At 70.2% G+C, this 57,145-nt stretch carries 52 protein-coding genes and 1 tRNA gene (2 of these 53 cut by a window edge); 23 read left to right on the top strand and 30 right to left on the bottom strand.

Annotated features, from left to right (window positions below; all coding sequences use genetic code 11):
• The 5 genes from LTT66_RS20410 to LTT66_RS20430 form a co-directional block, all read right to left on the bottom strand.
• Positions 1-120 carry the 5' portion of a hypothetical protein gene (locus LTT66_RS20410; protein ID WP_181719827.1) on the bottom strand. 51 nt of this gene lie to the left of the window's left edge, so the window shows 120 of its 171 coding nt (coding positions 1-120); the start codon lies at positions 118-120; its stop codon lies beyond the left edge, outside the window.
• Positions 121-667: 547 nt separating this feature from the next.
• Positions 668-2,410, bottom strand: a complete 1,743-nt coding sequence (locus LTT66_RS20415; protein ID WP_233060168.1) for an NTP transferase domain-containing protein — start codon at positions 2,408-2,410, stop codon at positions 668-670.
• An 82-nt stretch (positions 2,411-2,492) separates the two neighbouring features.
• On the bottom strand, positions 2,493-3,248 hold the full coding sequence (locus LTT66_RS20420; RefSeq protein WP_233060169.1) for a VOC family protein: 756 nt from the start codon (positions 3,246-3,248) through the stop codon (positions 2,493-2,495).
• A 54-nt stretch (positions 3,249-3,302) separates the two neighbouring features.
• Positions 3,303-3,614 carry an MGMT family protein gene (locus LTT66_RS20425; protein ID WP_181719824.1) on the bottom strand — a complete coding sequence of 104 codons (312 nt, stop codon included), beginning with the start codon at positions 3,612-3,614 and terminating at the stop codon, positions 3,303-3,305.
• A 4-nt stretch (positions 3,615-3,618) separates the two neighbouring features.
• Positions 3,619-4,395 (bottom strand): alpha/beta fold hydrolase, encoded by a 777-nt coding sequence (locus LTT66_RS20430; protein WP_233060170.1) that lies wholly within the window; start codon positions 4,393-4,395, stop codon positions 3,619-3,621.
• 72 nt (positions 4,396-4,467) lie between these two features.
• Here LTT66_RS20430 and LTT66_RS20435 point away from each other — a divergent pair, with 72 nt between their 5' ends.
• Together LTT66_RS20435 and LTT66_RS20440 are read left to right on the top strand one after the other, a co-directional pair.
• Positions 4,468-7,881, top strand: a complete 3,414-nt coding sequence (locus LTT66_RS20435; RefSeq protein WP_408638654.1) for an ATP-dependent helicase — start codon at positions 4,468-4,470, stop codon at positions 7,879-7,881.
• Positions 7,882-7,924: 43 nt separating this feature from the next.
• Positions 7,925-12,499: an ATP-dependent DNA helicase gene (locus LTT66_RS20440; protein WP_233060172.1), complete on the top strand. Its 4,575-nt coding sequence runs from the start codon at positions 7,925-7,927 to the stop codon at positions 12,497-12,499.
• Here LTT66_RS20440 and LTT66_RS20445 read toward each other — a convergent pair.
• Positions 12,456-12,869 (bottom strand): DoxX family protein, encoded by a 414-nt coding sequence (locus tag LTT66_RS20445; RefSeq protein ID WP_233060173.1) that lies wholly within the window; start codon positions 12,867-12,869, stop codon positions 12,456-12,458. The two genes, LTT66_RS20440 and LTT66_RS20445, sit on opposite strands and share 44 nt — an antisense overlap.
• A 372-nt stretch (positions 12,870-13,241) precedes the next feature.
• Between LTT66_RS20445 and LTT66_RS20450 the strand changes: the two genes are divergently transcribed.
• Positions 13,242-14,297, top strand: coding sequence for a potassium channel family protein (locus tag LTT66_RS20450; RefSeq protein ID WP_233060174.1), 1,056 nt, complete (start codon positions 13,242-13,244; stop codon positions 14,295-14,297).
• A 46-nt stretch (positions 14,298-14,343) separates the two neighbouring features.
• On the top strand, positions 14,344-15,249 hold the full coding sequence (gene nudC, locus LTT66_RS20455) for an NAD(+) diphosphatase (protein WP_233060175.1): 906 nt from the start codon (positions 14,344-14,346) through the stop codon (positions 15,247-15,249).
• Positions 15,250-15,287: 38 nt separating this feature from the next.
• Here nudC and LTT66_RS20460 read toward each other — a convergent pair whose 3' ends face one another.
• Positions 15,288-15,518, bottom strand: coding sequence for a mycoredoxin (locus tag LTT66_RS20460; protein WP_086007524.1), 231 nt, complete (start codon positions 15,516-15,518; stop codon positions 15,288-15,290).
• Between the two features lie 115 nt (positions 15,519-15,633).
• On the opposite strand from LTT66_RS20460, the gene LTT66_RS20465 reads away from it, so the two are divergent.
• From LTT66_RS20465 to LTT66_RS20485, 5 genes are all read left to right on the top strand, one after another.
• Positions 15,634-16,170, top strand: a complete 537-nt coding sequence (locus tag LTT66_RS20465; protein WP_233060176.1) for an EVE domain-containing protein — start codon at positions 15,634-15,636, stop codon at positions 16,168-16,170.
• A gap of 9 nt (positions 16,171-16,179) precedes the next feature.
• Entirely contained in the window at positions 16,180-16,644 is a 465-nt protein-coding gene (locus LTT66_RS20470) for a MarR family winged helix-turn-helix transcriptional regulator (RefSeq protein ID WP_233060177.1), read from the top strand.
• A gap of 240 nt (positions 16,645-16,884) precedes the next feature.
• On the top strand, positions 16,885-19,035 hold the full coding sequence (locus LTT66_RS20475) for an ATP-dependent DNA helicase UvrD2 (protein ID WP_233069344.1): 2,151 nt from the start codon (positions 16,885-16,887) through the stop codon (positions 19,033-19,035).
• A 112-nt stretch (positions 19,036-19,147) separates the two neighbouring features.
• Entirely contained in the window at positions 19,148-19,486 is a 339-nt protein-coding gene (locus LTT66_RS20480) for a hypothetical protein (RefSeq protein ID WP_233060178.1), read from the top strand.
• A gap of 135 nt (positions 19,487-19,621) precedes the next feature.
• Positions 19,622-19,945, top strand: a complete 324-nt coding sequence (locus LTT66_RS20485; protein WP_157106825.1) for a WhiB family transcriptional regulator — start codon at positions 19,622-19,624, stop codon at positions 19,943-19,945.
• Between the two features lie 352 nt (positions 19,946-20,297).
• Here the strand turns inward: LTT66_RS20485 and LTT66_RS20490 are convergent, their stop codons facing one another.
• The 3 genes from LTT66_RS20490 to LTT66_RS20500 all read right to left on the bottom strand — a co-directional run bounded on the left by LTT66_RS20490 (position 20,298) and on the right by LTT66_RS20500 (position 24,061).
• The gene (locus LTT66_RS20490; protein WP_233069345.1) at positions 20,298-21,677 is read right to left on the bottom strand and encodes an ABC1 kinase family protein; all 1,380 of its coding nucleotides are present in this window, start codon (positions 21,675-21,677) and stop codon (positions 20,298-20,300) included.
• An 11-nt stretch (positions 21,678-21,688) separates the two neighbouring features.
• On the bottom strand, positions 21,689-22,564 hold the full coding sequence (locus LTT66_RS20495) for a hypothetical protein (RefSeq protein ID WP_233060179.1): 876 nt from the start codon (positions 22,562-22,564) through the stop codon (positions 21,689-21,691).
• Positions 22,565-22,648: 84 nt separating this feature from the next.
• The gene (locus LTT66_RS20500) at positions 22,649-24,061 is read right to left on the bottom strand and encodes a zinc-dependent metalloprotease (protein WP_233060180.1); all 1,413 of its coding nucleotides are present in this window, start codon (positions 24,059-24,061) and stop codon (positions 22,649-22,651) included.
• A 127-nt stretch (positions 24,062-24,188) separates the two neighbouring features.
• On the opposite strand from LTT66_RS20500, the gene LTT66_RS20505 reads away from it, so the two are divergent.
• The gene (locus LTT66_RS20505; RefSeq protein WP_233060181.1) at positions 24,189-25,214 is read left to right on the top strand and encodes a YlbL family protein; all 1,026 of its coding nucleotides are present in this window, start codon (positions 24,189-24,191) and stop codon (positions 25,212-25,214) included.
• A gap of 28 nt (positions 25,215-25,242) precedes the next feature.
• Here LTT66_RS20505 and LTT66_RS20510 read toward each other — a convergent pair whose 3' ends face one another.
• The gene (locus LTT66_RS20510; protein WP_181719814.1) at positions 25,243-25,824 is read right to left on the bottom strand and encodes a PPA1309 family protein; all 582 of its coding nucleotides are present in this window, start codon (positions 25,822-25,824) and stop codon (positions 25,243-25,245) included.
• Between the two features lie 212 nt (positions 25,825-26,036).
• Here LTT66_RS20510 and LTT66_RS20515 point away from each other — a divergent pair, with 212 nt between their 5' ends.
• Positions 26,037-29,036: a UPF0182 family protein gene (locus LTT66_RS20515; RefSeq protein ID WP_195096543.1), complete on the top strand. Its 3,000-nt coding sequence runs from the start codon at positions 26,037-26,039 to the stop codon at positions 29,034-29,036.
• Between the two features lie 89 nt (positions 29,037-29,125).
• Here the strand turns inward: LTT66_RS20515 and LTT66_RS20520 are convergent, their stop codons facing one another.
• Complete coding sequence (locus LTT66_RS20520) at positions 29,126-29,671, bottom strand: transglycosylase family protein (RefSeq protein ID WP_195064823.1); 546 nt, start codon at positions 29,669-29,671, stop codon at positions 29,126-29,128.
• A 526-nt stretch (positions 29,672-30,197) separates the two neighbouring features.
• On the opposite strand from LTT66_RS20520, the gene LTT66_RS20525 reads away from it, so the two are divergent.
• Positions 30,198-30,271, top strand: a tRNA-Met gene (locus LTT66_RS20525).
• A gap of 77 nt (positions 30,272-30,348) precedes the next feature.
• On the opposite strand, the gene LTT66_RS20530 is transcribed toward LTT66_RS20525, so the two are convergent.
• The 4 genes from LTT66_RS20530 to LTT66_RS37240 are packed head-to-tail and all read right to left on the bottom strand — an operon-like array spanning position 30,349 to position 32,103.
• Positions 30,349-30,678, bottom strand: a complete 330-nt coding sequence (locus LTT66_RS20530) for an SH3-like domain-containing protein (RefSeq protein ID WP_233060182.1) — start codon at positions 30,676-30,678, stop codon at positions 30,349-30,351.
• Entirely contained in the window at positions 30,675-31,385 is a 711-nt protein-coding gene (scnC, locus tag LTT66_RS20535; protein WP_233060183.1) for a thiocyanate hydrolase subunit gamma, read from the bottom strand. Before scnC ends, LTT66_RS20530 begins: the two co-directional genes overlap by 4 nt.
• A complete protein-coding gene (locus tag LTT66_RS37235; protein WP_195064820.1) occupies positions 31,382-31,681 on the bottom strand; it encodes an SH3-like domain-containing protein in 300 nt (99 codons plus the stop codon). Before LTT66_RS37235 ends, scnC begins: the two co-directional genes overlap by 4 nt.
• Positions 31,678-32,103, bottom strand: coding sequence for an SH3-like domain-containing protein (locus tag LTT66_RS37240; protein WP_181719808.1), 426 nt, complete (start codon positions 32,101-32,103; stop codon positions 31,678-31,680). Before LTT66_RS37240 ends, LTT66_RS37235 begins: the two co-directional genes overlap by 4 nt.
• Before the next feature lie 563 nt (positions 32,104-32,666).
• Between LTT66_RS37240 and LTT66_RS20545 the strand changes: the two genes are divergently transcribed.
• Positions 32,667-33,473, top strand: a complete 807-nt coding sequence (locus LTT66_RS20545) for a VOC family protein (protein WP_233060184.1) — start codon at positions 32,667-32,669, stop codon at positions 33,471-33,473.
• 19 nt (positions 33,474-33,492) lie between these two features.
• Here the strand turns inward: LTT66_RS20545 and LTT66_RS20550 are convergent, their stop codons facing one another.
• Both LTT66_RS20550 and LTT66_RS20555 read right to left on the bottom strand, forming a co-directional pair.
• Positions 33,493-34,164: a response regulator gene (locus tag LTT66_RS20550; protein WP_233060185.1), complete on the bottom strand. Its 672-nt coding sequence runs from the start codon at positions 34,162-34,164 to the stop codon at positions 33,493-33,495.
• Positions 34,161-35,372, bottom strand: coding sequence for a sensor histidine kinase (locus tag LTT66_RS20555; RefSeq protein WP_233060186.1), 1,212 nt, complete (start codon positions 35,370-35,372; stop codon positions 34,161-34,163). Before LTT66_RS20555 ends, LTT66_RS20550 begins: the two co-directional genes overlap by 4 nt.
• Before the next feature lie 161 nt (positions 35,373-35,533).
• Here LTT66_RS20555 and LTT66_RS20560 point away from each other — a divergent pair, with 161 nt between their 5' ends.
• Positions 35,534-36,466 carry a sterol desaturase family protein gene (locus LTT66_RS20560; RefSeq protein ID WP_233060187.1) on the top strand — a complete coding sequence of 311 codons (933 nt, stop codon included), beginning with the start codon at positions 35,534-35,536 and terminating at the stop codon, positions 36,464-36,466.
• Positions 36,467-36,655: 189 nt separating this feature from the next.
• Here the strand turns inward: LTT66_RS20560 and LTT66_RS20565 are convergent, their stop codons facing one another.
• Complete coding sequence (locus LTT66_RS20565) at positions 36,656-37,462, bottom strand: nuclear transport factor 2 family protein (protein ID WP_233060188.1); 807 nt, start codon at positions 37,460-37,462, stop codon at positions 36,656-36,658.
• A gap of 112 nt (positions 37,463-37,574) precedes the next feature.
• Between LTT66_RS20565 and LTT66_RS20570 the strand changes: the two genes are divergently transcribed.
• The gene (locus tag LTT66_RS20570; protein ID WP_233060189.1) at positions 37,575-38,366 is read left to right on the top strand and encodes a phosphatidylethanolamine N-methyltransferase family domain-containing protein; all 792 of its coding nucleotides are present in this window, start codon (positions 37,575-37,577) and stop codon (positions 38,364-38,366) included.
• Between the two features lie 296 nt (positions 38,367-38,662).
• Positions 38,663-40,012 (top strand): TIGR01777 family oxidoreductase, encoded by a 1,350-nt coding sequence (locus LTT66_RS20575; RefSeq protein WP_233060190.1) that lies wholly within the window; start codon positions 38,663-38,665, stop codon positions 40,010-40,012.
• A 209-nt stretch (positions 40,013-40,221) separates the two neighbouring features.
• On the opposite strand, the gene LTT66_RS20580 is transcribed toward LTT66_RS20575, so the two are convergent.
• Positions 40,222-41,067 carry a MerR family transcriptional regulator gene (locus tag LTT66_RS20580; protein ID WP_233060191.1) on the bottom strand — a complete coding sequence of 282 codons (846 nt, stop codon included), beginning with the start codon at positions 41,065-41,067 and terminating at the stop codon, positions 40,222-40,224.
• A gap of 88 nt (positions 41,068-41,155) precedes the next feature.
• Positions 41,156-41,500, bottom strand: coding sequence for a hypothetical protein (locus LTT66_RS20585; protein WP_233060192.1), 345 nt, complete (start codon positions 41,498-41,500; stop codon positions 41,156-41,158).
• A gap of 86 nt (positions 41,501-41,586) precedes the next feature.
• Between LTT66_RS20585 and LTT66_RS20590 the strand changes: the two genes are divergently transcribed.
• Positions 41,587-42,210: a lipocalin family protein gene (locus LTT66_RS20590; protein WP_233060193.1), complete on the top strand. Its 624-nt coding sequence runs from the start codon at positions 41,587-41,589 to the stop codon at positions 42,208-42,210.
• A gap of 162 nt (positions 42,211-42,372) precedes the next feature.
• Positions 42,373-43,698 carry a cryptochrome/photolyase family protein gene (locus LTT66_RS20595; protein ID WP_233060194.1) on the top strand — a complete coding sequence of 442 codons (1,326 nt, stop codon included), beginning with the start codon at positions 42,373-42,375 and terminating at the stop codon, positions 43,696-43,698.
• Between the two features lie 15 nt (positions 43,699-43,713).
• On the opposite strand, the gene LTT66_RS20600 is transcribed toward LTT66_RS20595, so the two are convergent.
• Complete coding sequence (locus tag LTT66_RS20600; RefSeq protein ID WP_233060195.1) at positions 43,714-44,304, bottom strand: hypothetical protein; 591 nt, start codon at positions 44,302-44,304, stop codon at positions 43,714-43,716.
• Positions 44,305-45,024: 720 nt separating this feature from the next.
• On the opposite strand from LTT66_RS20600, the gene LTT66_RS20605 reads away from it, so the two are divergent.
• Together LTT66_RS20605 and LTT66_RS20610 are read left to right on the top strand one after the other, a co-directional pair.
• Positions 45,025-45,420: a hypothetical protein gene (locus LTT66_RS20605; RefSeq protein WP_233060197.1), complete on the top strand. Its 396-nt coding sequence runs from the start codon at positions 45,025-45,027 to the stop codon at positions 45,418-45,420.
• Positions 45,421-45,442: 22 nt separating this feature from the next.
• Positions 45,443-46,243, top strand: coding sequence for a PIG-L deacetylase family protein (locus tag LTT66_RS20610; protein ID WP_233060199.1), 801 nt, complete (start codon positions 45,443-45,445; stop codon positions 46,241-46,243).
• A gap of 64 nt (positions 46,244-46,307) precedes the next feature.
• On the opposite strand, the gene LTT66_RS20615 is transcribed toward LTT66_RS20610, so the two are convergent.
• On the bottom strand, positions 46,308-46,904 hold the full coding sequence (locus LTT66_RS20615) for a TetR/AcrR family transcriptional regulator (protein WP_233060200.1): 597 nt from the start codon (positions 46,902-46,904) through the stop codon (positions 46,308-46,310).
• Between the two features lie 63 nt (positions 46,905-46,967).
• Between LTT66_RS20615 and LTT66_RS20620 the strand changes: the two genes are divergently transcribed.
• Complete coding sequence (locus LTT66_RS20620) at positions 46,968-47,381, top strand: DUF6463 family protein (protein ID WP_233060202.1); 414 nt, start codon at positions 46,968-46,970, stop codon at positions 47,379-47,381.
• A 46-nt stretch (positions 47,382-47,427) separates the two neighbouring features.
• On the opposite strand, the gene LTT66_RS20625 is transcribed toward LTT66_RS20620, so the two are convergent.
• The 3 genes from LTT66_RS20625 to LTT66_RS20635 form a co-directional block, all read right to left on the bottom strand.
• The gene (locus LTT66_RS20625; RefSeq protein ID WP_233060204.1) at positions 47,428-48,966 is read right to left on the bottom strand and encodes a sensor histidine kinase; all 1,539 of its coding nucleotides are present in this window, start codon (positions 48,964-48,966) and stop codon (positions 47,428-47,430) included.
• Positions 48,967-49,062: 96 nt separating this feature from the next.
• Positions 49,063-49,722: a class I SAM-dependent methyltransferase gene (locus tag LTT66_RS20630; RefSeq protein ID WP_233060205.1), complete on the bottom strand. Its 660-nt coding sequence runs from the start codon at positions 49,720-49,722 to the stop codon at positions 49,063-49,065.
• A 135-nt stretch (positions 49,723-49,857) separates the two neighbouring features.
• Positions 49,858-50,061 carry a hypothetical protein gene (locus tag LTT66_RS20635; RefSeq protein WP_181719790.1) on the bottom strand — a complete coding sequence of 68 codons (204 nt, stop codon included), beginning with the start codon at positions 50,059-50,061 and terminating at the stop codon, positions 49,858-49,860.
• 402 nt (positions 50,062-50,463) lie between these two features.
• Here LTT66_RS20635 and LTT66_RS20640 point away from each other — a divergent pair, with 402 nt between their 5' ends.
• Positions 50,464-51,345 carry a mycofactocin-coupled SDR family oxidoreductase gene (locus LTT66_RS20640; RefSeq protein ID WP_233060207.1) on the top strand — a complete coding sequence of 294 codons (882 nt, stop codon included), beginning with the start codon at positions 50,464-50,466 and terminating at the stop codon, positions 51,343-51,345.
• A gap of 114 nt (positions 51,346-51,459) precedes the next feature.
• The gene (locus LTT66_RS20645; protein WP_233060209.1) at positions 51,460-51,849 is read left to right on the top strand and encodes an STAS domain-containing protein; all 390 of its coding nucleotides are present in this window, start codon (positions 51,460-51,462) and stop codon (positions 51,847-51,849) included.
• 87 nt (positions 51,850-51,936) lie between these two features.
• Here the strand turns inward: LTT66_RS20645 and LTT66_RS20650 are convergent, their stop codons facing one another.
• The 4 genes from LTT66_RS20650 to LTT66_RS20665 form a co-directional block, all read right to left on the bottom strand.
• Positions 51,937-52,968, bottom strand: a complete 1,032-nt coding sequence (locus LTT66_RS20650; RefSeq protein ID WP_233060212.1) for a DoxX family protein — start codon at positions 52,966-52,968, stop codon at positions 51,937-51,939.
• Between the two features lie 484 nt (positions 52,969-53,452).
• Positions 53,453-54,307, bottom strand: coding sequence for an alpha/beta fold hydrolase (locus LTT66_RS20655; RefSeq protein WP_233060214.1), 855 nt, complete (start codon positions 54,305-54,307; stop codon positions 53,453-53,455).
• 85 nt (positions 54,308-54,392) lie between these two features.
• A complete protein-coding gene (locus LTT66_RS20660) occupies positions 54,393-56,144 on the bottom strand; it encodes an N-acyl-D-amino-acid deacylase family protein (RefSeq protein WP_233060216.1) in 1,752 nt (583 codons plus the stop codon).
• A gap of 4 nt (positions 56,145-56,148) precedes the next feature.
• On the bottom strand, positions 56,149-57,145 hold the 3' portion of the coding sequence (locus LTT66_RS20665) for a class I adenylate-forming enzyme family protein (RefSeq protein ID WP_233060218.1). It continues 653 nt past the right edge of the window; 997 of the gene's 1,650 nt are visible here — the last part of the coding sequence; the start codon falls outside the window, past its right edge — the gene reads right to left on this strand; its stop codon occupies positions 56,149-56,151.

Consider the following 57,145-nt stretch of genomic DNA (forward strand, 5'->3'; position numbering starts at 1 on the left):
GCCCCGACGGCCTTCCATATCCGAGCCCTCGCGCATGTCCTGCTCCTGGCGCTGTTGCTGCTGCTGCCTCGGCATCTGCTTCGGCATTTTCTTAGGCGTTTTCTTCGACTTTTCAGCCATCTCCACACGGTCCTTTCCGGGGGATTGATATTCGCCTAACGAACAGCCTAACGAACAAACGATAGCGAGCCGGTGGAGCTTCCGGAAGGGGAAATGAAAAATATGGCCCGGAGCGGCCGGTTGTCGCATCTGTGCAGGTAGAGGCGCTATTGAAGGTGGGTTTCTATAGCGAATACCGTTGGATGGGCGGTGTGCTGCCATTTCTCCGCGTCTGGCTTTCCGGAGGCTCGGGCGTGTGTTCGAACGGTAACCGACCGGATCGCGCGCCGACGCTTCGGGAGCGGATGATATCGCGCCGGCTTCGCGTGTTCTCGGGTTTATCGCGGCGAAAATAATTCCACTGCGGCGGGGGTATGCGCTTGGTGCGGCTGGTCGCCGTCGTTATCGCATATTCGTTGTGCGACAATCCGTTTCAGCGCAACCCCGGGAATCGCGGCCACATTTCTCCGTAGGCGGAGCCCGTGGTCGCTTGAAAGTAAGCGCATCGCAATGGTTTTCGACTGGGCTCAGGTGAGCTGGGCCCGGACGAGTCGTGTCGTACGTCGGCTCAGCCGCGCAACGGAAGGAACTCGACCGTCGCGCCGTCGGCGGCGCCGGGCGGGACCACGACCAACCCGTCGCGGTCGATGAGGCCGCCGAGATGGGCGGTGCGGATGGCCGGGTCGCCGACCCAGCCGCCTTCCTCGGCGGCGCGAGCGGGCACGACGCGGGTCACCTGTGCCGCGATCTCCGCCGCGTTGCGCAGCGGCCCACGCAGCGGGCGGGCCGCGGGCGCGCCGGTGCGGCCCTCGACGATCGCGGGCGCGAGCGCCATGAGCGTGGCGACGGCGGCGAACGGGTTGCCGGGCAGGCCGAGCACCGTGGTGCCGGAGGCGAGTTCGGCGACGACGGTGGAACCGCCGGGACGCAGCCGCAACCGCGGCACCACGATCTCGGCTCCGGCGCGGGCCAGGGCGGCACGGAGCTGGTCGGCGGCCCCACCGCCGGTCGCGCCGACGATCACCAGCAGGTCGTGATCCGGCGTCACGGCCATGACCTCGTCGAATCCGTGCGGCGTATCGCGCAGGTGCACTCGGTCGGCGGTGCGAATGCCGTACCAGGACAGCAACTCCGGCAGGATCGGACCGATCGAATCGCGGGTCTGGCCCGCCTGCAGCGGCCCCTCGCTGCGGATCTCGTCACCGGTCATGACGATGCGCGCGCGTACCGGGCCGCGTACCGACGCCGCGGTGACTTCGACGCTCGCGGCCGCGGAGATCAACGCGGCGGTGACCGGCGTGCCCTGCGGCGCGACGAGATCACCGGCGTGCCGGTCCTCGCCACGGCGGCGGATGTCCTCGCGCAGCGGGGTGTCCGGCAGGCGGTACAGCGTTTCCTCGGCGACGTGCGCGAACTCGTCGCGCAGCACACCCGTGGTGCCGTCCGGTACGTGCGCGCCGGTGGCGATCCGCACCGCCTCACCCGGCAGCAGCCCCACCGGCCGCCTGCCGCCCGCGAACCCGATGTCGCGGCGCAGGCGCCACGGCCCGTCACCCGCCACCGCGTAGCCGTCCATCGCGGAGACGTCGAAGCGGGGCAGCGGCCCGGCGGCGGTCAGCGGGTCCGCGAGCGCGGCCCCGAGCACCGAACGCAGGTCGGCTTCGTAGGCGGTGAGCCGGGACAGATTGCCGCGCAGCCTCTCTCGCGCCTCGTCGAGATCCAGCGGCGGCTGCTGCCGTGGCGCGTCGACGGTGGCCCTGGCTTGTCGAACCTCCTCCTCGGTATCGCAGTCGCCGACTCCGGGCAGCGGGATGATCGCGGCGGCGGCGGGCACCAGCGCCTTCATCGGCTGGTTGATCAGCGCGCCGAGCCCCTCCAGCGCGGCCACCAGCGCGGAGCGCCGCCACACTCCGATCAGGTACTGCGGGCGTCCGGACTCGTCGGCGGCGAACACCGCGTCGGCACCGGATTCAGTGGCGTGCCGGATCAGTTCGGTGACCGCCCACGGCGCCAGGAACGGCAGGTCGGCGGCCAGCACGACCACCAGCGGCGCGGCGGAGCCGAGCGCGCGCAGTCCGGTGTCGATCGCCGCCACCGGACCCGACCCGGGCGGTACCTCGCGCACCTGGACGAACTGCGGCGCAAGCTCGGGCCGGTGCGGTCCGACGACCACCGTGTGCCCGCACGAAGCCACCGCGGCGAGTGCCACCTCGAGCATGGAACGACCGCCGATGACGATAGCCGGTTTGTCCACGCCGCCCATCCGGCTGGCCCGGCCGCCCGCGAGCACGATCGCGTCGGCGGCGGTCATAGGCCACGACTTCGAGCTGGGTACACCATGGCGGTCATGCTAATTCGTCACGGCGGGGAAGCTGGGGACCGGACGGCGTCGATCAGGCGTTGGACCAGAAGCGGGCCGGTGGCAGCAACCGGAACTCGTTGAGCTCCGGGTCGGCGAGCACGAGGTCGGTGTCGCGATCGGCGGCCGGGGCGCCGCGGTCGATCGTGGTGGCGCCCGCGGCGTGCAGCCTGGCCACCTCGGCGGCGCGGTCGTCGGCGGGAAACGAGGTGAGGTCGAGGCTCAGTCTGGTCCGGCCGGTCCCCGCGTCGGGGGTGCGGACGAACTCCAGCCAGGAGCCGAGTCCGGTCGGCGAACGCAGCCCGGCCAGCCGCTCACCGCGCCGGGTGGACGGCCAGCCGGTGGCGACCGCCCAGAAGTCGGCGAGGCGCTCCGGGTCGCGCGTGTCGACCACCACCGCCGCGACGCCTCCGGTGTCCACGTACTCCTCCCTGGGTTCGAGCACGCAGAATTCGTTGCCCTCCGGGTCGGCCAGCACGGCCCACGGCACCGCGCCCTGGCCGATGTTGACCGCTCGCGCGCCCAAGGCCAGCGCGCGGTCCACCTGGGTGCGCTGATGCTCCCGCGAGCGGGTGGCCAGATCCAGGTGCAGGCGGTTCTTGCCGATCTTGGCCCGCATCGCGGGCAGGAAGGTCAGCGCGAGGTCACCACCGTCGGCGTCGGGGGCCGCGACGTTCACCTCGTCGGGCCGGTCGAGCGTCACGCTCCAGCCGAGCAGTTCGGCCCAGAAATCCGCGACCGAACGCGGCCGGTCGGCATCGAACACGACACATGCCAGGCGGGTGGGCATGGATCAACGGTACTGGCCGCCGATCCGGCTCGGAGGCATTTCGGACAGCGGCGCTCAGCCCGCCGCAGGATCGGGCAGGGGGAAGCGCGCGGCGCGCAGGTCGACGCGTCCGTCCCGGATCGGCACGCCTTCCTCGGCGAGCAGGCGCAGCTGGCGACGGGCCAGGTGTGCGGCGGGCTTGCCGCTCGCGCCGAGCACGCGATGCCAGGGCAGGTCGGCCGCGTCGGTGCGCATGATCCAGCCCACCGTGCGTGGCGTGGACAGTCCCGCGGCCGCGGCGATGTCGCCGTAGGTGACGACCCGGCCGGGGGGAACCGCGGCCACCAGGGCGCGAACCTGCTCGATCTGGGCGTCGCTGGTCGGCATCGGTTCAGAGCACCGAGCGCACGAGTTCGCCGGTCTCGGCCGGATACGCCTGGGCCACCATGTGATCGCAGTTCCACTCGAGCACGGTCAGGTTCGCGCCCATGTGCTCGGTGAGCGCCGCGCGGAACTCCGGGGTGACGAACGGCGGGTCCACCTTCATCGCCTGCACCAGCACGGTGGGCAGGTCGGCGGGCGGCAGCACCCAGTGGCGGGCCAGCTGCCCCCAGTAGGAGTTGACGGCGGGCAGGCTCATCCGCCAGCCGAAGCGCCCGTCCGCGGTGGGCATCAGATGTTCGAGCAGCTCGGCGTCGAGCAGCCGCGGCTCGACGTCACCCCATCCGGTGTCCAGCTTGTCCCGGCGCGCGTGGTCGACGCTGTCGTAGTCGGCCGAGACCAGGGTGGACAGCGCGATCTCGTTGAGCCATTCCGGTTCCAGCGCGATGGCCGGATCGAGCAGCACGAGCTTGCGGACCAGGTCGGGATGTCGATGCGCCAGGTGCAGCGCGCACGCGCCGCCGAAGGAGTGCGCGACCACCACCACCGGTCCGTCCGCCTCCGTGGTGACCAGTTCGACCAGGTCGTCGACGATGGTCTCGAAGTTCCACGGTGGCAGCGAGGTCGAGCGACCGTGTCCGCGCAGGTCGGGTGCGAGCACGCGGACGTCGGGCAGATGCCGGGTGGCCAGGTCTTCCCAGCGTTTGCCGTGGCCGGTCACGCCGTGCAGGGCGAGCACCACCGGTCCCGTCGTCGGACCGAACCGGTGGACATTCAGAACAGACACCGGTCCATTGTGACCTGCGCCGGAATCGCGCGCAGTGCCGGTCACACGGAGGCGTGTACCGGCGTGTCGGTCGTGTCTGTTGCAATAGCCCGCGTGGTGCGATCGGATGGCGCGGTGCGACTGGTTCGCCGGAATGTGGTGGCGCCCCGGCCGCGAGACTGGGGCGCCGACGTTCGCGCGCTGCTGGACGTCGCGGCCGAGGCCGGTCCCGCGCGCCCGGGATGGCGGCCCTGGCAGGTACTCGGCGGGCCTGGAACGGGCAAGACGGCCCTGCTGGTGGACCTCGCCGCCGAGCGCATCGCGGCCGGAGCCGATCCCGATTCGGTGCTGGTGCTGACGCATTCGAAACAGGCGGCGGGCGCCGTGCGCGATGCCATCACCACGCGGCTGAGCGGACCCGAACCCGGCGCCGAGGGCGGTGTGCCCGGCGCCACACGGGAACCGTTGGTGCGCACCCTGCATTCCTACGCTTTCGCCGTGCTGCGCAGGCACGCCATGGCGCACGGCAACCCGCCGCCCCGTTTGCTGACCGGAGCCGAACAGGACGCGGTGCTGCGCGAAATGCTGCGCGGCGACCTGGTCGACATGGCCGCGGGCGCGCGCGGGTTGTGGCCGGAGCGACTGCGGCCCGCGCTCGCGCTCGGCGGATTCGCCGAGCAATTGCGCGATCTCATGCTGCGCGCCACCGAACGCGGCATCGGGCCGGAAGACCTGGTGCGGCTGGGCCGCGAGTACGCCAAACCGGAGTGGGTGGCGGCGGGCAAGTTCGCCATCCGCTACGAGCAGACGATGCTGCTGCGCTGGTCGGTGGGCGTGGAGGCGCCGGAGGCGACCGCGCCCGCGCTGGACGCCGCCGAACTGGTCGGCGCGGCGCTGGACGCGCTGGCCGCCGACCCGAATCTGCTTGTCGCCGAACGCGCCAGGATCAGATACCTGCTGGTCGACGACGCACAGCACCTGGATCCGCAGGCGGCGATCCTGGTCAAGGCGATCGGGCACAGCGCGCGGATCACGGTGATCGCGGGCGATCCCGATCAGGCCGTCTTCGCCTTCCGCGGCGCCGACGCGCGGTTCGTCGCCGATCTCGACGTGCCGGACGAGCGGCGCGTCGTGCTGCGCGCCAACCATCGCTTCAGCGGTCAGGTCCAGCTGGCGGTCGCGCGCATCGCCGCACGTCTGCCGGGCAGTGCGCCGCAGCGCATCCCCGTACCGGAACGCGCCGAACCGCGGGAGGACGGCACCGAGGTGCGGGTCCGCGTGCTGGCCACACCCGCGAAGGAAGCCGCGCTCATCGCCGATCACCTGCGCCGCGCGCACCTCACCGGCGGGGTGCCGTGGTCGCGGATGGCGGTGATCGTCCGATCGGTGCCACTGTCGCTGGCGCCGCTGCGCCGGGCCTTGCTCGCCGCGGGCGTGCCGGTGCGGCAGCCCACGCTGGACACGCCGCTGGCGCGTAGGCGCGGCGCGGCCTGGATGCTGCTGTCGCTACGCGCGGTGCTCGCGGGCGAGGCGGCGCAGCGGGGCGCGGAACCGGCGTTCGAGCCGGAGGACGCCCTCGACCTGCTGTCCGGGCCGCTGGGCGGCGCCGATCAGATCGCCTTGCGCCGGTTGCGCCGCGGCGTTCGGCGCGCGGTGCTGGAATCCGCGCGCGCCGGTGCGAAAACCCCGGAAACGGACGACGATCCGCCTCCGGACCGCGGCACGGACATCGACCGCCCCTCCGCGCAGGTGCTGCGCGACCAGCTGATCGGGGCGGGCGATCCGGCGATCCTGGGCCGGCTCACCGAGGTCGAGGCGGCGCCGCTGCGCCGGGTGCTGGACGCGCTGCACCGGGCACGCAAGGCGCGCGGGCGGGGCGCGGGCCTGGAGGACGTCCTGTGGGCGCTGTGGACCGGGTCTCGGCTGGAACGGCGCTGGGTGGCGCAATCGGAGCGCGGCGGCGCGGTCGGCATGCAGGCCGATCGCGATCTGGACGCCGCCGTCGCGTTGTTCGACGCGGCCGCCGCCTACGTCGACCGGCTGCCGCGCGCGAGCATCGAAGGGTTCGTCGAGTACCTCTCGCAGCAGGAGATTCCGCTCGACTCGGCGCCGCGCACCGCACCGGGTGAGTCGGTGGCGCTGCTGAGCGCGCACGCCGCGGCCGGGCGGGAATGGGACGTGGTCGCCGTCGCCGCCGTGCAGGAGGGGATCTGGCCCGATCCGCGCTCGCGCGGCACCCTGCTGCACACCGAGGACCTGGTGGATCTCACCGCCGGGGTGTCCGACGCGGGTGAGCGGGTGAGCCGTGCGGCGCCGATTCTCGCCGAGGAGCGCAGACTGCTGCTCGTCGCGTGCAGCCGGGCCCGGCGATCGCTGCTGGTCACCGCGGTGGAATCGGTGGCAGGCGAACGCGATCTGGTGCCGTCGCGTTTTCTCGCCGAGCTGCTCGGGCACGACGACGACAGCGAGCCCGGCGCGCTCCCGGTGATCGACCCCGGCCGCGCCCTGGTGATGCACTCCCTGGTTGCCGAACTGCGCGGCGTGGTCTGCGATCCCGAGGCCGACCCGGAGCGCAGGCGCCGCGCGGCGCACCAGCTCGCGCGGCTGGCGGACGCGGGCGTGCGCGGCACCCACCCCGACGACTGGTACGGCACCGCCGAACTCAGCTCGCTGCGTCCGCTGTGGGCCGAGGACGAGGGCGCGGTGGCGCTGTCGCCCTCCACCGTCGAGTTGCTGCGCACCTGTCCGCTGCGCTGGGCACTGGAACGCCACGGCGGCACCGACGGCGACAACCCACACGCCGTCAAAGGCAACCTGGTGCACACACTGGTGCAGGCGCTGGCGGGCAAAGTGCCCGCGGACCAAGTGCGTGCGGCGCTCGACCGGGCCTGGCGGGCGGTGGATCCCGGAACCGGCTGGCATTCCAGGCAGGAGCTGCGCCGCACCGAAGCCATGCTGGAGAACTTCCAGGCCTGGGTCCGCAACACCCGCGGCGAACTCACCCAGGCCGGTGTCGAGGTGCCGGTGGACTGCGTGCTGCCCGCGCGCACCGAAGACGAACGCGCCGTGCGGATCCGGGGCCGCGTCGACCGGCTGGAACGGGACGCGCAAGGCCGGTTCGTGATCGTCGACGTGAAGACCGGCAAGTCCCCGGTCACCAAGCAGGCCGCCGTCGATCACGCGCAGCTGGCGACCTATCAGGTGGCCGCCGCCGCGGGTGCCCTCGACGCCACGGGAGAATCCGGCGCCGCCGATTTATCCGGCGAACCCGGCGGGGCACGATTGGTCTATGTCGCGAAGCCGAGCAAGGCGGAGGGCGCGACCCAGCGCTTGCAGCCCCCGCTGGACGCCGAGGCACTCGAGCAGTGGCGCGACACGATTCACCGAGCCGCGGCGTCCACTCAGGGCCCCGGCTACCTCGCCATGCGTAACGACGGATGCCGCCACTGCGCGGTCGCGGGCAGCTGTCCCGTGCAGGACAGCGGGAGACAGGTGACCGACGAGTGAGCGCGCCCTCGGCCTCGCCGCGGCCGGTCGCCGGGGCGCCGCCGTGAACGGCCGGGTGACGCCCCATCAGCTGGCGCAGGCGCTGGGCCTGCCGCCGCCGACCGACGAACAGGCCGCCGTGATCGCGGCGCCCCCGGGCCCGACCCTCGTGGTCGCGGGCGCGGGCGCGGGCAAGACCGAGACGATGGCCGCCCGCGTGGTGTGGATGGTCGCCAACGGGCTCGTCCTGCCGGACGAGGTGCTCGGGCTGACGTTCACGCGCAAAGCCGCCCAGCAGTTGACCGCCCGCATCCGGACCAGGCTGGCCCGGCTGGCCGGCGCGCCGCTGCTGCGCGAACTCGACCCGAGTGGTCGGCTGCGCACCCAGCTGACCGGCGCGGAACCGGAGATCAGCACCTACCACTCGTACGCGGGCAGGTTGCTCACCGAACACGGCCTGCTGCTTCCGGTGGAACCTTCGGCGACCCTGCTGACCGAGACCCAGCTCTGGCAGCTCGCCCATCAGGTGGTCCGCACCTGGGACGGCGATCTGGAGACCGAGCGCACCCCGGTGTCGGTCACCGAGGCGGTGCTCGCGCTGTCCGGGCAGCTGGCGGAGCATCTGGTCGAGCCGGAGGAGCTGGCCGAGGCGCACACCGAGCTGGCGAAGCTGGTGCACACGCTGCCCCCGGGTCCGCGGCAGCGGGGCGGGCCCAGCCAAACACTGCTCAACATCGTGCAGGTGCAGCAGGAGCGGGTAGCGCTGCTGCCGCTGGTGCACCAGCTCACCGAGGCGTTGCGCCGCCGGGGCGCACTCGATTTCGGCGCGCAGATGTCCCTGGCCGCGCGCTTGGCCGCCGAGCACCCCGAGGTGGCCGCCGCCGAACGCGCCCGATTCCGGCTGGTGCTGCTCGACGAATACCAGGACACCGGCCACGCCCAGCGAGTCCTGCTCGCCGCCCTGTTCGGCGGCGCGCCTGACCCGTCACCGCCGCATGACGCGCGCGACGTTTCTCCGGTAACGGATGGTGATCCTGCTGACAGGGACCAGGATTCGTCACGCGCGAACATGCACCCACGAGGAGCGGCGCAAGCCGCCAACGGCCTCGTCGATCCGCTCTCGGGCGGCACGTCGGCGGACTCGGCGACAGTCGATGCGTCTCACACGACCGCGCACGCCGATTCAGCCGAGCGGGAAAAACATGGCGGCACGGACGAGCCGAATTCCGCCACGGGGGAGGCGGACCCGCTGTCACCCGGCGCGGACGGTGATCAGCAGCACGCCAGCACGATCACGCGCGAACCGCACGACATCGTCCGAGACTCGGACACGCCGATCGGCAATACCTCCGCACCGGCTGGGGCGGGTGCTGATTCGTCTGCGGGGGATTTGTGGTCGGTGGCCGGTGGTGTGTTCGATCCGGCTGCTGATCAGTCTGGGAGTGCGTCCGGTCCGGCCGCACCGGCTGCGGCAGGTGCCGACTTGTCTGCGGGGGACTTGTGGTTGTCGACGGGTGGTGCGTTCGATCCGGCTGCCGATCGGCCTGGGAGCGCGTCCGGTCCGGCCGGTGCGGATGCTGATTCGTCTGCGCGCGACCTTTCGTCCTCGGCTGATAGTGCGTTCGATCGGGCCCCCGATCGCCTTGCGCACAGTGGCCCTGCACGGCACTCCGTCGCGGGGCAGCGTGATCCGGGTCGACCGCCACACTCGACGCCGGGTGCAATCGCGCCTGCCGGTGACCCCGCGCGAGGTGCACCGTCGCGGCGCGTCGATGCGAACGAGACGATGGGGGAAGGGCAATCGCGGTTCGCCGGTGCGCATGACCCACACGCCGCGCCCGGTCGCGACCAGCACGCGCGACACGATGGGCAGCGGCTCGCCGTGACCGCCGTGGGCGATCCGATGCAGTCGATCTACGGCTGGCGTGGCGCCTCGGCGGCGAATCTGCCCCGGTTCGCCACCGATTTCCCCACCGCTCCGGGGGTACCGGCCCCGACGCTGGCGTTGCTGACCAGCTGGCGCAATCCTCCGGAGGCACTGGCACTGGCGAACCTGGTCGCGGAACCGTTGCGGCGCAAGGCGATAGAGGGCGGTGGGGTGACGGTCGACGCTTTGCGCGCCAAGCCCGACGCCGGGCCGGGGGAGGTGGCGCTGGCGCTGACCGATACCGTCGCCGGTGAACGCGAGTGGGTGGCCGAGCGGATCGCCGCGCAGTGGGCCGCCCGGCGCGCGGCGCAGCAGCCACCGCCCACGTCGGCGGTGCTGGTACGCCGCAATGCCGACGCCGCGCCGCTCGCGGAAGCGCTGCGCGCGCAAGGGCTTCCGGTGGAGATCGTCGGGCTCGGCGGCTTGCTCGCCACACCGGAGGTGGCCGACATCGTCGCCACCCTCCGGCTGATCGCCGAACCCGGCTCCGGCAGCGCCGCCATGCGCGTGCTGACCGGCGCGCGCTGGCGCGTCGGCGTCGCCGACATCGCCGCGCTCGCCCGCCGCGCCAGGAACCTGTCCATCCGGCGCCCCGGGTCCGAGGCCGGGGCCGAGATCGCCGACGGCGCCACGCTGGACGAGGCGCTGCGGGACGTGGCCCCGGAGCCCGCCGAACAGGCCGGGCTGGCCGACGCCATCGCCGATCCGGGTCCGCCGGGGCAGTATTCGGCGGCCGGGTTCGCCCGGATCGAGGCGCTGGGGCGTGAGCTGGCCGCCTTGCGCGAACGCAGCGGTCAGCCGTTGGCCGAGTTGGTCGCCGATGTCGAACGCACCATCGGCGTCGGTGTGGAGACCCAGACCCGGCGAGCGATGGCGGGCACCGGCGCCGGACGCGAGCACCTGGACGCGTTCGCCGAAGTCGTGGCCGGGTACGCCGCGGACACCGGGGCCTCGCTCGGCGGGCTGCTCGCCTTTCTCGCCGCCGCGGAGGAGGTCGAGAACGGACTCGAGCCGGGCGAGGTCGAGGTCGCCAAGGACCGCGTCCAAGTGCTGACCGTGCACGCGGCGAAAGGCCTGGAATGGGAGATCGTCGCGGTCCCGCACGTGGTGGAGGGCGTGTTCCCGTCCAAGGTCGGTTCCGGCACATGGCTGGGCGCGCTCGCCGAGCTGCCGACGTCGCTGCGGGGCGACCGGCAGCAGGACGGCGCGGCCGAGGGCGTCCCGGTGCTCGATCTCACCGACCTGTACGACCGCGCCGACCTCGACCGTGCGATCAAGGCGCACAAAGAGGCGCTGGAGCGCCGCCGGATCGATGAGGAACGGCGCCTGTTCTACGTCGCGGTCACCAGGACCGAACGCGTGCTGCTGGTTTCGGCCCACTACTGGGCGGAGACCGGCAGCACGCCGAAGGGCCCCTCGGATTTCCTGCTGGAGCTGAAGCACGCGCATGAGGATCCCGGCAGCCCGGCGTACGACGTCCTGGCGGTCGACCGCTGGGACGACCCGCCCGCGGCCGACGCCGTCAACCCGTTCACCGACAACCCCGCCACCGCCGAGTGGCCGCGCGACCCGCTCAGCACCCGCCGCGACCCGATCGAGCAGGGCGCCGCGCTGGTCCGCGCGGCGCTGGCCGCCCTGCGCGCTCGTCCGGCCGATGCCGGTCCGGATGCGCACCAGACCACCGAGCCCCGCCTCGTCCTGGCTCCACCGCCGGACACGGAGGCGGATTACCCGGACGAACCGGCCTACTATCCGCCCGACGACGAGGTCCCACCGGACGAACTCGCGGACGATTTCGACTTCACGCCGACCGAATACGCCGACCCGTACGCGGACATCGAGCCGTACTTCGGCACGGCTCCGGACCCGGTGGAGGAGTACCTGTCCGCCGACGAGCCGGTATTCGGCGCGAGCGGCTTCGCTCCGCCCCCGCCGGATGACGCGTACCGGCCGGAGCACGCACACCCCGCACCGGACCCGGACGACCCGGAAGGCTGGGCCGCCGACGTCGACGCCCTGCTCGCCGAGCACCAGGCGGCCGCGGTCGCCGCCGCGGAGGTCGAGCTACCCGGCCAGATCGCGGCGACCGCCCTGGTCGAGTTGCGCGCCGACCCGGCGAAACTCGCCGCCCGCCTGCGTCGCCCGCTGCCCTACCCGCCGAATCCGCTCGCGCGCCGCGGCACCGCGTTCCACGCGTGGGTGCAGCGGTGGTTCGGCTCCACCCGCCTGCTCGGCCTGGACGAGCTGCCGGGCGCCGCCGACGGTGCGGCCGACGCGGGCCTGGACGCCGAGCTGACCGCGATGCAGGAGGCGTTCCTGAACTCGCGGTGGGCCGACCGCAGCCCGATCGAGGTCGAGATTCCGTTCGAGACCTCGATCGCGGGCACGGTGATCCGGGGGCGGATGGACGCGGTGTTCGCCGAGCCGGGTGGGCGCTGGACCGTAGTCGACTGGAAGACCGGCGCCGAGCCCGGCGCGGCGGAGGAACCCGCGGTCGCCATGCAGTTGGCGGTGTACCGCCTGGCGTGGGCGCGGTTGATGGCCGCGCGGGAGGGACGGCCGGAGCAGGAGATGCTGCACCGTGTGGGCGCCGCGTTCCACTACGTGCGCACCGGGCGCACCATCGCGCCGGTGAACCTGGCCGGACCGGAGGAGCTGGCCGAGCTGATCAGGAACGCCGCGCCCGCCGGCTCACCGCCAGCGCCTGAGTGATCAGCGGGATCTGCAGCGGAAGCCGCAGCGCGGACCCGATCTTGACCAGCCGCGGCGCCTTCTCGCTGGCCAGCATGTCCGCGGTGAACTGCACATTGGCCGGGAACACCGCGATGAACAGCAGCGCCGCGAGACGTCCGCCGAAGCTGCGGGTGCGCGGCACCGCGAGTGCGGCGGCGACGCCGATTTCGGCCACCCCGGAGGCGTAGGTGTAGTCACGAGCCTTGCCGGGCAGTCCGCGCGGAACGATGGAATCGAAGGGCTTCGGCCAGACGAAATGCAGCACCCCGGTGCCGAACAGCAGGGCAGCGAGGGCCAACGCGGGCCGTCGCCCGCCGTCGAGCGCGGGTGTCAGCGTGTTTTCTGCCATGAGGAACCCTTACATCCATGCCCGCTTCGTTTCGACCCGGGTCGTCCAGATACGGACTCGACGGTCCGCACCACCGAACGCGGTGCTTCGGCCATTCCGGAATTCGAGAAGCGAATCCGGGCGATCCCGAATCAAAGGGACCGCCGACAGCCCCTGATAGTGCGGCGATCACCCCACGCCCCCACACCGGCTCAACCACCGGTTTCGAGCGAAGCGAGACCGAGCACGCGCCGTTCGCGGCCACAAAGGGGCCGCGAACACCCAGCGCCGCAGGCGCTGGAGAAACAAACACAGTAGGCTCCCCTGCTGTGCCGGAGGGACAAGGAATACCGGAGATGACCGACACGAACAACGAGATGACGGGTGTGTCCGGTGTTCGGTGATCGAGCGCGCGGACTGGGATTGACCAGCCGCCCCGATTTCGCCCTGGTCGGCTTGCTGCGCATCCCGGAAGTGCAGACCAGCCCGTGGATTTCGCTGACCAGGCGGGTGCTGTTCGCCATCGCCTTGCTGTTCGGGGCCGCGCTGGTGGTGTATGTCGGGCGCGACGGTTACCACGACAACTCGGGAAACGAACTTTCGTTCCTGGACGCGTTCTACTACGCGACGGTGTCGCTGTCGACCACCGGATACGGCGACATCCACCCGGTGGCGCCCGAGGCGCGGTTGGCGAACATCGTCATCATCACCCCGCTGCGCATCCTGTTCCTGATCGTCCTGGTCGGAACCACCCTCGGGGTGCTGACCGAACGTTCCCGGCAGGCTTTCAAGATTCAGCGATGGAGGCACACAGTGCGCAATCACACCGTGGTCGTCGGATACGGCACGAAGGGACGGACCGCGATCGACGCCATGCTCGGCGACGGGGTGCAGCCCGCCGACATCGTCGTGGTCGACACCGACGTGGTCGCCTTGGAGGCGGCCGCGAACGCCGGGCTGGTCACGGTGCACGGCTCGGCCACCCAATCCGACGTGCTGCGACTGGCCGGTGTGCAGAACTCCGAGTCGGTGGTGGTCGCCACCAACCGCGACGACACCGCGGTGCTGGTCACGTTGACCGCCCGGGAATTGAACAAGACCGCCAAGATCGTGGTGGCGATCCGGGAGGCGGAGAACACCCACCTGGTGCGGCAGTCCGGCGCGAACTCGGTGGTGGTGTCCTCGGAGACCGCGGGCCGGTTGCTCGGCATCGCGACGACCACGCCCACCGTGGTGGAGATGATGGAAGATCTGCTCACGCCCGAGGAGGGCTTCGCCGTCGCCGAACGCGAGGTGGAGCCGTCCGAGATCGGTGGTTCGCCACGGCATCTCGGCGATATCGTCCTCGGTGTGGTGCGCGATGGCGTGCTGCACCGAGTGGGCGAGCCGGAAGTCGACGCGATCGACGCGGGCGACAAACTGCTGTACATCCGCCGATCGGGGAAATGACCCCGGCGCGGGCCGGGCGGTAGCTCGGGCGCGATAGTCTCGAATCGTGCCGGCATTTCAGCTCAATGGTGTTCCACTGCTGTCCCGCTCCGTAGTCGACCGGGCCGAGACGATCCGGGGTGACGCTCGGGCTCTGAAGGAGGGCTGGGGGAGCGCGAAACTCCTGCGGGTCAATCGGCGCGGGCAGGTGCGCTTCGACGAGGGTGTCCTGATCCTGGACGCCGCCCTCGAGCTGTCCGCCGAGCCGAACCCGGACGCGGTGCTCCTCGGCGTCGAGGACGGTGTTCACCTGTGGGCGGTGCGCGACGCGGAGCTGGAGGGCGCGCTGACCGATCTGCGCGCACTGGCCGGCGGCGCCATCGATGACCGCGCCGCCGGGCTGCTCTCCACCGCGATCGCCCTGCTGAACTGGCACGACAAGGCGGGATACAACGGTGCGGACGGCGCGGTGACCACCGTGTCCAAGGCCGGGTGGTCGCGCATCACCGAGAGCGGCTACGAAGAGTTCCCGCGCATCGATCCGGCGGTGATCTGCCTGATCCACGACGGCGGCGACCGGGTGCTGCTCGCGCGGCAGCAGAGCTGGCCGAAGTCGCTGTTCTCGCTGCTGGCCGGGTTCGTCGAGGCGGGCGAGTCGCTGGAACGCTGCGTCGAGCGCGAGATGCGCGAGGAAGTCGGCCTCGACGTGCGCGAGATCAGCTACCTGGGCAGCCAGCCGTGGCCGTTCCCGCGCTCGCTGATGCTCGGCTTCGCCGCGGTGGCCGATCCCGAGCAGCCGCTGGTCTTTTCCGACGGGGAGATCGCCGAAGCCAATTGGTTCACCCGTGCGCAGGTGCGCGAAGCGCTGGCGGTGGGCGACTGGTCGAAGCAGGGTGAGGGCGCCCAGCTGCTGCTGCCGGGCTCGATCTCCATCGCGCGCACCATCGTGGAATCCTGGGCCGCGATCGACTGAGCGCGCGCGGGCCGCTGCGGCCCGCGCGCGGCGGCTGATCAGGACAGGCCGGCCAGCACCTGCTTGACCGCCGCCAGCGACGGGTTCGTCGCGGTGGAGCCATCGGCGAACTTCACGGTCGGCACGACATGGTTGCCGCCGTTCACGCTCCCGACGAACTCGGCCGACGCCGGATCTTGCTCGATGTCGATCTCGACGTAGGTGATGCCCGCCTCGTCCAGCTGCTTCTTGAGCCTGCGGCAGTAGCCGCACCAGGTGGTCGAGTACATCGTCAGGGTGTGGTTCGCGTCAGTCACGGACACTGCAACGCCGGAGGACCGCTCACTGTTCCAACTCGAACCTGCTCGCCTTGCGCCACATTTAGTATGCGCGCATACTAAATGTATGAGGCAACCGACAGCGCCCACCGAGCGCGTGGGCAGGAGGAGCGCCGACGGGAATGCCCCGGCATCGGAGAGGTATGTGCCCGCCGGCGGCGGGAATCTCTTCGGATCGAGCGCGAGATACTGGCTGGCGGTCGTCTCCCGGGAACACGTCCGGCGCGGTGTCGAACTCGGCATAGCGCAAGCCGGTCACGGCAAGCGCGCGGCCGTGGAGCGCATGCGGCCGGGCGACGGGCTGGTCTATTACTCGCCGCGCGAGGGCATGCGCGCCGGAGCGCCGGTGCGCTCGTTCACCGCGATCGGCACGATCGATGACCGGCCCGCCTGGCAGGCCGCCCCACAGGACGGCGGCTGCTTCCGGCCGTGGCGCCGATCGATCAGCTACCGAGCGGGCGTGCGGGAGACTCCGATCGATGCGCTGCGCGACGAGTTGGAATTCACCAGCGTGCCGAACTGGGGAATGGTCCTGCGCCGCGGCCTGATAGAACTCAGCGCGCACGACTACGCACTGATCGCGCGGACTATGACCGACGAGTGAAGGATGCCGATGCACGAGGCGGGGGACGGGCGCCTGCGCTCCAGATTTCGCACGGCCGAGGAAAGCCCCGGCCTGTTGCTGTGGCAGGTGACCAACCGCTGGCAGGCCGCGCAGCGCGCGGCGCTCGCCCCGTTCGACCTGACCCACGTGCAATTCGTGCTGCTCGCCGCGCTGACCTATCTCGCCGCGGGCCACGCGGACCCGGTGCGGCAGCGTGACCTGGCCGAATACGCGGCCACCGATCCGATGATGACCTCCCAGGTGGTGCGCACGCTGGCACAGAAGGGCCTGCTCCAACGCCGCGACCACCCGCGCGATCGCCGGGCGAAGGCCCTGGTCGCCACCGAAGCCGGTGTGGCGCTGGTCAACCGGGCGATCGCAGCGGTCGAGGCGTGTGACGAGGAATACTTCGCCCCGCTGGGTGCGTCGGGCGGCGCCTTCGTCCGCTCGCTGCGCCTGCTGCGCGACCGCTGATCCGCGTAGCTTCCCGGACCCGCTCGGCATCGGCGCAGCCGTAACGACACGAGCAAGCCGGTCGCAGCGCCGGACCGTCCGCCAGCGCAGAACACGGCATCGAACTTGTCTCGAGTCCGGCACCGTTGCCCCCTGCGGATGCGTCGCCGAGTCCAGTACACGCTAGGTGCCGGTGGCATCGACGGCGTGCGGCTCGTGGCCGGACCCCCGGCGGCACGGTGGGTGTCGGTGGGCGCTGTCATGATGGACCCCGTGCCCGCTCTCGATCTCGCAGACCTCGACCCCGAGCAGGCCGCCGCCGTCCGCGCGCCGCGCGGTCCGGTATGTGTGCTCGCGGGCGCGGGTACCGGCAAGACCAGGACCATCACCTATCGCATCGCGCATCTGGTCGCGCAGGGGCACGTGAAGGCCGATCAGGTGCTCGCGGTGACGTTCACCGCGCGTGCGGCGGGGGAGTTGCGCACCCGCCTGCGTGCGCTCGGCCTCGGCGGCGAGGCCAACCAGGTGCAGGCGCGTACGTTCCACGCGGCGGCGCTGCGGCAATTGAAGTACTTCTGGCCGCAGATCGTCGGCGATGTCCCGTGGCGGCTGATCGATGCCAAGTTCCCGATCGTCGCGCAGGCGGCGCACCGGGCGGGGCTGTCCACGGCCACCGACAGCGTCCGCGACCTGCTCAGCGAGATCGAGTGGGCGAAGGCTTCGCTCATCGCGCCGGAGGACTATACGGCGGCGGTCGCGAAACGGCACCGTGAGACGCCCTATGACGCACTGCGCGTGGCCGAGGTCTACGCGGGCTACGAGAAGCTGAAGGCGACGCCCGACGGGTTGCTGCTGGACTTCGATGACTTGTTGCTGCATACGGCGGCCGCGCTGGAGGACTATCCGGCGGTGGCCGACGAATTCCGCGGCCGCTACCGCAGCTTCGTCGTGGACGAGTACCAGGACGTCACACCCCTGCAGCAGCGCGTGCTCGACGCGTGGCTCGGCGATCGCGACGACCTGACCGTCGTCGGTGACGCCAACCAGACGATCTACTCGTTCACCGGCGCCACACCGAGCTACCTGCTGGACTTCTCCCGTCGCTTCCCGGACGCCACCGTGGTGCGGCTGGAACGTGACTACCGCTCGACGCCGCAGGTGGTGTCGCTGGCCAATCGGGTGATCGGGGCGGCGCGCGGCCGCATCGCAGGCACCAGACTGCAATTGATCGGCCAGCGGGCCGACGGACCGGACCCCGCGTTCGCCGAATACGACGACGCGCCCGCCGAAGCCACGGCGGTGGCCAAGGCGATCGGCCGGCTCATCGAGGCGGGAACACCGGCCGCCGAGATCGCCGTGCTCTATCGGATCAACGCTCAATCCGAGAGCTACGAGCAGGCGCTCACCGAGCGCGGCATCCCGTACCAGGTCCGCGGCGGCGAGGGCTTCTTCGCGCGGGCGGAGGTCAGGCAGGCCGTGCAGGCGCTGCGGCAGGCCGCCGCCCGAGACGACCTGCCCGACCAGGCGCGCAGTGGCAACGCCCTGGTCTCGCTGGTACGCGCGGTGCTCGCTCCGGTCGGCCTGACCGCCACCGAGCCGGCGGGCGCCCAGGCGCGCGAACGCTGGTCCTCGCTGGTCGCCCTGGTGCGCCTGACCGAGGAATTGGTCGGCCACGACGACCGGCTGGACCTGACCGGGCTGTTACGCGAGCTCGCGACCCGTGCCGAGGCCAGGCACCCACCCACGGTGCAAGGGGTCACGCTGGCCTCACTGCATGCCGCGAAAGGCCTGGAGTGGGACGCGGTGTTCCTCGTCGGCCTGTCCGACGGCACGGTGCCGATCGCGCACGTCTTCGCCGACGACGGCTCGGTCGCCGACGAGGCGGCGCTCGAGGAGGAGCGGCGGCTGCTCTACGTGGGCGTCACCAGGGCGCGCGAGCATCTGCGGCTGTCCTGGGCGCTGGCCAGGAACGAAGGTGGCAGGCGCAATCGGCGGCGCTCCCGATTCCTCAACGGCCTGGTCCCCGACGACTCGCCCGCGTCGCGGATCGCGGCGCCGTCCTCCGTCGCCGCCGGTGGTGTCCGCCCGACCTGCCGGGTCTGCGCGAAACCGTTGATCGGCACCTACGCGACCATGCTCGGCCGCTGCCGTCGCTGCCCGGCCGAAATGGACGCGGAATTGCTTGCCGCACTGCGGGATTGGCGTGCGGAGAAGGCGGAGTCGCTGCGGGTGCGAGAGTTCGTGGTGTTCACCGACACCACGCTCACCGCGATCGCCGAACAACTGCCCGCCGACGACGCCGCGCTGGCCGCGATCGCGGGCATCGGCGCGAAGAAGATCGACCAGTTCGGCGCGGATGTGCTCGCGATCGTCGCGTCCCGACTTCGATCCACATCACAAAACCGCAGGTAGAAAATAGGTTGTGGCGCTGGGCGATCTTGCCTATGGTGGATTTCACGCACCGGGAGGGCATCTCGGCGCGCACAGTTACCGACACACACGAGTACAGGAGGGAGGCAGAGCAGTGGACAACATCATGAACTTCAGCGCCAACGGCGTTGCGGTCTATTCGCCCATGGCGGCCTCCCGGGGGATCCTCGCTTTGCAGGGGATCGGTCTGTCCGAAATCGGTGCGTTCGGCACGTCTTGCACGCAAGTGAATTCCGCTGCGATGCACGCGTCCGTCCGTACCGAGATTCAGGGCAAGCCCAGCGCGGGCTGGCACCCGGCGGCTGCCGAGGCAGCAGTCGGTGTCTTCGCGGATGAAGTCGGCTTCCAGCCGGCGGATCCGCGGGCAGCACGCCTCCGCACCGCACACCCAGCGACCGTGATCAGGACTCGACACAGATGTCGACCTAGGTAGGGAACTCCTCCCCGACCTCCTGGCCACGGATCGCACGACAGCGAAACCGTGGCCAGTATTCTCCGGCCCTTCAGCCGACCGGCACCGGTTTCGCACAACAAACGAACCGCTGCAAACAAGCTGAAGGAGAACGACGTGTTCACCGCACAGGGTTGGCCGCAGGCCACTACTGACGTGACATGCCGAACCGTGGCGTCGACTACCCGGACCCAGGAGATCACCAAGGTCCTGCCCTGCCGTGCTGGAGACCCCGACCTCTGGTTCGCCGAGAGCCCGGTCCAGTTGGAGCAGGCCAAGGCGCTGTGCGCGACCTGCCCGATCCGCAAGGGCTGCCTGAGCGCCGCCATGGATCGTCGTGAGCCATGGGGTGTTTGGGGCGGTGAGATCTTCGACCAGGGTGTCGTGATCGCCCGCAAGCGTCCCCGCGGTCGTCCGCGCAAGGTCGCGGTCCCGGCATGAGCCGGGGAGTGATGTCCCTCCCTCCGGTCGATGTGCTCGATTCGGTCGGTCCCGGCACGGGCCGAGCCAACGAACGAGAAAGCAGACCAGCCGCCCACCGTTTCAGGTGGGCGGCTGTGTTTGATTTGCAGCGCCTGCGGCGCTGCGTGTTCGCGGCCCCGGGAAGTCTCGCGGCCGAGCGACCGAGACTCGCGCCTACGGCGCATGCGCTTCGGTCACTCGGCCGCGAGACGGGCCGCGAACGGTGCTCGTAAGACTCGCACTCGGCGGGTTTCGAGTGGCGTGGACGTTCGTTTGCAGTTGAGCGGGACAGCCCGGGAGACCTACGCCTCGACCGAGCTGGGGAGTCTGCTCAGGAGGCCGTGCGCTCCTCGCTGAAGCCCGGCATCCAGGTGCGGACGAGTTGCATGAACGGCAGTTCGGCATCGAGCTGTGCCAGGATGCCGACGGAGCCGCCGAGCACGCGGAAGATCATCACGTATTCCGCCGGGAGTTGCAGGGCCCGTGCGGTTTTCATTTCCGGGCTGGAGAACTCCGATGCCTTGCCCGCCACGCGCTGCATCCATCGGCGGGTGAAGTGGAACGAGTCGGTCTGGATCGGGTCGGTGAACGGGCGCAGATAGTCGGCGATCTCCTGGTGGGTGACCACCCGGCCGGGGATCACCCAGCCGTGGTCGTAGAGCAGTTCGGTGAGTTCGGCGAAGCGCTCCTCGACCGCCAGGGCCAGCATCCGGCCCAGCACCGGCGGGAAGCCCTCCGGCATCGGTGCGCAGGCGCCGAAATCGATGACGGCGAGTTTGCCGTCGGGCAGCATCATGAAGTTGCCCGGGTGCGGGTCGGCGTGCAGCAGTCCGACCACCTCGGGGGAGGAGAAGTGGAACCGGCCCATCAGTCCCGCGACGCGATTGCGCAGCGCACGGGTGCCCTCCGGATCCTCGGCGCCCTGCTTGATGATCGTGGAGACGGCGATGCCGTCCAGCCACTCGGTGACGATCACCTTCGGTGCGCTGGCCACCACCTTCGGCACCACGATCTCGCCGTGCCCGTCGAAGCCCTTGGCGAAGCTGCGCTGGTTGGCCGCCTCGTTGCGGTAGTCCAGCTCCTCTTCGGTGCGCTCGGTGATCTCGGCGAGGATCGGCTTGACGTCCGCCCCGGGAATCACGGACGCGACCAGGCCGGACATGCGCGACAGTGTTTTGAGGTCGGCGCGCAGCGCCTCGTCGGCGCCGGGGTACTGCACTTTCACCGCGACGGTCCGGCCGTCCGCCCACACCGCCCGGTGCACCTGCCCGATGCTGGCGGACGCGGCCGGAGTGTCGTCGAACTCACTGAAGCGGCTGCGCCACTGGGTGCCGAGCTGCTGGTCGAGCACCCGGTGAACGGTGGCGGCCGGCATCGGCGGAGCGGCGGCCTGCAGCTTGGTGAGGGCCTCGCGATAGTGCTCGCCGAACTCTTCCGGGACGGCGGCCTCCATCACACTGAGCGCCTGCCCGAACTTCATCGCACCGCCCTTGAGCTCGCCGAGCACGGTGAACAGCTGCTCGGCGGCCCTTTGATTGAGCTGTGCGTTGATCTCGGACTTGTCGCCCCCGGCGAGCTTCTTACCGAACCCAACGGCGGCACGGCCGGCGATGCCGAGCGGAATCTTGGCCAACTTGGCGTTGCGGGACGAGCGACGGCGCACGATCTCTGACACGTACCCATCATGGCGGACGGACCAGCCCGCGGCCATGGCAATCTTGATCACCCCCGCGCCCCGGTGCCGAGTGCTGCGGAAACAGCCGCACACGCGCACGCGGGATGGCGGCCCCACGCGCGCCGATCGAGGACGTGTGAATCCAGATCCAGTTCCAGCGTCGCGTCGAGCGTGGCCGGGGTGCGCCGCGGTGAGCAGTCGATGACCGTCTCCAGTTCGCCGAGGGCCACCGCCGTGGTCGCGGCGATCCCGGCGGGAGAGGCGTGACCCACCCGGCCGAGCAGCTGCGCCGCGAGGTGCGGCCAGTCGGCGTCGTTCTGCGCGCGGATCAGGTCCGCGCAGCGCAGGCAGCTGGTGACGCCCGGCAGCACCAGCGGGCCGATCACGCCCTTGTTGTCTCGGATGCGCAGCTGCAGATGCGGGATGCGGTGCAGCAGCAGATCGTGCACCAGCCGTGGATCGGGCATCAGCGCGTCGGCGAGCACGACGAGATCCGACCCCCACGATCGCACCGTCGCCGCGCCGGACGGGTAGTCCCTGGACCGGCTCGGCCGCACGCCCAGCGCGCGCAGACCGGCCGACACGGCGTCCGACAGCGGGCCGAGGCCGTGCACCCGCACTGTCCGCACCTGCCCTGCCCGGTCCTCGGGATGGTCCAGCAACCCGGCTTCATCGACCAGGGTGAGCAAGGCCACGGCGCGCTCGGCGTCGATCCCGCACTCTCCGGCTCGCCAGATGATCTGCGGCTTGGTGCGCAGACCGTCGAGCAGGCGCAGGAAAGCGAGGACGGTCTCGGCGTCCATACCTTCCGGACCGAGCACCACCGCGGTCTCCGGATCACACCCGAGCTGCACGACACCGGTCGGGCGGACCAGAACGGTCACCCGCGGCCGCAATCGCGGACCGCGACACGTCGTTGTCATGTCATCAGTATGCGGACCGCGTGCTTCGGGATCGGGCCGAAATCCTCAGTTATCCACAGGGTTTCGCTTCATCCACAGGCAGGATCAGGCGGAAGCGCCGCCTTCCTTGCCCAGGTCCGGACCCGCGTCGTCATCCTTGCGCTCGCGCGCGGCCTGCTCCCGCGCCTCGGTTTCGGCCAGTTGCGTAAGCGGATCGTCGAACGCGGTGGTGCCGCCGCCGATCACCGAGTCGATGAAGCCCGCGGGGGAGTCCAGGTCGTCGGAATCCGGCAGCAGGTCGGGGTGCGCCCACACCCGGTCGCGGGCGGTCATGCCCGCGTCGCTGGTGAGCCTGCGCCACAGCGCCGCCGCCTCGCGCAGCTTGCGCGGCCGCAACTCCAGGCCGACCAGGGTCGCGAAGGTCTGCTCCGCGGGCCCGCCGGTGGCGCGGCGCCTGCGCAGCGTCTCGGCCAGGGCGCCCGCGCCGGGCAACCGGTCGCCGACGGCGTCGCCGACCACCACCTGTACCCAGCCCTCGATGAGCGCCAGCAGCGTTTCCAGACGTTCCAGCGCCTGCTTCTGCTCGGGCGTGGTCTGCGGTTCGAACGTGCCCTGCGCCAGGATCTCCTCGAGCTTCGCGGGATCGGCCAGCGACATCGGGTCGATGCCCTGCGCGGCCTGCTCCAGTGCGGAGAAGTCCATGCGGATGCCGCGCGCGTAGTCCTCGACCGCGCCGAGCACCTGCTGACGCAGCCACGGCACGTGCGCGAACAGTCGCTGGTGGGCCGCTTCCCGCGCGGCGAGGAACACCAGGATCTCGCTCTCCGACTGCTCCAGTCCCGCACTGAACTCCGAAATCGCCGCGGGCAGTAGCGCTGCGGTGCCGGTGGGCCCGAGCGGGAGGCCGATGTCGGTGGAGGTGAGCACCTCTTTGGCCAGTTGGCCGAGCGCCTGACCGAGCTGTGAACCGAACGCGAGGCCGCCCATCTGACCGAGCATGCCGACCATCGGCGCGGCGAACTGCCTGGCCTCCTCGGGCAGCGACGCGGTCCACATGCCCGAGATCTGTTGCGCCACCGGGTCGCACAGGCGCTGCCAGGTGGGCAGGGTCTGCTCGATCCAGTCGTTGGCGGTCCACGCGACCGTCTTGGTCGCGCCCGCAGGCAGGGTGGTCGCGCTGTCGAGCCAGAGTTCGGCGAGGTGCGCGGCGTCGGCCACCGCGCTCGCGGCGCCCGACGTCACCGGGGCGATGGTCGAGCCGAGTTGCTGACGGGCCAGCCGCTTGGCGACGTCGTAGTTCACCGGCCCGGCCTGCGCCGAGCCCGGTTGCCCCATGCCGCTGAGCATCTGGCCGAGCGAGGTCAGCATCTGCCCGAGTTGCGCCGGGTCGAATCCGCCCGCGCCGGACCCACCGATACCGAAACCGAACGGATCGTTCGGGCCGGGACCGCTCGGCTCGTCACCGCGCTTGCGATCGTCGTCGTCGCGGTTCGAGAATCCGAAGGGGTGGTCGTTCATGCCCTTCACGTTACGCGTGTAGCACAGCGTCTCGATGTTCGCGCGCCGCGAAACCGGCGGCGGCACGCCCGGGCGAAACGACCGCCTCCGGCGCTTCGCGACGCCGGGTATCACTACTGTGGTCCAGGTGAATCGTCGGATCCTCACCCTGGTGGCCGCCCTGATCCCGGTGCTCGTGCTCGGCGTCGTCGGCAGCGTCGTGACTGTGCCGTATGTCGCACTCGGTCCCGGCCCCACCTTCAACACCCTCGGCAAGGTGGACGGCAAGGAAGTGGTGGACGTCCGGGGAACCGAGGTCGATCCGACCACCGGGCATCTCAATATGACCACCGTCTCGGTGCGCGACGGGCTGAGCATCTTCGAGGCGTTCGGCTTCTGGGCCAGCGGCCAGCACGGCCTGGTGCCGCGCTCGGAGGTCTACCCGCCCGGCGTTTCGCGCGAGGAGATCGACAAGTCCAACCAGCAGGACTTCAAGGACTCCGAGGGCAACGCCGAGGTGGCCGCGCTGCACTACCTGAACCTGCCGACCGTCGTGCTGCTGCGCAAGGTGGCCGAGGACGGCCCCGCCCATGAGGCGCTGCGCGCGGGCGACGAGCTGATCAGCATCAACGGCACACCCGTGACGACGCCCAAGGACGTCATCACGGCGGTCTCCGGCCAAGCGCCCGGCAGCACGCTGACCGTGGTGTTCCGGCGCGAGAGCACCGAGCAGACGGCGACGATCGTCCTCGGCGCCCGCCCCGACGATCCCGCCAAGGGCTACCTCGGCGTGACGCCGGGCGAAGGGGCGCGGCCGCCGATGCAGGTCGCGTTCAACCTCGCCGACATCGGCGGCCCGTCGGCGGGCCTGATGTTCAGCCTGGCGCTGATCGACAAGCTCAGCCCGGGCGAGCTGGACGGCGGCAAGTTCGTGGCGGGCACCGGGACCATCGATCAGGACGGCAAGGTCGGTCCGATCGGCGGCATCCAGTACAAGATGATGGCCGCGCGGGAGGCCGGCGCGGAGACGTTCCTGGTGCCCGAGGCCAACTGCAACGAGGCCAAGCAGCGGATCCCGGACGGCCTGCGGCTGGTGCGGGTCGAGAACCTCACCGGCGCGGTGCAGTCGCTCAACGAGATCAACACCGGCAAGGAGCCGGTCAGCTGCGGGTGAGGCCGCACCCGAGCGCGCGGCGTGCGCGTCACTCGAGCGTGTGGTGCAGCGCTTCCACCAGGTTCGGCGCCAGGTTGGGGTAGGTGCGCAGGTCCAGGTCGCCGAAATCGTCGGCGTCGTCCTCGGGTCGCAGTTGCAGCAGGCACAGCGACGCGCCGCCGCGTAGCACCGCGGCGAACAACCGCGCCTCCCGGCGCTCCGGGTGCGCTTCGGCGGCGGCGCGCGCGGCCGCGTCGGCGGCCTCGTGATCGGCCAGCAGCGGAGCCAGCGCGTCGTCGAGCGTGGATTCGGCGTCCGGCGGAAGCACCACGATCTCCTGCACCAGCACACAACCCTGGACGGCGGGGGGCCAGCTGGTGGTGGCGAGGAATTCGTCCAGGGCGATCGAGCCGCCGGTGACGTCGTCGGGAAACGCCTCCTGGGCGACCGGCGTCAGCTCGTCGCCCTCGTCGAGCTGATCCTCGAGTTCCGGCTGCGCCGCCACCAGGTCGGCGGTGGGCACCAGCGCGAACATCTGCGGGGGACGACCCCACCCCTCCGCGTCGACGAATTCCGCCACCTCCCGGACGGAGCGGGCAAGGACGAGTTCGGCGTGCAGGTCTGGGGTCACGCGAACATCCAACCAAACCGCCGCGCGGGCCAGCCGGAAACCCGGGTGATCGGTTCCCCGGCGCGGCAAGCGCAACCCTGCCAGCTGCATGGTGTCCGATTTCCGTAGAGTGGGCCGGGACACGGTCCGGAAGGACCATCCGCAACATCGGACTGCGGCGCATCGGCCGGGCGTATCGGTGCGAGCGTCGCCGGACCTTGGAGAGTGGCATCGTGGGCATGCGGCCCCCCACCGGCTTACCTTCGCTGTCCCGACGCAGCCGTGTGCTGCTGGTGACGGCCATCGTCCTCGCGGCGTTGCTGCTGCTCGGGCCGCGGCTGACGGACGCCTACACGAATTGGCTGTGGTTCGGCGAAGTGGATTTCCGCAACGTGTACATCACGGTGCTACGGACCCGGGTCTTGCTGTTCGTGGCCGTGGCGGCCTTCGTCGGCCTGGTGGTCTGGCTGGCGCTGCTGCTGGCCTATCGGTCCCGGCCGGTGTTCGTGCCGGTGGCGGGCCCGAACGACCCGATCGCGCGCTACCGCACCACCGTGATGAGCAGGCTGCGGCTGTTCGGCGTGGGCATTCCGGTGCTGCTGGGCCTGTTGTCGGGCCTGGTGGCGCAGTCGAACTGGGTGACGGTGCAGCTGTTCCTCAACGGCGGATCGTTCGGCGAGAAGGACCCGGAGTTCGGCCTCGACGTCGGCTTCTACGCCTTCGACCTGCCCTTCTACCGCATGGTGCTGAACTGGCTGTTCGTCGCGGTGGTCATCGCGTTCTTCGCCAGCCTGGTCACCCACTACGTCTTCGGCGGACTGCGGCTGACCGGCCGCGAGGGCACACTGACCCGGCCCGCGCGTATCCAGCTGGCCGTGCTCGCCGGGCTTTTCGTGCTGCTCAAGGCGATCGCCTACTGGTTCGACCGGTACGAACTGCTCTCCAGCAGCCGCAAGGAACCCACCTTCACCGGCGGTTCGTTCACCGACATCAACGCGGTGCTGCCCGCCAAGCTCATCCTGCTGTCCATCGCGGTGATCTGCGCGCTCGCGTTCTTCGCCGGCATCGTGCTGCGCGATCTGCGGGTGCCCGCGATGGCCGCCGCACTGCTGGTGCTGTCCTCGATCCTGGTCGGCGCGGTGTGGCCGCTGGTGGTCGAACAGTTCTCCGTGCGTCCGAACGCCGCGGACAAGGAGAGCGAGTACATCGAACGCAATATCGCCGCGACCAGGCAGGCGTTCGGCATCACCAACGACAGGATCGAGTACAAGGACTACAAGGGCGAGAGCAGCAAGAGCCCGCTCGATGTCCCGGTGGACGCCGCGACCATCGGCAACGCCAGGCTGCTCGACCCGAACATCCTCTCGCCCACCTTCACCCAGCTGCGCCAGCTGAAGAACTTCTACGGCTTCCCGGAGTCGCTGGACATCGACCGCTACAACCTCGACGGTGACGTGCAGGACTACGTCGTCGCCGCCAGGGAGCTCTCGCCCGCGGCGCTGAGCGGCAACCAGACCGACTGGATCAACCGGCACACCGTCTACACCCACGGCAACGGTTTCGTCGCCGCTCCCGCCAACCGGGTGAACAAGCCGCCGTCCGAGGACCCGAACGCCGCCGGGGGCAGCGGCGACGGCGGATACCCGATCTTCATGGTGAGCGACCTGTTCACGCCCGCGGACAAGCAGCGGATCAGGGTCGACCAGCCTCGGGTGTACTTCGGCGAGCTGATCTCGCAGTGGGATCCGGACTACGCGATCGTCGGCGCGATGGACGGCCAGCGTCCGCGCGAGTACGACTCCGACGTCGCGCAGTACACCTACACCGGCAAGGGTGGCGTGCCGATCGGCAACTGGATCAACCGACTCGCCTTCGCGGCCAAGTACGCCGAGCGCAACATCTTGTTCTCCTCGGCCATCGCCGACGACTCCAAGATCATCTTCAACCGCAGCCCGCGGGAACGGGTGCAGAAGGTGGCGCCCTGGCTGACCACCGATGGAAACGCCTACCCCGCGGTGGTCGGCGGACGGATCGTCTGGATCGTGGACGCCTACACCACGCTGGACAACTACCCGTACGCGCAGTCCACCGCGCTGGAGGGCGTCGAGGACAGCATCGACAAGAAGACCGGCCGGCTGCTGCCGCGCAAGTCGGTCAGCTACATCCGCAACTCGGTCAAGGCGACGGTCGACGCGTACGACGGCACCGTCACCCTGTACGAGGTCGACTCGTCGGACCCGGTGCTGAAGGCGTGGCGCGGGGTGTTCCCGGGCGCGGTGAAGCCGGAGAGCGAGATCTCGCCGGAACTGCGGGCGCACTTCCGCTACCCGGAGGATCTGTTCAAGGTCCAGCGCGAAATGCTGTCCAAGTACCACGTGGACGATCCCCGGGAATTCTTCACCAACAACGCTTTCTGGTCGGTCCCCGCCGACCCGACCTCCGAGGGCGGGACCACCGCAAACCAGCCGCCGTATTACGTGCTGCTGGGCGACCAGAAAACGAACAAACCCTCGTTCAATCTGACCAGTGCCATGACTGGTTACAACCGGCCGTACCTCGCGGCGTATATCTCGGTGCGATCGGACCCGGATGGGTACGGGAAGTTCACGATTCGGCGATTGCCCACGGACACGCAGACATTGGGTCCGCAGCAGACGCAGAACCGGATGACGACCGCGCCCGAGGTGTCGCGCGAGAAAACGCTGCTGTCGAATTCGAACAAGATCAAATATGGCAATCTGCTGACGCTGCCGATCGCCGACGGCGGCATCCTGTACGTGGAGCCGTTCTACAACGAACGCAACACGGGGCCGAACACGGCGACCTTCCCGCAATTGCTGCGGGTGCTGGTCAGCTATCGAGACGAGGCGGGCAACGTCAAGGTGGGCTACGCCTCGACCTTGGCGGAGGCGCTGAACCAGGTCATCCCGGCCGCGGGCGCGCTGGCGACGCCGTCCGGCGGTGACTCGGGCACCAGGCCGAAGCCCGGCACCGCGCCGCCGCCTGCCGACCAGGGCAACAACGGCGTCAGCAACGCCGGAACCCCGCCGCCCGCGTCGGTCCCGCCGCCTGCCACGGGATCGTCCTCGGCCAAGGACGCGGCGGCGACCGAGCTGAACCGGAAGATCGAGAATGTCCGAAATGCCATGCGCAGCGGAAACTTCCAGGATTTCGGCCGAGCGCTCGATGAATTGGAAGCCGCCGTCAAGGCGTATCAGGACGCGGGTCGCTGAAATAGCGGTGCCGCCGCAATAACCACGACAACAAAAGACGCCGCCATCCTCGCGATGGCGGCGTCTTTCCGTTCGCGGCGCAGGGTGCGTCAGCGACCGAAGGAGTCGATCAGCGTGCTGTTCTGGTTGACGATCTGCTGGAACTGGCCTTCCAGGCCGTACCGCTCGGCCAGTTCGCCCGCGGCGGACTTGGCCTGCTCGACCACGGACTGCGCGGCGCTCACGGCGGGCTGGGCGGGTTCGGGCACCTCGGGGAGTTCCTCGGCCCGGACGAGCGGCTCGGGCTCGGAGGTGCCCTGGCGCAGGTACTTGCCGCACGACGGCCACGCGCCGGGGCCCTGGGTGGCGAGCACGTTCTCCGCCACGCGGATCTGCTCTTCCTTGCTCGCGGTGTGCGCGGAGCCCTTGCCGCCATTGGCGGCCCAGGTGCTCTGCGAGAACTGCAGGCCACCGTAGTAGCCGTTTCCGGTGTTGATTCCCCAGTTGCCACCGCTCTCGCACTGTGCGACGCCGTCCCAGTCGTGGGTCGCCGCGGAGGCCGACGCGGTGGAGAATGCGAACGGGACGGCAACAAGAGCGCCGGTGATGGCGGCGAGGCCGAAGGCGCGGGTGCTGATCTTCCGGTTCTCAGTCATGGTCGTTTCCCTCCCTGCGCCCGCCGGCACGGCGATCCAGCTGCCGTGTCCCTGTCCCCAGGTCGTCGGGGATCCTCGAACCGCGGGACAGGGTTGCCGGTGTTCGGCGGTTCGAGTTCGAGCCCGTCTCGGGTGATCCGGGCCGTGGAATGACGGTAACGAAGAAATCTCAGCAGATCACATCTGGATAACTCTGGAATTGCATGAAGCGAATAACCCGAATATCGACGTTTTTCCAGGTGGTAAACGCCATCAACACGCTGGACCGGCGGTAAGTTATCGCATCGTTATGTGAGTGAGATCACTACGAAATAGTGAAGTACGTCACGTTTGAAGTACTCGTTCCGTGGAGAATCTTGTGGGCGCGAGCGACATGTGCATCGTGTCCGCGGTTGCCGCCGCGCGATTCCGTGGGCCGCGATGTCCCCGCGCTTCGGTTCCACTGGTCTGTTCAACTCCCCGAAAGGGGGTTTGAACTGGCGATTTGCAGTCTTCCGGAACCCGTGTGTAATGTTGTGTTCACCGACGCGGGGTGGAGCAGCTCGGTAGCTCGCTGGGCTCATAACCCAGAGGTCGCAGGTTCAAATCCTGTCCCCGCTACAAAAGAACGGCCCGGAACCAAGAGGTTCCGGGCCGTTTCGGTCTGTGTCTCCGTGTGTCCCGTCGGTTGGCAGGCTCTACTGCCGGTGGAACCGCTCGCGGACGGCGTCCATGCGGGCGCGCAGTTCCGCCGGGGTGATCACGCCACGATCCATCAGCGTGTGCGCGGTGGCGACGACCGAGCGGGTTCGTACCGGGAAGTCGTGATAGATCGTCTCGCCGAGCGCGTCCTCGGCATGGCGGCGTTCCAGGTTGTCCAGGGCGCCGCGCCAGGACAGGCACTCACACGTGGCCTGCATGCTGGACTCCCAGGGATCGGGTTTGCGGTCGAGTTCGGGCAGCGTGCTCTCCCGGCGCGACTCGGGATCCAGTGTGCGCAACAGGACGTCGTACGGGCCGCTGGTCACCGGTGGCCGTCCTTCCTCGTGGCGGACTCGGCTCGGTTCGGCGGCTGCTGCGCGGACCAGTCGACCTGGGGCAGCGCCACGCCGATCATCGTGTCCCGGGTGACGATGGCGGCCAGTTGCTCCTCGGTCCAGCCCTCGGTGCCCTCCGGGCGCATCGGCATCACCATGAACCGCGACTTCTGATTCGAATCGTGCACCCGGATCTCGACCTCGGGCGGGAAGTGCAAGCCGAATTCGGCGAGCACCTCGCGGGGCCAGCGCACCAGGCGCCGGCGGTAATTAGGGGTGCGATACCAGTCCGGCGACATCCCGAGTACCGGCCGCGGATAGCACGAACACAGGGTGCACACGATGACGTTGTGCACCTGAGGAGTGTTCTCCAGCACGTAGAAGTAGGTGTAGTCGCTCGGCGTCCCGGAGCCGGTCGGGTCGCGCCAGTCGATGCCGACCTCTTTGCACGTCTCGGTCCCGTCGGCGAGCAGGCGCGCCTTGAAGTCGGGGTCCGTCCACGCCTTCGCGACCAGTTTCGATCCGCCGTGCGGGCCGACGGATTCGGCCCACTCGGCGAACCTGCGGTGGTCTTCTCGGGAGAACAGCCCCTTTTCGATGGCGAGTTCCCGGATCGCCGTCTCGAGCACCTCGAACTCGCTGATCTGTTCGCTCGCCTGGATCGGCGCGTGCGCCTCGTGGTCGTGCGTCCGGCTCACCGGGCATCCTCCTCTGCGGGCTCGAGCCAGTGCTCGGAAACCTCCGTCTCCAAGGTGTCGGCGTCGAAGCCGGTGTATTTGGGCCACAAATCCTTCTGGCGGAACCGCACGACGTAGAACGGCTCGACGCGGCCGTCCTCGCGCCCCCACGCCTCGTCCTCCGGGATGATCCACTCCGGCCGGTGCTCGACGACGACGCCCGTGCGGCCGCGGGTGTAGGCCTGGGTGCGGGTGTGGAACATCGAGGTGGCCTCGCGGATCCGGACGCGATCGCCGATCCGGTACTTCCTCGTCATGCGCGCGCCTCCCGTCGGGCGCGTACTTCGTCCAGCTTGGCCGACAGTTCGTCCGGAGTGATCAGTCCCTTGGCGACCAAAGTCTTCGCCGCGACGGTCGCCCAGCGCGCGTAGTAGGGGAGACCGAAGTACAGCGTCGCGCCGAGGTCGTTCTCCGCTCGCCGGCGTTCCTCGGAGTTCCACACGCCACGCCAGCCGAGGCATTCGCACGTGACGTAGGTGCTCATTTCCCAGGGCTCCTCCTCCTTCTCCCGGTACTCGACCGGGATGTCCGGCTGGCCGCCCACGTCGTGCAGAACGTGCCGCAGTGCGGCGAACAATTCGTTCGAGATCTCGTAGGGCGAGTCCAGCGGTTCGCGGAACACCGGTGCGAGGTCCGCGACGCGGTGCTGCAGCTCGTCGAATCGGTTCGGTGCGCTCATGATGTCTCCGTAGTGACGGATCCGGTGGCCCCGGCGGGGCCGGTTGCAGAAGGCGTGCGCGCGAACGTCTTGATGTGACCCCGGTCACAAACATATGGTCCGGTTGCCCAGGGTACACGCCGAGATCGGTTTGCTGAAGGATGTCTGCGATGGTGTGCCGCAGTGCCGTTCGCGCCGGACGCCGCGCTGGGAATCGAGGGTGCCTGCCCCTTGACTGGGGAGGAAAGTGGAGGAGACTAGTAGATACACCGGAACACCGGTAGGTGTGTGCATTGCCCGCTGAGACGTCGGCAGGCAGTGAGAGCACCGATCCAGGATCCGGCTAGGCCCCCGGCAGCCAGTTGAAACACCGGAGTCACAGCGACGACTGAGGCTCACGGTTTCGACGAGACTACCGGGGACTGATCTGTGTAAGGGGACCTTTCACCTGGAACTCCAGGTTCGCGAGCGCCGCCGGAGCGGATGGCCGAATCGGCTCACCCGCACCGAATGCTGATGGTTGACTAGCCGTGTGCCGGCTGTCCGGCCGCACCTCGGCAACCGATGTCAGGAGGCACCCCGCAATGCCCACTCACGACGGAAGCTGGCCGCAGGGAACGCCGTGCTGGGTCGACAGTCAGGTCGACGACCCGGCGCGTGCCCGTGGGTTCTACGGCGAACTCTTCGGCTGGGAGATCGAGGACAGCCCGCCCGAGGCGGGTGGATATCTGATGGCCATGCGCCAAGGCCGCGCGGCCGCAGGCATCGGACCCAAGCCGGAGGGCATGCCGATGCCGTCGGTGTGGACCACCTACTTCGCCGCCGACAGCGCCGACGACATCGCGCGGAAGGTGAACGAAGCGGGCGGTTCGCTGATGATGAAACCGTTCGACGTGCTCGACGTCGGCCGCATGTTCGTCGCCGCCGACCCCACCGGCGCCGTCTTCGGGGTCTGGGAGTCCAAGGCGCACAGCGGCGCGGGCATCTACAACGAGCACGGCGCCTACTGCTGGAACGAACTGCACACCGGCGACTACAAGCAGGCGCAGCAGTTCTACGCCGACGTGTTCGGCTGGCACTACACCGAGATCGGCGACGGCGAGCGCTTCGTCTACTCGACCTTCAGCCGGACGCAGGACGGCGACGCCATCGGCGGCGTCAACGACTCGACGAAGATGCCGGGCGACGACCCGTCGTATTGGCTGACCTGGTTCCAAGTCGGCGACACCGACAACGCGCTCGCCAAGGCGCGCGATCTCGGCGCCACCGTCATGGCAGGCCCCGACGACAGCCCCTTCGGCCGCATGGGCATCGTCCAAGGCCCGCAGGGTGAGGTCTTCGGCGTCATCGACCCCACGACCACGGTCGGCGAACCCCCGGCCGGCGGCTGAGCCGAAGCGGCGCGCCCGGTCAGTCGGAGCGCGCCGCTCCCGGCGTGATCAGGCCGTGCTGGTGGGCGTAGACGACGGCGTGGATGCGATCGCGCACGCCGAGTTTGGCGAGGATGCGGGAGACGTGGGTTTTCACCGTCTCCTCGCCGACGCACAGCCGCGCGGCGATCTCGGCGTTGCTGCGCGCGTCGGCCAGCAGGAGCAGCACTTCCAGTTCGCGAGCGGTGAGCAGGCCGACTTCCGGCGGCGTGCGCGGCGGCGCGAGCGTGCTCGCGAAGCGGGCGACGAGGCGGCGGGTCATCGACGGATCGATCAGGGCGTCGCCGCGTGCCGCGATCCGGATGGCCGCGACCAGTTCTTCGGGGGGCAGGCTTTTCAGCAGGAACCCGCTCGCACCCGCCTGCAAGGCGCGATAGAGGTTGGCCTCACTGTCGTAAGTGGTGAGCACCAGGACGTGTGTTCCGCCCGCGGCGACGATCGCGGCGGTGGCGGCCAGCCCGTCCAGCTTGGGCATCCGGACGTCGAGGATCGCGACATCCGGTCGCAGCCGGGCGGTCTCGGCGACGGCGTCGCGGCCGTCGCCCACCTCGGCGACGCAGTCCAGGTCGGCCTGGCTGTCGACGACGGCGCGCAGACCGGAGCGGAACATGCTGTGGTCGTCGGCGATCAAGACGCGAATGGGCGAGTTCACGATCCTCCGATCGGCATCGAGACCGTGGTGCGCCAGTGCGTGGCGTCGCGGCCGTAGTCCAGTTCGCCGCCGAACAGCTCGGCGCGGCGGCGGATCCCGTTGAGCCCGCGCGGAACCGAGGTGTCGGCGATCGCCGGTTCGCGGGCGAGAGGATTGGTCGCGCGCAGCACCACCCGCTTCGGCAGGTACTCCACGTCCAATCGCGCGTGCGTGCCGTCTCCGTGCCGCAGCGCGTTGGTCAGCATCTCCTGCACGACGCGGTACAGGGTGAGGTTCAGTGAGTCCGGCAGCTCGATCGCGTCGCCGCGCACGGTCACCTCGACCTCCAGCCCGGCCGCGCGGACGTGCTCGATCAGCCCGTCGATGTCGGCGAGTCCCGGCTGGCGCTGCCCGTCGTCCTCGCGCCCGTGCAATAGATCGAGCTGGCGGCGCAGATCCACCATCGCGGCTCGGCTACTGGACTCCACGGCCGACAGCGATCGGGCGGCGGCCGTGTCGGCGGTGCCGCCCAGGGCCAGCCGCGCCGCGCCGGCGTGAATGCCGATCGCGCTGACGTGATGCGAGATCACGTCGTGCAGATCCCGCGCTATGGCGGCCCGTTCTTCGCTGACGGCCCGCTCCAACGCCGCCTGGTGCTCCTGGCGGCGCAATCGGGCACGCTGTTCCAGATCGGCGATGTAGGCGCCCCGTGCCGCGGTGTAGCGGCCGACCAGCCACGGTACGCAGCCCGCGGACACCGTGGCGGCCAGAAGAATTCTCCAGTCGTGCGCAGCGGCGCTGTCGGTGAGCAGGTGCGCCCCGGCTACCCCGGCGCACAGCAGCACCATGGTGAGCACCGAACCAGGGCCGGCCAGCCATGCCCCCGCGCGATACCCGGCCACCAGGAACCCCACGTCGGCGACTCGAATCGGGAATCCGTGCCGATGCAGCAGCAGCGCGGCCGACAGGCGCACGAGCACCTGCGTCACCGCGACCGCGCCCGCTGTCCGGGGTGGCAAGGCCAAGGCGAGATCGGCGGCGACGATCGCCGCGACAGCCGCGATCGTCTGCCACGGGGCTACGGCGAACACGCCGCTCAGCCCGAGCACCACCGCGTCGATCACGGCGGCCACCACCGCGACCAGCACCGACTGGCGGGCCAGTGACCTGCTCACATCCAACAGATGGTCACCGCCTCCGTCCGTGTCCGGTGCCGCGTCCCTGGGCATCCTAGCCATCCCGTGCGGCCTCGCCGGTCGACAACTCTGCACCGGCGGGCCGCGCTGCGCGTCCCCCGCACGGGGGATGCGGAATCCCTCGCCGGCGCGATGTCCGCACCCGCCCGCGTCCGTAGCGTCGAAGGTCGACGACGGACGGTGAAGGAGAACTGATGGGCCGTGTGGAGTTGTTGAGCTACGCCATTCCGGCGTTCGCGGTGCTCATGCTGGTGGAGTGGATCGCCTACCGGCGCGATCCGGACCGGCCGCAGACCAGCGGGTCGGTCCGCGACACCGCCTCCAACGTGGTGACGTTCACGCTGGGCAGGCTGACGAAGCCACTGCTGCAGTACGTGGTGCCGTTCTCGGCGGTGGTCGCTGCCGCGGCGATCACGCCGCTGCACCTGTCGCCGCGGTCGTGGTGGGTATGGCTGCTCGGCCTGGTCGTGACGGACCTGTGCTACTACTGGGCGCATCGCGCCGACCACCGGGTCCGGCTGATGTGGACCGCGCACAGCGTGCACCACTCCAGCCAGTACTTCAATCTCTCCACCGCGATCCGCCTGTCCTGGTTGCATCCGGTCGCGAGCCTGCTGCGCGGGCTGGCCTGGGTGCCCGCGGCGCTGCTCGGCTTCCCTGCGTGGATGATCTTCCTGCTCCAGGGAATCGGCCTGCTCTACCAGTTCCCGATCCACACCCAGCGCGTGCGGACGCTGCCGCGGCCGATCGAGTTCGTGTTCAACACACCGTCGCACCACCGTGTGCACCACGGCTCGAACCAGCCCTACATCGACAAGAACTACGGCGGCATCCTGATCATCTGGGATCGGCTGTTCGGCAGCTTCGCCGCCGAGACCGAACCGGTCCGCTACGGCCTCACCAAGAACATCGGCACCGACAACCCGCTGAAGGTGAACTATCACGAATTGGCCGCGCTGATCCGCGACGTGCGCGGCGCGAGCACGTGGCGCGGGCGGCTCGGGTACGTCTTCGGCCCGCCCGGCTGGACCGAGCATGCCGAGCCGGTGTCCGAACGAGCCGAGGGTCCGGTGCCGGGACGAGCCGAGGTCCCGGTGACAGAACGCGTCGGGCAGCTCACCTCCTGACCGCGACGGCGTCTCACGGCGCCGCTGGAACCCGTGTAACCCGAGGTGGCCGGGCGTCTCAGCGCGTCCGGCCATCCGGGTGCCCGGAGCATGCCTGCGGGCGCGGTCGTGCTCGAGGCCGTGCGCCCACGCGCTGATTCAGTGGTGCTCCGGGGAGGGCCGAGCGGCCGGCGAACAGCAGACAAGAATTCAGACGGAATCGAGATAGAACCGCAGGGCCACGATGCCGTCGCTGCCTGGCGCGAACTCCGCGACCGCTACCCCCGGTGCCCCGCCGACCCGCACACTCGCCGTGACCGTGCGGCCTGCGGCGATCACCTTGCTCCAGCGCATGCCTCGCACCCGGTTGGTGAATTCCTCCACCGATACCGGCGTTCCCGCGGGCAATTCGATGTCGGCCCGATGGCCGAGCAGCTCGCGTACCCGGCTCAGGTCGGTGCTCGCAGCCGCCGCGAAAAGCTTTGTCGTGGCGCGCTTTCCGCCGCGGCCCACGCCGCCGAGCGCCTGCAACATGCCGAGCGCCCCGCCGACGCCCTGGTTGGCGATCAGTTGCGGTCCGAGCTTCAGCGCGGCGGCGAGTCCGGGCAGCCCCGTGCGCAGCAGTTGCCAGATCATGCCCGCCAGCTCCCAGTGGGCGGCCAGGTGGGCGATCTTCCACGCCCCGTCCTGCTCCACCAGTCGGTAGCGCAGATGCATCGGGACCAGGACGGTGGCGCCGGTCGACATCGTGGTCGCGATGGTGAGGTCGCGCACCACCGTCGGGGGGTGGACCAGGTCGCGGTCCACCTGGAACGCGATCGTGTTCGGCCCGATGAAGGTGTCGTAGAAGCGTTCGATGGCCGCGCGGCCGACATGCGGGCGGGAGCCCACCGGGTCGTTGACCTCGCCGTCGGCGGTGAACAGGCCGACCCACGCGGACCTGTCGTGCGCGGCGACCGCGCGCGGTGACGCCTCGACGGCCGTCAGCAGCGCTGCGGCCGAAGGATCCAGCGGCATGGCAGTACCTCCGTTGACACGAGCCGGGACTCGACACATGGTAGAACAAGTTCTAGTTTTGGCGTCGCGTTCCGGTGTCGCACCGGTCGCTTCCGCACTGTGAAGGAACTCGATGGACTGGTACACCGGGAACACCGCCTACGACACCGTACTGACGATCGCCTTCGCATTCGCGGCGTTCGTGCTCGTCGGCGGCTTCTTCGCCCAGAGTCCCTACGGGCGCTTCGCCACCACCAAGGTCGGTTTCAACCTCAACCCCAAGCTGGGCTGGTGGTTGATGGAGATCCCGGCGACTGTGGTGTTCGCGGTCTGCTACCTCGCCGGTCCGAATCGTTTCGAGCCCACCTCGCTGGTGCTCGCGGCGATCTGGGTGCTGCACTACGGCAACCGCGGCTGGTTCTTCCCGCTGTCCATCCGGCAGGTGCCGGGCAAGCGGAGCAGTTTCAATATCTCGGTACTCGCCGCGGGCGTGTTCGTCACGGCGCTGCACGGCTACCTCAACGGCTCGTTCTTCAGCCACGACTACCTCGGTCAGTACGGTCCGGAATGGTTGACCGATCCGCGGTTCCTGCTCGGACTCGTCGTCTATCTGGGTGGGTTCGCGCTGCTGGCGCGCTCCGAATCGATCGTGCGCAACCTGCGGGACAAGGCGAATCCCGGCGCCGCCGAGTACCGCATCCCCTACGGAGGCGGCTTCCGCCTCGTCAGCAGCCCGGCCTATCTGGGCGAGTTGATCGCCTGGGCGGGCTTCGCGCTGGCGACGTGGTCGTTGGCCGGTGTGGTGATCTTCCTGATCACCGCGGGCAACCTGGTCCCGCGCGCTTTCGCTACGCACAAGTGGTACCGGGAGAAGTTCGCCGACTATCCGGCCGGGCGCAAGGCGTTGATTCCGTTCGTGGTCTGACCGTTGGGCGGTGCGGGCGCGCATCGCGTCGGGGTGCGGTCGCAGGTCATGGCGGATCTGCGCGGGTTGCCGCAGGTTGCCGCGGTGGTCGACCCGCTCGAGGGGCTGCGGGTCCGCCGCGTGGGCGAATCGACTCGGCTGCGGCCCGGCGCGCTCGTCCGGGTGGGCACGCTAACGAGCCATTGTATTGCATCGGACAGACTGGTTATAGGTCAATTCCTGCGGTTTTGCAGATTCTGCCTCAAGTAACGATGCATAAACGCTGCATCGAGTCGGTTTCGGGCTACAGTCGGGTCATGGGCATCGAGTACGCGAGCGTCATCGATCTTCCTCGGTCCGAGGTGTTCGCCTGGCACGCGCGTCCTGGCGCGCTGACCCGCCTGGCGCCGCCCTGGCAGCCGGTTTCGCCGCGCGCCGAATCGGACTCGCTCTCCGACGGGCAGGCGGTGCTCGGACTGCCCGGTGGTCTGCGCTGGGTGGCCAGGCACGATCCACAGGAGTACGACCCGCCGCGCCGTTTCGTCGACGCGGTCACGGTCGACGGCGTCGGCTCCTTGCCCGCCGGATTGCTGCCCTGGCGGCACACCCACGATTTCGAGGTGGTCGAGGAGAACCGCACCAGGGTGGTGGACCGGGTGGACGCGCCGGTGCCCGCCGCGGTGCTGCGCCCCATGTTCGCCTACCGTCACCGGCAGCTCACCGACGATCTGGCGGCCCACGCCCGGGCGGCGCGAGCGGGTTTCGTGGGCAGGACGGTCGCGGTGACCGGAGCGTCCGGCATGGTCGGTTCGGCGCTGGTCGCGTTCCTGACCACCGGGGGGCACCAGGTGGTGCGGCTGGTCCGGCACACGCCCCGTGCTGCGGACGAAAGGCGCTGGGACACCGACGATCCAGCGCCGGATCTGCTGGACGGCGTGGACGCGGTGGTGCATCTGGCCGGGGCGTCCATCGCGGGCCGGTTCACCGAGAAGCACAAGCGTGCGATCGCCGACAGCCGGATCGGGCCGACCCGGAAACTCGCCGAGGTGGCGGCCGGGGCGGCGGTTCCGGTCTTCGTCAGTGCCTCGGCGATCGGGTACTACGGCGCCGATCGCGGCGACGAGACGCTGACCGAGCAGTCGGAACGCGGTGACGGCTTCCTCGCCGACGTGGTCGACGGGTGGGAGGCGGCCACGGCTCCCGCTGCGGAATCGGGTGTGCGTGTGGTGCGTGTGCGCACCGGGATCGTGCAGTCCCCGCGCGGCGGTACCCTGCGGCTGCTACGCCCTCTGTTCACGGCCGGGCTGGGCGGACGCATCGGCGACGGTCGTCAGTGGCTGTCCTGGATCGGGATCGACGACCTGATCGATGTCTACCATCGGGCACTCTGGGACGCCGGGCTGTCGGGCGCGGTCAATGCCGTTGCGCCGCAACCGGTTCGCAATGCCGAATACACGAAGGTCCTCGCAGCTGTACTGCACCGGCCCGCACTGTTCCCGGTACCCGGGTTCGGTCCTGCGCTGCTCCTTGGCCGAGAAGGCAACCGGGAGGTGGCGTCCGCCTGCCAACGGGTCGTTCCCATGCGGCTGGCCGAGGCCGGGCATCGGTTCCGCGCGCAGACCTTGGAACCGGCGCTGCGGCATCTGCTCGGCAGGACCGCGCGTTGACGTCGGGCGTCGGCCGGAGTCAAACGATGCATCGATTGAGCATCGTTATTCGTCGAGCCACGGGCCGGTTCGGGACATCGTCAGTGCGGTTGCCCTCCTCGCGATAACCCCGCGTCGGGCGGCCGACGATGGGCGCGGCGGGGAAGGATTCGCACTGCGTCGGGTGCGGAGGCGGTCTACGGCGGTACGCGCCGCGGGAGCGGAACAGTTCAGACGAGCCGGTCGGCGGCGTCGACCAAGTTGTCGACGCGCTCCACGCCGTCGGGGAGGAAGACCGCCTCCCATCCCGGGCCGCCGACCAGAACGCGGGCGCCCGCGCCGAGGCACGCGCGCACCGCGGAGGTCAACGCGGTGGACTCCTGTTGCGACCACAGCAGCACGGCGGCGGGGCGGTCGAAACGGGCGAGGGTGTCGGCGAGCGCCGCGGCGGGGACGTCGGCGCCGAGCATCCGTGCGCCCGTGCCGCGTTCGGCGAGGGCCGCGCGCAGCACCTCGAGCGGCAGTGAATGCGTCTCGCCGCTGGTGCAGGCGAGCACCACCGGCACCGGGCCGTCGGCCATCGGCGGCGGGTGGGTCCGGTGCAGCACCGAGATGACGCACCAGGACAGCAAGTGCTCGACGTCGACACATCCCTCGCCGCCGAGCTGTCGATCGATGATGTCGGCGAAAGCAGGGCGGCACAGCAGGTTCCATGTGTCCACCACGCCGAACGCGCGGACGTGCGCGTCGAGCTGGCTCGACACCGAGCCGGTGTCCAGCGCGAAGGCCGCGGCCAGCAGTGATTCGCGCCGGCCGAGCGTGGGCGCGGGCCCGCGCACCGTCGCCGCCGCCCCTGCCGGGCTCGCGCCCGCGCGGATCAGGGTGAGCATCCGCTCCAGCATGGCGATGTCGGCCTCGGTGTACAGGCGGTGCTTGCCCGGGCGGTGTTGCGGCGGCCCGATGTCGTAACGACGGTTCCAGCTGCGCAGCGTCGCGGTCGGGATACCGAGACGTTCGGCGACCGCGCGCACCGTGTATCCGGCCGCATCGGACACGGGGACGGAACCGGCGGGCATCGCCCCATTCTGCCTGTCCCCGCCGACGGGATCCGCCCCGCCCGTGTGGTTGCGCGGTGTGATCGGTCCTGGCGGTTCCGGCACGGCCTCACCCCCTTCCGGTGAGGGCGGCGCACAGCAGACCCCGGCCCACCGTTGCCGGGATGGTCTCGGCGCACCGCGGTTGTCCGCGCGAGGCCCGCCCGGGCGCCACGGTGCCCCTGCGATCCGAGCCGATGCCGCGCGAGTTCACAGGCCCTACGGCCTCCCGCGTCGGGGCGGGTACGAGAGCCGGACCGGAAGCGGAATCGCGAAATCCGGCGATGCGGGCCGCGGCGCGGCGCGCGGTGTCGTCGTCCGTCCAGTCGGACAGCGCGGCGCGTCGGAGGGCGACCGCCAGCCCGTGATCGGCGGTCGCGAAGCCCGCGAGGCGGGGCGCTGGCACCCGGGTCATCGCTCTCTCCTGGAATCTCGGTTGCATCAATTATGCATCGTTATTGTGCTAGCGTGGTCAGCGTCGCCGATCATCGAGGAGTTAGCGTGAACCGTCGCAACCTGTTGCTTACGTCCACTCGCCTGCTCGCCGGGACGGTGTCGGCGCTGGCCGCGTCGGTGCTCGCGGCAGGCGGCGCCACCGCGGCGCCCAGCCCGGTCGCCGGGCCCGCGCCGGTGCCGAGTCTCGATCTGGACCGGTACCTGGGCACGTGGCGTCAGCTCGCCGCCGTGCCGCAGTTCTTCAACCTGGCCTGCGCGCGCGACACGCAGGCGAACTACTCGCTCGACCCACAGGGCAATATCGCGGTGCGCAACACCTGCACCACGTGGGCGAACACGCGCAACGAGATCAACGGCACGGCGACGGTCACCGACCAGGAGACCAAGGCGCAGCTGCACGTCAGCTTCCCCGGCGTGCCGACCCAGGACCGCCTGGAGGGGGCGACGAACTACATCGTCACCGCGCTCGGCCCGGACTATTCGTGGGCGCTGGTCACCGACCCGAGCCGGATATCCGGGTTCGTCCTTGCCCGCGCGGCGGCGCTGGACGCGGACACCTGGCAGCAGGTGCGCGCGGCGATCGCCGCGGCCGGTCAGAACTCGTGCCTGTATCTGACCTCCCCGACGACGGGCGGTGACTCGCGCATCGTCCCGCTCTGCGCGGGGTGATCGGCATGCTCGGCGCTCGTGAGGGTCGCGTCGTCGGCGGTGTGGCTGAGCCGCCCGATACCGCCCCGGCGCGGCCCTTATGGGCGCCGAGTATCCGCTGCCGCTCAGGCGAGGGGGAGCGCTGCCGATGAACAGCGTTGCCGCACAGGGGGACCGCGTCCGATGACCGTCACGATCGCTTTGTTCACCCGCGACCTGAGGGTGTGGGACAACCCGGTGCTCACCGCGGCACACCGGGAAGGTGCGGCGGTGGTGCCGCTGTTCGTCCTCGACGACGCCATACTCTCGGGCCGCTTCGCCGCGCCGAACCGCGCCCGGTTCCTGTCCGCGGCGCTCACCGAGCTGGACGACGAATTGCGCGCCATCGGCGGCAGCCTGGTCCTGCGCCGCGGCGACGTGGCCACGGAGGTCGACCGCGTCGCCGCGCAGGTCCACGCCGAGAGCGTGCACGTGGCCGCGGACGTCAGCGGCTACAGCCGCCATCGCGAACGCGCTCTGCGCGAGCGTCTCGCGCGCCGCGACTGTCTGCTGCACAGGCATCCCGCCACCATTACCGCCGTCGCCCCGGAGTCGCTGCTTCCCGCCACCGGGCGCGATCACTTCGCGATCTTCGGCCCGTACTTCCGGCGCTGGTGCGAGGCGCCGCAACGCAAGCCGCTCAGCAAGCCGCGCGACCTCACGGTGCCCCGGGTGCCGAGCTTGCCGCTGCCGGACGCGGGTGACCTGTGCGCGGGTCCGGCCTCGCCGCGGCTGGCCGTCGGCGGTGAGACCACGGGACGGAAGATCTTGCGCGACTGGCTGTCCGGGCCGGTCGAGAACTACGCGCGCGACAACGACGATCTCGCCGCCGACGCCACCTCGAGGCTGTCGCCGTATCTGCATTTCGGCTGCGTGTCCCCGGTGGAGCTGGTGCATCGGGTGGACATGTCCACCGAGGGCGGGCACGCGTTCGCCCGGCAGCTGGCCTGGCGCGACTTCCACCACCAGCTGCTGGCCGCCCGCCCGTCCGCGGCCTGGTCGGACTACCATGAGCGCGCGGTCCGCTGGCGCGACGACCCGCAGGCCGTGGACGCCTGGCGCGAGGGGCGCACCGGGCACCCGATCGTGGACGCCGGGATGCGGCAGTTGCGCGCGGAGGGCTGGATGCACAACCGGGCGCGGTTGATCACCGGCAGCTTCCTGACCAAGTCGCTGCGCGTCGACTGGCGGGTCGGGGCGGAGCACTTCCTGCGCTGGCTGGTCGACGGCGACCTGGCGAACAACCAGCTCAACTGGCAGTGGGTGGCCGGCACCGGCACCGACACCAGGCCGAACCGGGTGCTCAACCCGCTGCGCCAAGCCGAACGCTACGACCCGGATGGCGCGTACGTGCGGCGCTGGGTGCCCGAACTGGCGCACCTGCCCGGCGCGCGCATCCATCGGCCGTGGCGCGCAGGCGTCGATCCGGCGGACTATCCGGCGCCGATCATCGATTTCGTCGGAATGTAGTGTCCCCGAAGCGGATCATCGGGGTAGCTCGCTCGGCTGGTTCGCGACGGTCGCAGGCACGGCGTCGGCGACCTCCTCGAAGGCTCGCACCACGTTCTCCAGTTCGTCGCTGACGTCCCGCATCCCGGCCACCGCCGAGAGGTCGTCGGTGTCGAAGTACCACCGCGCGAACAGGCGGCGGAAAGCGTCGTCGGCGTCGTCCGCCAGCCCGAGGATCTCGGCGCGATACCACGCGGCCCAGGTGGGGTCGAACGGCGCCGCGAACAGTCCGGCGGTGTGCCGCCCGCATTCCTCGACGATGCCGATGACCTCCGCGAGTTCCTCCGCCGGCGACGTGACGCGGTGCCGGTTCGCGCGCTCGGCCGTCGTCCGGAGGTGGATGAGGACACCGTGCAGGGACCGGCCGAGGTGGCGGCGGTCTGCCGGGGCCGCACGCACCATGTCGTCGCTTCGATCGGCGAGTATCGCGATGCCCGCGTGCACCGCGGCGTGATCGGCGGGGACCAGACGGAGCCTGCCGAGTATCGCCGTGGCTTGCCCCACGGTGTTCACCACATCCCGGAAACAGTCGTGCTGGTCTGGGGCCAACGGGTGCGACGACGACACAGATGCTCCTGACGATGGATGGAATTGTCCGGTTGGTGCGGTATTCCGCGTTCACGGCCGCGACCGGTGCCGCGACACAGATGATTCGAAGAGACGGGCCTCGCGGATCAACCCTTCTCGACAGCCTTCCGCCGCGACTCCGGTGCACGAATCATGCTCCGGCGGGCCGGCCGTACGGCGCGGACGGGCGGTCGGAACCCGGCGATACCGGCCCGAGCTTCCGAATCCCGTTTGTCCGCGCTTGAATTGAGGGGTCGAGGATTCACCATGCCCGAGGAAAGGGGCCTGTCATGGGCACCGTCGAAATCGCCATTACCATCGGCCGCATCGTGGACACCCTGCAGAAAGCGCTGATTCTGCTCATTCTCTGAGCGCATCGTGATTCCCGGGTGAGCGAACCAGGATCGCCCGGGCACCCACGAAGCGGCCGCCCGGTCGATCAGTCGTCGTACACCGGCCGGTGCAAACCCATGCGTCGGCCACATGCACGTAGTCACGAACGCGGGTGCCGTCCGGCGTCGGATAGTCGATGCCCAGGGCGGGACGGAATCACGCTGTCCCGCCGCGGCTTGCAGCAGGATCGGGCTCAGGTGCGACTCCGGGTCGTGCCTGAGCCCAGCCGCACCCCGCGGGCGACGACGGCTGCCGAGGTAGCCGGTGACAGGGTCGATTACCTCGCAGGTAATCGACCTGACGGCATTCGTCGGTCAGGCTCGGGACATGGTGACCAACAGCATGCGGAAATCCCGCTCTCCACTGGCCGGCGCGCTGCGCGGTCTGGCGCTCGGCCGGGTCGCGCTGGGGTCGGCCGCCCTCCTGGCCCCGGCGATGCTGACCAAGGCGCTCGGCGTGCGCCCCACGCCCGAGCTCGACTACATGACCCGTATCTTCGGTGCGCGAGCGATCGCGCTCGGCCTCGGATATCTGACCGCGCCCGTCGAAGAATTGCCCCGCTGGCAGCGCCTCGCGTTGCTGGTGGACATCGTCGACACGACGCACGGCGGGGTGCGCGTGCTGCGCGGTGACGTGCCGCGACCGACCGCCGTCGCGTTGGTCACGCTGACCGGCGGCTACATGCTCGTCGGTGCGACCCGCCTGGCCAGGGACCTGCGCTGAGAATCTTTGGCACACTGGGGCGATGGCGACCGTTGTGGCATTCCACGCGCATCCGGACGACGAGACACTGCTGACCGGGGGAACGCTGGCCGAGTTGTCGGCCGCCGGGCACCGAACCGTCATCGTGGTGGCCACCGACGGTCACATGGCCGATCTGGGCGGGCGCGAAGCGCTGCGGCTGCGCGAGCTGGCGGCCAGCGCCGCGGCCCTCGGCGTGCACCGGGTGGCGCATCTCGGCTACGCCGACAGCGGACACGGCGCCGTACTGTACGCGGACCCGCCGGACCGGACGAGGTTCGTCCGTGCGGATTCCGCGGAGGCGGCCGAGCGGTTGGCCGCGATCCTCCGCGACGAGAACGCCGACATCCTGCTCAGCTACGACCGCAACGGCGGGTACGGGCACCGCGACCACGTCCGCGTGCACGAGGTGGGCAAGCGCGCGGCCGAACTCGCCGGTGTCTCCCGCGTGCTCGACGCCACCCTGCCGCGCGAGGGTTTCGCACGCCTGGCCCGTTTCCTCGGCCGGTTGCCGATCTCGTTCCGCTACGATCCAGCTATCCTCGCCTCGGTCTTCAGCCCGCGCTCGGAGATCACGCACCGCATCGATGTCGGCGCGCACGCCGCGCGGCGCAGAGCCGCCTTGAGCGCCCACCGCTCGATCATCGAGGGCTCCAGCCGGTTCGCCACCATCGCCGGTGTCCTGCTCCGCCTGCCCGTTCCCGTGCTCGGCCGGGTCCTGCGCTGGGAATGGTTCGCCGAGGAAGGCGCGGTTCGCGGCACCGACGCACCGCTCACCGACCTCTTCGAACCGGCGCCGCGCTGAACGCGTCCGTCCGCGCCGCTGCGTCCGCCGCTTGGGCGAGCGGATTCGCGGACGGGCGTCGCGGTCAGTCGCGCGGGGACAGCAGTGCGGTGGCTGCCGATTCGGCGACCGTGCGGGTGAGTTCCGGAACCTTGTCGCGATCGCCGTCCAGGATCAGCAGCCAGGCGAAGATCGGGCCGAGCAGCAGGGCGTGCACCGTGGCCGGGTCGGGTGGCGCGGCCAGTTCGCCGCGGCCGACGGCGCGGTCGAGCACTTCGATCACGGCCTGTCGTTCCCGTTCGAGGAAGGTCTCGGTGAAGCGGGTGCTCAGCGCGGGATCGGCGTAGATGTCGGCCAGCAGACCGGCGAGCACGTCGGTCGGCGCGCTGCCCAGTTGGTCGGCGATGGTCCGGGTGAGGGCGGCCAGGTCCGCGCGCAGGGATCCGGCGTCCGGCGGCGGCTGCTCCCGCATGTCGTGCACGGTGGCCGCGAAGATCATCTCTTGCTTCGTCGCGTAGCGCCGGTAGATCGCGGCCTTGCCGATTCCGCCGTGCGCCGCCACGGCGTCGACCGTCAGCCCGGCGTAACCGCGCTCGGCCAGGAGTTCTCGCGTGGCGCGGACGATAGCGAGATCGACCTCACTGTTGCGCGGACGTCCTTGCCCTTGTTTCGGTTTCGGCACGCTCCTAGTATACGGAACTGACAGTATCGGAACTGTCAGTTCCGTAATGGAGGGTGGATTCCAATGATCAAGTGGGCAGGACGTCTCCTGGTGTTTCTCGGACTCGGGCACACACTCGGCAGTTATGTACTGGTGGCTCCCGACCATGCCGACTCATGGTTCGGCGCGAAGCTGTGGAGCCCCGAGGAGGGGATCAGCGAGATGAGCCCGGCTATGGCGTCGTTCTGGCTGACCACCGGCAGCTTCGGTGTGCCGTTGGCCCTGATCGGCGTGCTCGTGCTGTGGCTGGATCGACGGGGCATCGTGCCGCCGTCGTTCGTGGCGTGGACGCTGGGCATCTGGTCCGTGGTCGCCGGCGTCATCCTCGAGCCCGCCCCGTGGGCGCTGGCCTGGATCGCGGTCGGGCTGCTCGCGGTAGGCGCGCGGCGTGCCGGGCAGGCCGAGCCCGCCTCCCGGTTCGCGGCCGCGCCGAGGTGAGCACTCGGCACGCGCCGCGAGCGGGCAGGCGGCATGCCGCTTCGGTTCACCGCGATCTGGCCGGCTGATCCGTGGTCGGCGCGGCGGACGGCTCGCGGGGCAGCACCACCGTGAAGGTGCTGCCTCGGCCCGGTTCGCTCTGCACCGAGACCCGTCCGCCGTGCGCGGTGACCAGGGCTTGGACGATGGCCAGGCCGAGCCCGGTGCCGCCACTGCCGCGGGTGCGCGAGGCGTCCGCGCGGTAGAACCGCTCGAACACGCGGGTGGTGGCTTCGGGTGGAAGTCCGGGACCTGCGTCGATGACGTCGATGCGGACGCGGTCGGGGGCGGGCGTGAGCCGCACCGCGACCGCCGCTTCGCGCGGGGTGTGGGTGAGGGCGTTGCCGAGCAGGTTGGTCAGCACCTGGCGCAGGCGGGCCTGGTCACCGATGACATCCATGGTTCCTTCGCCGTCGCCGATCGCCAGCGTGATCGGGCGGTCCGGCGCATCCGGTGACGGCTTCTGGCGGGCGGCGACGGCCCGGGCGTTGTGCACGGCGTCGCCCGCCAGCGCGAGCAGGTCGACGGACTTACGCTCCAGCGGGCGTTTCTCGTCCAGCCGCGCCAGCAACAGCAGATCCTCGACGAGCAGACCCATCCGCTCCGCCTCGGCCTCGATCCGGCCGACCACCATCCCGGCGTCGGTACTGGCGCCCTGCCGGTACAACTCGGCGAACCCGCGAATCGTGGTCAGTGGCGTGCGCAGTTCGTGGCTCGCGTCGGCGACGAAGCGGCGCATCCGCGCCTCCGAGCGCCGGGCCGCCTCCTCCGACGCCTCGGTGGCGGCCACGCCGTGCTGGATCCGCGCGAGCATCTCGTTCAGTGACCGCGCCAGATGGTCCACCTCGGTGTCCACGCCGCGCACCGGCACCCGCCGGTGCAGGTCACCGCCCGCGATCGCCGCCGCCGTCTGCTCCACCTCGCGCAGCGGCCGCAGGCTGCGCCGGATCACCAGGTAGCCGACGGCGCCCAGGGCCAGCAGAGCCGCTGCCCCCGTGCCGATTTCGAAGAAGATCAACCGGGAGACCGTCTCCTGGTTGTCGGTCAGGGGCAGGCCGATGGTGGTGGATCCGTACTGGTTGGTGGTGGTCAGCACCCGCCAATCCATCGAAGAACCATCCGAGGACGGCACCGTCTTCGGCGTGCCCGCGGTCGTGCCGCCGAGATCGGGAGATCCGGTGCCGTTGCCGCCCGGTAGGTCTTGATACACCTGCCCGTCGGCGCCTGTGCGCAGTTCGAAGAACCGCCGCGGCTGTTCGCCCGCCGACCTCGGCGGCACGGGCGCGGCGGGCAGGTCGGCCGGAATCCACTGCGCGCGACCGTCGCTGGTGATCACCTGGCGCATCGGACGCGGCTGCGCCCAGGACCGCGCCGCGTCGTAGAGCTGTTCGTCGGTGCGCTGCGTCAGCGACCGACTCAGCGCCGATGTCACCGCCGCGCCCGACGCGAACAGCGCCGTCGCCGTCAGCAACAGCAACACGATCACCAGCCCCACCCGCAGCGGGACCGCCGATATCCGCCGCGCTGGTCTCGCCCGCGCGCTCACGTCCGGCTCGGCTGGGATTCGCGACTGGTCATGAGCCCATGATCGCGGCGCAAGCGCCGAGCAATCTGCGAGCAAGCTGGGAGTTTCCTGTGCGGGTCAGCTGCGGCGAATGCGCAGGATGTTGTCTTTCCGGGTGCCGGGCTGCCCCTCGGGGCCGGGGTGCTCGCGCTCGACGACCTCGTCCACCTCCACCCGCCATACGGCCGGGTCCAGAGCCAGGCCCGCGCGCACCTCGGCCGTGGTCGGGAAGTGCACGTCGGCGGGTGGCTCCAGCACCCAGCTGGGCCATTCCGCGTGCCCGACGATCAGCAGCAGCCCGCCGGGCGCCACCGCCTCGGCGGCCCGTCGGAGAATGCGCATCCGTTCGCCGTCCTGGGCGAGCGGCGAATGCAGGTACTGCGCCGTGACGAGGTCGAACCGTCCGTCCGGGAAGGTGTGGTCGAGATCGTGCCGCTGCCAATCGATTTCGCCGGCGAGTTCGTGCCGTGCCGCCTGGGCCTTGGCGCGGGCCAGCGCCGTCTCCGACACGTCCACGGCGGTGACGCGCCAGCCGCGCTCGGCCAGCCAGATCGCGTCGGCTCCCTCGGCGCAGCCCAGATCCAGCGCCGACCCTGCGGCGACCGATTCGATCTCTCGCACCAGCAAGAAGTTCGGCCGTCCCGACCAGATCTGCTCGCGCTCCCGGTAGAAGGTCTCCCAGTACTCGACCGTCGTCGGCGTCGTCCGGTCCGCGTGCTCGTGGTGTGTCGCGCTCATGCGTCCCACCATCCTTGGGGGCGGCCGGATCGGCAAATATTGTTGCTGCTTCGGCAACCTACCCGCGCGCCGGCCGTCGCCGCCCGGCGGGCGCATGTCCGTGCCGCTCGCTCGGGACCGGCGACCGCCCGCAGGTCAACACTCTTCGAGCGGGTCGCGCAGGATCATGCCCTCGGCCGCACGGAGGCGGGTGGTCATCGTCGTCAGCAGATCGACGGAATCCTCGGAGAGGCCGATGGCCGTGTGCAAGAGCCTGCGCAGGCGCGGGCTGGTGAGCCGTTCGGCCACGGCGCTGTCGTGGTCGGTGGGTTCGGCGTCGAGCTGTCGGTCGAGATTCACGGAAAGGTACTCACAATCGGTCATCGGGCCCCCAGGAACCATTGTGGATGCGCCGGACCGTGCCAGGAACGATGCGTAGGCACGGGCAGGGTCGTTCCGGGCGCAGCGTACATCGCACTCATTTGGTCGCTGGACCGGGTCGGAATTGTCGCATGTGGTCTCCCTGCCGCAGTCGGGTCGGTTCGCCCGTGCCGCGACCGTGCCCGCTCCGGTGCCGGGACCGGACTCATTGTTCCACTGCCCCAGGATATTTCGGCAAAGCGTCGCGTCGGCGCAGGCTGCGCGGGTGTCGCGCACCGGCGGCCGAGCCGGAGTGCGTCAGCCCGTAACGGGTTCCCACTCCTGGGAAACCGCCGGTGGGTGAGGCGGCCGCTGAAAATCGGGAGCTCACTCGGTGCGCCCGTGACACGATGGGTGGCGGCCGAAGCAGGTACCGACAGGGAAGGGCCCGCCATGGGGAATCTGGACGACAGGGTAGCGGTGATCACCGGCGGCGCCCGCGGACAGGGCCGCGCGCACGCCCTGGCTCTGGCGAACGCGGGCGCGAACATCGTCGTGTGCGATATCGCCGCCCCGCTGTCCGGCCTGCCCTACCAGCTGAGCACTCCGGACGACCTGGCCGAGACCGCCGCCCTGGTCGAGCGGGCGGGCCGCCGCTGCGTCGCCCTGCAGGCCGACGTGCGCAGCCTGGAACAGATGCGGACGGTCGCCGACCGCGCGATCGAGGAATTCGGTCGCATCGACATCCTGATCGCCAACGCGGGCATCGCGTCCAACTCACCCGTCGCCGAGATGGACGAGCAGTTGTGGCGGGACATGATCGACACCAACCTGAACGGCGTGTTCCACAGCTTCCGCGCGGTGGTCCCGCACATGATCGAGCGCCGCTGGGGCCGCGTGGTGGCCACCTCGTCCATCGTGGCGAAGATGGGCGTGCGCAACGCGGCGCACTACGCGGCGAGCAAATGGGGCGTGCTCGGACTGGTGAAATCGCTGTCGCTGGAGGTGGCGGAGTACGGCATCACGGTCAACGCCCTGCTGCCCTCCGGCGTCGACACCGACATGATCCAGAACCCGGCGACGTGGCGGCTCATGGTGCCGGACAAGGAGAACCCCTCCAAGGAGGACTGGATGGCGATCATCGAGTCCGGTCCGCCCAACGGTGATTTGATCCAGCCCGCCGAGGTGGCCGAGGCGACGCTGCTACTGGTCTCCGAACACGGCCGCCACTTCAACGGGGAGGCGATCACCATCTCCTGCGGCGGGAGCGCGAGTACCTCCTAGCGGCTGGAAACGGCGGGGGGCGAACGCAGTTCGCGCCTGTACAGACCTCGCGCACCGTGCTTCACTGGAAGCACAAGGTCTGTGCAGTGCCAGCTTCCGGCCAGGAGTGAGCGCATGTCCCGACACACCGAACGGACTGACCCGCTTCGCTTTTCGGTGTGCCGCCCGCGCCACGACGTCACCATGCTGATGGTCGCGGGCGAAATCGATGCCGCGACCGCGCCCCGGTTCCGTGCCGAGCTGGCGTGCGCCTTCCTCCGCCGCGCGGCCACGCTCGTGCTCGACCTCTCACCGGTCACCTTCCTCGCCGCGGCGGGACTGAGCGTCTTGGTCGAGGCGCAGACCGAAGCGACGCGCTCGCGCCACCGGATCGTGCTGATCACCACGGTGCGGCCGGTCGACCGGGCCATCGAGATCACCGGCCTGGCCGACCGGTTCCATCGGGTCGCCTCGCTCGATGCCGCTCTCGTGGACCTCTCGCCCGGCTACGACGAGACCGCCTGACCGGCGCAAACGCGCTCGGCGGCCCGAGTGGGGCCGCCGAACGCGTATTTCATCGCCGAGCCGAGACCGGCGCCCGCCTGTCGAGCGTCAGTGGCGGCGCGACTCGATCGCCTCGCGGGCTGCCTGCGCCTTCCGCGCACCCCGCTCGCGGGCCAGCTGCGCTGTGTGCGCACTGCGTTCCCGCGCGGCATCGGCGATCTCCGGTCCGCGCTCCTTGGCGAGTTCCGCCCATTCGGCGCTGCGTTCTTTGGCGATCTCGGCCCATGTGCCGCCGCGCTGCTTGGCGAGATCAGCGAGACGAACACCCCGTTCCTTGGCGATCTCCGCCCATTCGGCCCCCCGCTCCTTGGCGATCTCGGCCCATTCCGCGCCGTGCTCTTTGGCGAACTCGGCCCAGTCGGTGCCGCGATCTTTGGCTACCTCGGCCCACTCCGACCCGTGCACCTTGGCGGTCTCCGCGAGATCGCTGCCGTGTTCCTTGGCCGCTTCCGCCCACTCCGGTCCGTGCCGCTGCGCCGTTTCGGCCAGTTCCGCGCCCTTGCTCGCGGCGACCGCGCCCAGCGCCCGCGCCCGTTCCGCGGCCTCGTGCGCGTGCTTGCGCAGTGCCGCGCCGGTCGTGGTATCCGAGGCCGCGCCGAACGGCAGTGCGGCGGTGACCGCGGCAGCGGCGTCACGCGCGGCCCTGCGGCCGCGCCAGCCCAGCGACGGCTTGCCCTCGGTATCGGCCGCGGCGATCATCAGCCCGCCCAGCAGTCCGAGGTCCTTGAGGAACGCGGTCCGCTTCGCCGACTTCCGCGCCGGGTCCTGCTCGTTCCAGAAATCCTGCTCGGTGACGGCCGCGGGCACCACGGTCGCGGCGAGCACCAGGGCGGCCAAGCGCGGCGCCTTGCCCAGTGCCAGCAGGACGCCGCCGCTCACCTGCGCGAGCGCGTTGACTTGCACGACGGTCGTCGGATTGGATGGCAACTTTGTGGCAATCTCTTCGGGGAGCTGCCGCTGTCCCCGTTCGAGCAGTGCGTTCGCCGCCTTGACCCGCTCGTCCGGGCGCCGCAGCGTATCGACCCCGTCTACGACGAACGCGGTGGCCAGCAGCGGCCGGGCGAGTCGGCGCAATAACATGACAGAACCCCTTCCCTTGATGTCGTCACGATTCGGATTCCCGCGCGATTCGTGACCAAACAAGCCGGTCCGCCGCCGTGTGAAGGCCGCCTCATCCGGGTAACAGCAATTCGAGGGAGATCGATCCAGCAGGAGAGGCGCCGTGGCGCACGCTCCCGCCTCCCGCCCCTGCTTCGCCGGAAGGTATCTGCTGTGAACACCCATACGGCCACAACGGCTTTCGAGGCCGTCGTCGCCGCGTTGCCCGCTGCGCCGAGGTGCACGTTCCGCTTCGACTCCGTGCCGTGTCGACATCGCGCGGAATGGTTCATCCGTAAACGGTCCTGCTGCCACCCGGCCGGTGTGGATTTCTTGTGCGAGACCTGCCATACCCGCATCCACTGGATGCTCGACATGGGCATAGCGTTCGAATGCACCGGCTGCGGCGTGCGCTCCGCCAGTTTCCCGGAACTCTGCCCGACCGCGGCTCCCCTGTGAGCGGGATTCAGCAGCCGTCGGCGCGCTTCCGGGTGGGCGCCTCGATCGCGGCGAGGAAGCCGGTGATGATCGAAGTAACCTGGTCGGGGGCCTCCACCATCGGAAGGTGACCGCAGTCGGGTAGTTCCACCGCGGTGTGCGGGCGCAGCTTGCGGTTGAGCCGCCCACCCGCTTTCGCCGACAGGATGCGATTGCGCCGTCCCCAGATCGTGCAGATCGGCGGGAAGCCGGCAGGCGGATCGAACGTGTCCAACGCGCGGTAGGACGGGAAATCCTGCACCAGGCCGTGCAGGGCATGCAGCCTGCCCCGATCGGTCCAGTGCGCCCGCACGCGCGGCTCGTGCTGGTTGCGCTGGTCTCGGCCGCGGGGACCGAGCTGGTTGCCGAGGATCAGCGAGACGATCGGGCTCGGCAAGCTGATCCGGCGCGCCAGCGGCGCCAGCGGCAGCCGCGCGTCCAGCCAGGCCAAACCCGCCGACCGGCCCGAACTCACGGTGTCGGAGGTGAGCGGATTGACCAGCACGAGCGCATGCACCCGCCCCGGATGGCCCATGGTGTAGCGCAGCGAGGTGGCGCTTCCGAGGCAGTTGCCGATCAGCACCACGTCGGTCAGGCGGTGGGCGTCCAGGAACTCCGTGAGCATGTCGACGTAGTCGGTGAGCCGGTAACCCGTGGCGGGCTGGTCGGACTGACCGTAGCCGGGAAGATCGAGCGCGAAGACCTCGTGCTCGTCCCGCAGGGCTGCGACCTGGTCGTCCCAGATCCGCCGTTGCGTGCCCGCGTTGTGCAGGAAGACAACCGGCGACCCGCTGCCCGTGCGGTCGAAGACGACGGCCCTGCCCCGATGTGCGAAAACGTCCACGCCGACTCCCTACGGACTGCGGGCGGACGAGCCGCCGCATCTTCGCGATTCTACGTGGCGGGAGCGGCCGAGCAGGGCACTCGGGTCACCGGATGGCGGTCGACGCGCGGAGGAACCGGCCGGTCCGGCGGGTGCCGAGTACCGGAGCGGGAGCGCCCTCGCCGAAGACCGGCACGCCGCCGACGAACACCGCGCTCACCGTGTCGTCGTTGCGGTTCACCATGCGCGGCAGGTTGTCGAACGGGCCGATCGGGGATTCGCGGTAGGCGTCGAGCGAATCGTCCAGGCGGTCCGGGTCGAGGATGACGACGTCGGCTCGGTCGCCCACCCGCAGGTGCCCGGCGTCCAGGCCGTACCAGTCCGCGAGTTCGCCGGTGAGCCGGTGCACCGCCCGTTCCACGGACAGGAACGGGCGCCCCGCTTCGGCGGCGTCGCGCACTCGGCGCAGGAAACGCAGCCCGAAGTTGTAGAACGCCATGTTGCGCAGATGCGCACCCGCGTCGGAGAAGCCCAGTTGCACGCCGGGGTCGGCGGCGAGCCGATCGAGCACTTCCGGTCGATGGTTGGAGATCGTGGTGCGCCAGCGGACCTTGTTGCCGTGCTCCACCACGAGGTCGAGGAAGGCGTCCACCGGGTGCAGGCCGCCGCGGTCGGAGCCCACCTGGCCGAAGGACTTGCCGATCACCGCCGGGTCGGGGCATTCGACGATCTGCGCGTCGAAGAAGTCGCGGTGCCACACCCTCGGGCCGAATTTCTTGTCGTAATCCGCGCGGAAACGGCGTCGATAGTCCTCGTCGCGCAGCAGTTCCCGTCGTCGGTCCACCTGGTCGGCCAGGTGCAACGCTTCGGCGCCGGAACCGAACTCCTCGAACACCACCAGGTCGATGCCGTCGGCGTAGACCTCGAAGGGCACCGGAAGGTGCTGCCAGCGGAAGTTGCCACCCAGCGCGTTCAGCACCCGCGCGATCAGCGGAAACAGGTGCACCACGCCGGGAATCGCCTTGATGTCGGCGGCCGAGAGCAGACTGACCTTCAGCGGCCTGCGCAGCAGGCCGAGGCTGCTCGCCGCCATGGTGACCAGGCTGTGCGGCCGGGATACGTCGGGTCCGCCCTGCAGCGCCCCGCCGCGCCGGCGCAGAACGGCGTTGAGCCTGCGCCGCTCCCGGATGGTCGCGTAGGTGGAGGGCAGCGTGCGCGAGCGGCACACTTCGCCGTCGAGTTTGTCGAACATCAGTTGCTGGGAGGACATTCCGACGAACCCGGCGTCCAGCGCCTCGGTCAGCTTCGCCTCCATCCCGGCCAGCTCGGCGGCATCGGGCCGGACGTCCTTGCGGGTCGCGCGCTCCAATCCCAGCTCGGCCGCACGGATATCCGAATGCCCGATGAAGGCGGCGACGTTCGGACCCAACGGCAGTCGTTCCAGCGCGGCCGCGTACTCGTGCGCCGAGCGCCAGGTCTTGTGCTCCTCGACCGCCGCGACGACGTGCTTGCGCGGAATCGCCTCGACCCGCGCGAACAGGTCGCCCGCGTCGGAGGCGTCGACGTGGACGGTGGACAGCGAGCAGGAGCCCAGCAACACCGTGGTGATGCCGTGGCGCACCGATTCGGTCAGCGCGGGATGCTGCAACACCTCCACGTCGTAGTGGGTGTGGATGTCGAGCATGCCGGGCATCACCCACTTCCCGGTGGCGTCCACGATGTTCGGACAGGCCGGATCCTCGATCGGGTCGGCCGAGACGGTCGCGATCCGCCCGTCGTGGATGCCGAGGTGCCTGATCGCCGAAGGAGCGCCGGTGCCGTCGAACCAGCGGCCGTTGGCGATGATGGTGTCGTACATGGATCTACACCTCGAGATCGGTGCGCACGACCTTGCCGGTCGCATTGCGCGGGAGTGCGGTGGTGGCCAGGCGCCAGCGGGCGGGCACTTTGTAGTAGGCGAGCCGTTCGGCGGCGAACGCGCGCAGTTCGTCTTCGGTGGTCGCCGTGGTGTCGTCGACCACGACCAAGGCGGCGACCTGCTGACCGAGGTCGGCGTCGGGCACGCCGACCACCGCGCATTCGCGCACCGCCGGATGCTCCTCGAGGCACTGCTCGATCTCCGTGGGATACACGTTCTCCCCGCCGCGCAGGATGAGATCCGAACGGCGCCCGGACAGACGCAGCCTGCCGTCCTCCAGGACCCCGATATCGCCGGTGCGCAGCCAGCGGTCCGGCGTGATCGCCGCGGCGGTCGCCGCCTCGTCCTGCCAGTACCCCAGCATCACGTAGGGGCTGCGCACCCAGATCTCGCCTTCGGTGCCGTCGGGGACCGCGCCGCCCGCGCTGTCGCGGATCTCCAGCGCGACTCCGACGACCGGGCGTCCCACGGTGTCCGGGAACGCCGCCAGCTCGGCCGGACTCGCCAGCGTCGCGGCGGTGCTGCATTCGGTCAGTCCGTAGCTGGTCACCAGCGCGTTGCGGGCGACGGGCAGCTGATCACGCAGTTTCTGTTGCAGCGCGGCCGAGGACGGCGCCGAGTTCAGCGAGAAGGCGGCCAGCGAGGAGAGGTCGTAGCCGGACAGGTCGTGTTCGAGCATCCTGGTGGCCATGGTCGGCATGGCGCCCCAGTTGGTGATCCGTTCGGACTCGATCAGTCGCAGCACCCGGTCGGCGTCGAACGACCCCTGGTGGATCACCGCCGCGTCGCCGGTGACCAGCCGGGGGACCACCAGGTTGTGCAGGCTGGCGATGTGGAACAGCGGTGAGGTGACCAGGAAACGCCGCCCCCTCGGCAGTGTGTCCGCTCCGGTGAGCGCCGCGGCCAGCGCGTCGTTGAAGACGTGATAATCGGTGACAGCG

Source organism: Nocardia gipuzkoensis (assembly GCF_021183645.1).
GTDB classification, from domain to species: Bacteria; Actinomycetota; Actinomycetes; order Mycobacteriales; family Mycobacteriaceae; genus Nocardia; species Nocardia abscessus.

What these genes read in the sequence shown, in the direction of transcription:
- LTT66_RS20660 (WP_233060216.1), bottom strand. Translation starts at nt 56,144, where the DNA reads ATGTACGACACCATCATCGCCAACGGCCGCTGGTTCGACGGCACCGGC.
- LTT66_RS20555 (WP_233060186.1), bottom strand. Translation starts at nt 35,372, where the DNA reads ATGCCCAGGGACGCGGCACCGGACACGGACGGAGGCGGTGACCATCTG.
- LTT66_RS37240 (WP_181719808.1), bottom strand. Translation starts at nt 32,103, where the DNA reads ATGAGCGCACCGAACCGATTCGACGAGCTGCAGCACCGCGTCGCGGAC.
- LTT66_RS20470 (WP_233060177.1), top strand. Translation starts at nt 16,180, where the DNA reads ATGCACGAGGCGGGGGACGGGCGCCTGCGCTCCAGATTTCGCACGGCC.
- LTT66_RS20475 (WP_233069344.1), top strand. Translation starts at nt 16,885, where the DNA reads ATGATGGACCCCGTGCCCGCTCTCGATCTCGCAGACCTCGACCCCGAG.
- LTT66_RS20460 (WP_086007524.1), bottom strand. Translation starts at nt 15,518, where the DNA reads ATGTACTCGACCACCTGGTGCGGCTACTGCCGCAGGCTCAAGAAGCAG.
- LTT66_RS20645 (WP_233060209.1), top strand. Translation starts at nt 51,460, where the DNA reads ATGTCCCGACACACCGAACGGACTGACCCGCTTCGCTTTTCGGTGTGC.
- LTT66_RS20425 (WP_181719824.1), bottom strand. Translation starts at nt 3,614, where the DNA reads ATGCCGACCAGCGACGCCCAGATCGAGCAGGTTCGCGCCCTGGTGGCC.
- LTT66_RS20605 (WP_233060197.1), top strand. Translation starts at nt 45,025, where the DNA reads ATGGTGACCAACAGCATGCGGAAATCCCGCTCTCCACTGGCCGGCGCG.
- LTT66_RS20445 (WP_233060173.1), bottom strand. Translation starts at nt 12,869, where the DNA reads ATGGCAGAAAACACGCTGACACCCGCGCTCGACGGCGGGCGACGGCCC.
- LTT66_RS20585 (WP_233060192.1), bottom strand. Translation starts at nt 41,500, where the DNA reads ATGACCCGGGTGCCAGCGCCCCGCCTCGCGGGCTTCGCGACCGCCGAT.
- LTT66_RS20415 (WP_233060168.1), bottom strand. Translation starts at nt 2,410, where the DNA reads ATGACCGCCGCCGACGCGATCGTGCTCGCGGGCGGCCGGGCCAGCCGG.
- LTT66_RS20500 (WP_233060180.1), bottom strand. Translation starts at nt 24,061, where the DNA reads ATGAACGACCACCCCTTCGGATTCTCGAACCGCGACGACGACGATCGC.
- LTT66_RS20465 (WP_233060176.1), top strand. Translation starts at nt 15,634, where the DNA reads ATGAGGCAACCGACAGCGCCCACCGAGCGCGTGGGCAGGAGGAGCGCC.
- LTT66_RS20560 (WP_233060187.1), top strand. Translation starts at nt 35,534, where the DNA reads ATGGGCCGTGTGGAGTTGTTGAGCTACGCCATTCCGGCGTTCGCGGTG.
- LTT66_RS20595 (WP_233060194.1), top strand. Translation starts at nt 42,373, where the DNA reads ATGACCGTCACGATCGCTTTGTTCACCCGCGACCTGAGGGTGTGGGAC.
- LTT66_RS20420 (WP_233060169.1), bottom strand. Translation starts at nt 3,248, where the DNA reads ATGCCCACCCGCCTGGCATGTGTCGTGTTCGATGCCGACCGGCCGCGT.
- LTT66_RS37235 (WP_195064820.1), bottom strand. Translation starts at nt 31,681, where the DNA reads ATGACGAGGAAGTACCGGATCGGCGATCGCGTCCGGATCCGCGAGGCC.
- LTT66_RS20630 (WP_233060205.1), bottom strand. Translation starts at nt 49,722, where the DNA reads ATGAGCGCGACACACCACGAGCACGCGGACCGGACGACGCCGACGACG.
- LTT66_RS20620 (WP_233060202.1), top strand. Translation starts at nt 46,968, where the DNA reads ATGATCAAGTGGGCAGGACGTCTCCTGGTGTTTCTCGGACTCGGGCAC.
- LTT66_RS20545 (WP_233060184.1), top strand. Translation starts at nt 32,667, where the DNA reads ATGCCCACTCACGACGGAAGCTGGCCGCAGGGAACGCCGTGCTGGGTC.
- LTT66_RS20650 (WP_233060212.1), bottom strand. Translation starts at nt 52,968, where the DNA reads ATGTTATTGCGCCGACTCGCCCGGCCGCTGCTGGCCACCGCGTTCGTC.
- LTT66_RS20610 (WP_233060199.1), top strand. Translation starts at nt 45,443, where the DNA reads ATGGCGACCGTTGTGGCATTCCACGCGCATCCGGACGACGAGACACTG.
- LTT66_RS20565 (WP_233060188.1), bottom strand. Translation starts at nt 37,462, where the DNA reads ATGCCGCTGGATCCTTCGGCCGCAGCGCTGCTGACGGCCGTCGAGGCG.
- LTT66_RS20495 (WP_233060179.1), bottom strand. Translation starts at nt 22,564, where the DNA reads ATGACAACGACGTGTCGCGGTCCGCGATTGCGGCCGCGGGTGACCGTT.
- LTT66_RS20575 (WP_233060190.1), top strand. Translation starts at nt 38,663, where the DNA reads ATGGGCATCGAGTACGCGAGCGTCATCGATCTTCCTCGGTCCGAGGTG.
- LTT66_RS20580 (WP_233060191.1), bottom strand. Translation starts at nt 41,067, where the DNA reads ATGCCCGCCGGTTCCGTCCCCGTGTCCGATGCGGCCGGATACACGGTG.
- LTT66_RS20570 (WP_233060189.1), top strand. Translation starts at nt 37,575, where the DNA reads ATGGACTGGTACACCGGGAACACCGCCTACGACACCGTACTGACGATC.
- LTT66_RS20520 (WP_195064823.1), bottom strand. Translation starts at nt 29,671, where the DNA reads ATGACTGAGAACCGGAAGATCAGCACCCGCGCCTTCGGCCTCGCCGCC.
- LTT66_RS20490 (WP_233069345.1), bottom strand. Translation starts at nt 21,677, where the DNA reads ATGGCCGCGGGCTGGTCCGTCCGCCATGATGGGTACGTGTCAGAGATC.